This is a genomic window from Bacillus taeanensis, from assembly GCF_003318295.1.
Classification (GTDB): Bacteria; Bacillota; Bacilli; order Bacillales; family UBA6769; genus Maribacillus; species Maribacillus taeanensis.
Window position 1 is genome coordinate 57,672 of the sequence record NZ_QOCW01000005.1, and the last position, 57,671, is coordinate 115,342.

Below are 57,671 nucleotides of genomic sequence, written 5' to 3' on the forward strand. Positions count from 1 at the left end.
TTGAAGCACTGGTGACTGCTTCTTCCGCATTTTCATAAGCTGTTGAAATCACTTTCAAATCCCCTAAACTTAATGTTAGTCTATCTTGTCTTTCTTTAAATAGCTCAGAGAAATGATTAAGCACCTTTTTTGATTCCTCATATTGAGCGCCTTTTCCAAATCGCAGTACTTGATCAGCTAACTTATCTAATTCATTCCAATCATTTTCTTCTGCACGCGCTATACCGAACAATAAAACGGAACATGTAAAAATAATATAAATAATAAAAAAGATTTTCCGTATCAAAGCATGTCCCTCCTCTTCATGTATTAAATATGTATGAAGAGAGGGACAAGAGTAGACCTTTTTCTTTGGACAACCTTAAGAATGAACAAGGGATGCTGTATATCTTTCTTTTCTTACAGCAACAGCATAAATTAACAGAAGTGTTACAACAGAAAGCCAAAATGTCATATAGCCAATTTGAGGAATATATTCTTTAAGAGCGGGATATCTAGGATACATTTGAAATACATAATCAATGATATCATTATGAATTGTCCAAACTGCAGCAATTAGCAAATGACGATATGTAAATCGATAAAACGGTGCATACAGTATAGCTTGAAGCGCCATTCCAAAATGAGAAGCAATTAACATAATATTGGCAAGAGAGATAACGCCGCTTACATACATTCCACCTAAGTTCATTCCTACGGCCCATATTCCATATTTAAATAATGTTACGGCAGCTAACGCTTCTATTAGTGGAAAGTTACGATTAAGCAAAAAAGCGATTAATACAAATACAAAAAACAAACTTGCCGTCGGACTATCTGGGACAAAGGGAAGAAAATGCAGGGGGGTGTCAACAAGCTGCCACAGATACCAATAATAGCCGTAAATTGTACCTAAAATATTAATAATAAGTAAGCTCAACAGAACAAAGCGCTGTTTTAAAAGATAACTAATAAAGGTCATTAAAATTTGTCTCCTTTTTAAGACAAGGTGTAAAAAAAGCTGACTACTAGTAGTCAGCTTTTCACTCAATTATTCTGCTCCAAGACCAGAAATAAATTCTGCTAATTTTTGACGGTCTTCTTCAGACCCTTCAAATGCATTAGCAGGCATTGCACCTCGTCCATTTTTAGTAATTTCAGCAATCTCTTCTGGAGATAACCCTGTAGCAATAAGCGTTGGTGCAGCTGGTCCACCTTCTAAGTTCTCACCATGACAGCTTACACAGCTTTGTGAAGCATAAATTTGATATCCTTCCGCTTCTGTATCAATTTCAACTTCAGGGACTTCAGAAATCTCACCTTGTGCTGCTGCTTTTTCCCAGTCATGCGTTACAACAGACTCCCATGTTAAATAAACGGTAGAAATTAAAGCCAATAACATCAGTCCAACAGCAATTGGGCGTTTAGAAGGACGTCGTTCTGGTCCGCGGTCTAACCATGGCGCAAGCATTAATGCTCCAAACGCAAGTCCTGGCATTACAACCGTACCGAGTAAAATATAATCACCTGCTGCATATTTATACTTTAACAATTGGTATAAGAACAAGAAATACCAGTCTGGAAGTGGAATATATCCTGCATCAGTTGGATCAGCCATACGCTCTAACGGCGATGGATGAGCAATGGTTAAACATAAATAACCAATTAAAAACACAGAGCCTACCATCCATTCTTTTAGTAGAAAGTTAGGCCAAAAGGCTTCCGTTTTTCCAGGGTATTCCGAATAGTCTTTTGGTACATTTGGTTTTTTTGTTGCTGGGATACGAGAATCACCAACAAACTTCATCCCTTTACCTCGGTGCATTTTTTCCCCTCCTTTATGTCAAAATCCGAATCTTATAGCGGACCTGAAATACCTTGTTTACGAATCATAATAAAGTGTGCAGCCATTAAACCTAACAATGCTGCTGGTAAGAAAAATACGTGAATTGCAAAGAAACGCGCTAATGTTTGAGCACCAATAATTTCCCCACCTGCTAAAAATGTCTTAGCAAGATCACCGACAATTGGTACTGTAACTGCAATTTCAAGTCCTACCTTTGTTGCAAATAACGCTTTCATATCCCACGGTAATAAATAACCTGTGAAACCAAGTCCCATCATTACAAAGAAAATTAATACGCCAACAACCCAGTTTAATTCACGAGGCTTTTTATATGCACCTTGGAAAAATACACGGAGTGTATGTAAAAACATCATTACAATAACTAGACTGGCTCCCCAGTGATGCAGACCACGGACAATTACACCAAATGCTACTTCATTTTGCAGATAATAAACAGATTCCCATGCATTAATAATATCTGGCACATAGTACATTGTTAAAAACATTCCAGATAAAATTTGGATTACTGTAATAAAAAATGTTAGTCCTCCAAAACAGTAAACAAACGCTGAAAAATGGTGAGCAGGGTTAACATGCTCAGGCACTTCATGGTCAGCAATATCTCGCCAAATCGGCGTAATATCTAAGCGCTCATCTACCCAATCATAGATTTTTTGTAACATTGATTACGCCTCCTATCGAGCTTTTGCCTTACCTAAATATAATTTTCCGTCTTCAACCTTTTGTTCATATACATCTAATGGTGCTAGCGGCGGTGTACCAGGTACATTTGCGCCATCTTTTTCATAACGACCTAAGTGACACGGACAGAAGAATTGATTTGGATGCGCTGGATCAGTTCCCCAGTTAACAGTACAGCCAAGATGTTTACAAATTGGTGATAGTGCAACTACATCTTCATTCTCTTTGTAAACCCATGCCGATTGTGTTACTTCTGATTCATACCAACCGTCAACTTGTTGAACTTTAAAGTCAAAACGCTGTGGTTCATTTGTTAGTTTACTTACATCAGTTACAGCTACCATATCTTGACCCGCTTTTTCTTTTAAAAGTGGATCAATGGCAAAACGAACCATAGGCATAAGCATACCAGCCGCCATAAACCCACCTACACCTGTTAATGTATAGTTTAAGAATTGACGACGTGTTACTTCATCTTTTTTAGCCATTGATTTTCCCCCCCTTATACTATAAGTCACGTCCATCCGGACATTGTAAACACACACATATTACTAGGACATTCCCATGATAGCGTAATCTCTGTAAAACTGTCAATATTATCATTTGCGAAAACGTGTATTATATGTATGTTACTGTTGATTTTGCCACTTTTTTGTTACAATTTGTAATAATTGCTTTGTTTGATCCTGCACAATTTCTAATTTATATCTTTCATCCATATGTTCAAGCGGAACAACCGGCATCCAAATTAATGGGGCATCTAACTGTTCTTCATGTTGTTTCCATTCATTGTCTGCTGTAAAATAAAAAACATGTTTCATTCCACCTGCTTTTATTTCTTCTGTCCAGTTTTTCAGCCTGCTCACATGTTCTTCAAATTGTTCATTTTTCAAATATGTATATGGTGGAAATTCCAGCACACGCCCATGAAGCTGCCTCTCTAATTCAGCTATTATAATTGTAATATACTCTCCCATTGCGACTGTACCTTTAATTTCCGTTTTCCAATTAATAGGGAGTAAAGGAATAAGAGCTGTATCTACATACTCTTTTGATTGCATATAAGCTTCTATATTCTTAGATGTCCACTTCATAATAATAGTCTCCTTTTATTTGTATAGTTGAAACCATAAAGAAAACCCTTAAGAATATTCAAGGGTTTTCTTGCAGAATCTTTTTTAATTCTTCTGTTAACGCTTGAAAGGTGTTTATATCTTTTTGATCAAGGGCCTGATCTATTTTCTTCATCAGCTGATTTCGTTTAAATTTAAAAAATGATTCATCTAAAATTTGTTCTGCTAAGTCAGAAAATTCATGATTCACAAGCAATGTTTCAGGTAAAAATGGATTTTCCTCAACAACGGCTGCATACTTAGGGTTTTTACGAGCCGCTAAAAAATTCAGCTGAATATAAATGTCTTCTTCTTGATTTAAGCGAATGTCATGAAAGGATTTTTCAGCATCTGTTGTAATAATGTTCTGCTTATAAAATCGAAATGGGACATCTTCCTCCATTTCCATTGTTGAAATAATCATGGCTTTTGGACAGTATTCCGCTTTTTCAACAAAGTGTACTTTTTCCATTACCACATCATCACTCAACAAGTAATTTAATAACCATACACATTCACGTTTTTGAAATTTATAATTTTTTAAAAACCACTTTAGAAAATCCTTCTTTTCGGAGACAGAAATGGTGCTACCCATTGTAATTCCTCCTTGACGCCTAATGCGCTTTTTTTACTGATTCGTTAAAAAAAGAGTAAAATCCTTCTATAAATCAAAAAAATTTCATCCTTTTAAAATTTTTTAATAGTTTTCACGATCTTCTAATTCATATATAAGCTCTTCAAGATGAATAAGACTTTTATCAAGCTGAAGTGCTCTTTTAAACAATTGAAGCGCTTCTTTTTGACGTCCTTCTTCAATTAATAATTGTCCATATTCTTCAAGAAACTCGACATCTTGATGATAATGTTCATATGCCTTTTCATAAAACATCACAGCCTTTTCATACTGCTCTTCTTGATAAAATGCATAGGCTAATGTCCAATCAAAAAATGGATCTTCTTCTCCCATTTCTTTTAATTGTTCAATCAGCTCAATCATATCATCATAGCGCTCTTTTTTCTTTAAAAAGCCAGCAAATTCTTTTGCCCCTTTTATAGAAGATGGATTTAATGCTAGAAAATTACGGTAATACTGCTCTGCTTGTGCTGCATCCCCACTCTGCAATGAAAGTTGAGCAGCAGCTAAATAAAGCTCTTCATTATATTCATCTATTTGAATGCCTTCTTTTAATGTTTGAAGAGCTTCTTCAACAGCACCTATTTTTTCAAAAGATTTAGCTAAATAAGGGTAAAGCGTACTATATTGAGAGTCCAGTTCTTTTAACTCGCTAAAAGCTTTAATTGAACGTTGATATTCTTCTAATTGAAACGCTGTAAAACCATAGCCAAATAAAGCATTTAGCTCCACTGTTGATTTTAAACCCTCTTCATAATAATTTAGAGCTTCTTCAAACACACCACTTGCGCTAAGTGCCTCTGCGACACGAAGCTTAATATTTGTATCAGCAAATTTCTCTGCTTTCTGTAAAACTTTTTTATAATATGGAACCGCTTCTAAATAGTTTCCTTTTGCCAAATAAAATTCAGCTAATGCAAATAGAATAACGGTTTCTTCAGGAGCACGCCTTATTGCTGCCAGCAGCTTTTGTTCCGCAACCTCTTCAAGACCTTGTATGTGATAAAGATCAGCTAAAAGAAGTAATGCTCTTAAATACTCTGCATCATCTTCAGCAATTTCATTCAAAAGATTAATGGCCTCTTCCTCTTGATCAAGATCAACATAACATTCTGCCGCAAAAACAAGCAGCTCTCCCTCATCTGGATATTTTTGAAGCAGCTCTTCTATTACTTGTTTTGCTTCTTGAACTAATCCATAACGAAAATAAATTTCCGCAATTTCAAATTGTTCGCTATCATCAGCTGTTTTTTGAAATTGTGCTAATAACTCAAGTCCCTCTGCTGCATCTCCATTTTCAATTTTTTCTATAGATTGTTGTAGAATATTCATTACTATATCTCCTTTTCCCCTAATCAAACTATTTTCTTACTTTTTTTCATAAGGTTTAAAATAACCTGGGCGATGAATAAATAACTGCTTTCCATGTCCTACTCTAAAAATAAGTTCGTGGTTAATTTTTAAAAACTGTCCCTTAGAAACAACTACACAAGGATTTATTGTATCATACGGAACGGATGTTTGTTCAATGAATTGATCTTCACTTCTGTATAAAATATAATCAAGATCACTATTATTTCCTAAACGTCCTTTGAATGGGTACACACCAATTTTTTTTAATAAACTGAGAGAAAGAGGGGTGTGCATCTTTAAATCAAGAGAATATGTTTCAATTGTAAAGGCTTCAGCAATTTCCTTCCACTTTAATGCACATTGACGCTTTTCACGAATAGACTGAAATTCAAACTTCCATCTTGGAATGATAACAATCTGATAATTCCACATTTCATTACGTATCCATTCCCAAGTTGGTTTATTTAAATCAGATTCATCATATATATCTACTATTATTAGTGGAATTCTATACTTTTTACATTTTCTTATGAACGATGCCTTTAATTCAACAATGGGAATCGAAATGGAAAATAAATAATCAATTGAACTTTGACCCATATTCTTACGGGCTTTTAATAAGATTTGTTCTAGTTCGTTTTCACTCTTTATTGGACAAATAGGAATGACGGTTGTACACCCTTTTGTTTGAAGCTGCACCATCACTTCCTTGTAATTATCAAAGCTCTCAGTATTCCATAATTGTTCATCCAGCATCACGTAACCTGGTTTCATTATAAATCCTTTATGATTGCATTTTATCCTTTTTGTTTTAGGCTCATGATAATAAGTATGACGAACTTTCTGATCAAGAATGACATAGGAACGAGATTTCCGAGTTTCAAATGGCTCTTCTTTTACATGAGTAAACACAAATTCCATTTTTTCCCCTTCCTTCTTCATAACTTGTCCCACCTTATAAACAAATTATGAACAGAAAGAGAAATATATGAGTTAAATATATCTTTAGAACAAAAAAATCCCTGATGCGAGCTTGTTAGCGCTTACAACACCAGGGTAAAGGTATATGGATAGGAGTGGAGAGAAACCATTACTATATTTATTATAACAGTGCTTACTAAAAATGCAAGAATATTTTATAATTTTTAATAAAAAAGTGATGACAAATTAATTTGCCATCACTTTTTTATTAGTTTTGAAGCAGTGCAAGATCTTCAAAGAAAGAAGGATAAGAAACTGCTATAGCTTCCTCTCGCTTTAATCTAATTTCACCATTTGCTATACAGCTCGCAACAGCTAATGTCATTCCAATTCGATGGTCTCCTAAGCTGTCTACCTCAGCTCCATGCAAAGTGCTCTTACCATGAATAACCATTCCATCATCTGTTCCTTCAATGGAAGCGCCTATTTTCTGAAGCTGTTCTACCACTGCATCAATACGGTTTGTTTCTTTTACTTTTAATTCTTCCGCATCTTTAATAACCATTTTTCCTTCTGCTTGTGTAGCAAGCAAAGCAATAATTGGAATCTCATCAATTAATCTCGGAATAATTTCACCGCCGATTTCAATTCCTTTTAGATTAGAATGTTTAATGCGTAAATCAGCTACCGGCTCTTGGTTAAAGGAACGTTCATTTTCAACTGAAAGATCTGCCCCCATTTCAAGAAGCACATCAATAATCCCCGTTCTTGTTGGATTGATACCTACATCCTTTAGTAAAACATCACTTCCAGGCGTAATAGCTGCAGCTGCTAAAAAGAAGGCTGCTGACGAAATATCTGCAGGTACTTGAATGTGAGTACCTTTTAAAGATTGACCACCTTCTAAAGAAACCTTAGTACCTTCTCTTGTTAATGAAACACCAAAAGACTCAAGCATGCGTTCCGTATGGTCACGGGAAATATGTGGTTCTGTTACTGATGTTGTACCTTCACTTTGAAGTCCTGCTAATAATATAGAAGACTTTACTTGAGCACTTGCAACTGGAGAAATATAATCGATGGCATGTGTCTTGCCGCCTCGAACCGATATAGGAGTGAGGCGGCCATTTTCTCGCCCATCAATATGTGCGCCCATTTCTCGTAAAGGGTTTGTTACCCGATCCATAGGACGCCTTGCAATTGACTCATCACCAATCACTACAGAGTGAAAAGGGGAAGAAGCAAGAATCCCCATCATTAATCGTGTGGTCGTTCCAGAGTTTCCAACATCTAATATTTCAGTTGGTTCTTGAAGGCCGTTAAAGCCTTTTCCTTCAATTTTTACTTCATCATTTTTTCGCTCAATTGTAATTCCAAGTTTTTTAAAACAAGCAATTGTACTTAAACAGTCTTGTCCTTCTAAAAAGCCTGAAACGGTTGTTGTACCCTCTGCAATAGCTCCAAACATAACCGCACGATGAGAAATTGATTTATCACCCGGAACTTTAAGCTCTCCTTTTAACGGCTTTTGAAGAGGACTTAACATTCTTGTTAACATGTAAAACGCTCCCCTTAGTCTGTAATATATGAATCATATCGGTATTCTTTTAATAATTCTTTCGCTTTTTCTCGTTCACGATCACTGCGGAAACTTAGCCTAAGCACCCCTAGTAAATCTTCACGAGTTTCAATAATTTGAATGTTTGTAATACTAATTTCGCGATGTCCTAAAATGCTCGTGACGTGAGCAATTACCCCTGGATAATCTTCTACGTCTACATACAAATCATAAAAGGCAGGAATCGCGCCTTTCGATTTTTCAGGAAGACCATCACGCACCACTTTTGCTTGTTTAAAATAATGGTAAATCTCCTCACCATTTGATTCTGAAATAAATGTTTTAATGGTATCCATTTCTTTTTGCCATTCTTCAAATAAAGATAACAGCACATCTTTATTATGTAACAAAATATCACGCCACATGACCGGACTCGAGGAAGCAATTCTTGTAATATCCCGAAATCCTCCTGCAGCAAACCTCGATAAACCCAACTCCTCATTATCAAGCTTTGATAACTGCTGAACAAGGCTCGCTGCAATAACGTGAGGAAAATGGCTAATCACACCTACCATTTCATCATGCTCCATTGGAGTCATTTCAATAAATTTAGCATTTGTTCCAATCAACCAATTTTTCAATGTCTCAACATGTTTGCGATCTACGGTATGATCGGGCGTAAATATATAAAAAGCATTTTCAAATAAATGAGCTTTTGAAGCTGTTACCCCGGTTTTATGAGACCCAGCCATTGGATGTCCACCAATAAAAACTGCTCGATTTTGAAACAGTTTTTGAGCTTTTTCAGCAATTACTCGTTTTGTACTTCCTACATCTGTAATAATGACACCTTTTTTAAACTCATAGTTTAAAAGATCGTCAATTATTTTTTCAGTTTGAAGTACCGGTACAGCTAAAATAATTAAATCAGCATTATGGACACCTGCTTGTAAATCCTCAACCTCTTCATCAATCACATCTAAAGACAACGCTAATTTTCGGTGATTTTCATTAATGTCAAACCCTACAATTGTCGCTTGATGCTTTTTTTTAATGGCTAAAGCAATTGATCCACCAATTAACCCCAGTCCGACAACTAGCACCTTTTTTTGCTGCATAATGGGACCCCTTACTATTGGACTTCTACTTTTTGTTCAATCATTTTTGATAAGCATTCAATAATTTCAGCGTTTTGTTCTTGACTGCCTACTGTTATACGAGCGGAAGTTGGAAAACCAAGCGCTTCTCCTGAACGTACAATAAACCCATTTTCTAAAAGGTATTGAAACACTTCATTACCGCTTCGCTCAAAATCAATTAAAATGAAATTTGCCTGCGAAGGATAATAAGACAATTGATATTTTTCACAAAACGCATAAAATTGCTGAAGACCTTCTCTGTTTTTCTCATAACATGTTTTAATAAATTGTTCATCTTCTAATGCAGCAATTGCCGCCGCCTGTGCAATACGCGACGTATTAAACGGCTCTCTTGCAGGCTCAATTAACTTAATAATTTTCTCACTGGCTATACCGTAACCAATACGAAGAGCAGCAAGACCGTGCGCCTTAGAGAACGTTCGTAAAATCATCAGGTTAGGATACGTATCAAGAAGGGAAATTGTCTCTGGATAGTCTTCTGCTTCCACGTATTCAAAATACGCCTCATCACTGACAACCAATACATCTGCCGGCACTTTCTTCATAAATGACAAAAAGCGTTCTTTTGAAATATAGTTTCCAGACGGATTATTTGGATTACATACCCAAACAATTCTTGTGTCCTCATTAATTTGATTTGCCATTTCATCTAAATCATGTTCTCCATTTACAAGAGGAACTTCTCGGATTTCCGCTCCCTCAATGACCGCATTATGCTTATACTGCGGAAATGTAGGAGCAGCCATAACCGTATTACTTTCTTTTGTAAGAACAGCTCGACATAAAATTTGAATCACTTCATCTGATCCATTTCCGAAAATTAACTGTTCTTCTTTTACATTAAGAAAGTTTGCAACTTTTTCTCGCAGTGAAGCAGAGTAACCGTCTGGATAAATATTTAAAAAAGCAAGTTCTTGTTGAATCGCTTCTTTTACTTTTGGAGAAGAGCCAAATGGATTTTCATTAGAAGCTAGTTTCGTTACTTTTGAAAGGCCAAGTTCTTTTTTCACCTCTTCAATGGGCTTACCAGGCTGATAAGGTGTTAATTGTGTGATCTGTTTTTTCACTTTCATCGTTCTTCCACCTCATTACGATTTAATCTTAGAATATGGTGCAATTATTGCTGAAACATCATCATAAATGGATTTTAATGCCTGTTCTTTTTTGCTTTGGTCTAAAAGAAAATCTTTCTGCTCTTCAATTTTACGTACAATTGCACTACCGACAATAACTCCACCACAAAGGTCTTTAAGCGCTTCTACTTGAGAAGAGTTGGAAATTCCAAATCCAACTGCAACCGGTACTGGCGATACTGCGTTCACTTTTTCTAAAAACTGATAAACAGAAGGATGAAACTCTTGACGCTCTCCTGTTACACCTAAAGATGAAACACAATATAGAAAGCCTTGGGCATTTTCAGCAATTCTAGTTAACCGCGCCTCAGACGTAGTTGGCGCCACTAGTGAAATATAGGCAATATTATGCTGTTCACAAGACACACGAAGTTCTTCACTTTCCTCAAACGGCATGTCTGGTACAAGCAGCCCATCAATTTCATTTTCTTGTGCTAAAGCGAAGAAGTTTTCTTTTCCTAATTGTAGCAAAAGATTATAATAAGTAAATATAATCACAGGAATTTTCAAACCCTCTTCACGCATTTTTGATACAAGCTTCATCGAACGTTCAAGAGACATATTATGTGCCAAAGCACGAGCTGAAGCTGCTTGAATAACCGGACCATCTGCTAGCGGATCAGAGTAAGGAATCCCTAATTCTAGTGCATTTGCCCCAGCTTTCTCTAATGTTAACGCTAAATCAACTGTTGTTTCCGGGCTTGGATCTCCTGATACGATAAATGGTATAAATAAGTCTTTACGATTTTCAACATATGTTTCGAAGCGTTTATTACCCATTTTGATCATCCCCTAATTTATTCATTAACGTATGCACATCTTTATCTCCACGCCCTGATAAACATATAAGAATACTTTCATCCTTACCCATTGCTGCTGCTTTTTTAAATGCTTCTGCTAATGCATGTGCACTTTCAACTGCAGGTATAATTCCCTCTTCTTTTGACAATATACTTAAAGCATCTAATGCTTCTTTATCTGTAATACTGTTATATTCCACACGGTTAATACTTGCTAAATAAGCATGTTCTGGTCCAATTCCCGGATAATCCAATCCTGCAGAAATGGAATAAGGTTCTTGAATTTGCCCCACTTCATTTTGAAGAAGGTATGTTAATGATCCATGAATAACACCTAAACGACCTTTCGAAATTGTCGCGGCATGAAGTCCTGATTCAACACCTTTACCAGCTGCCTCTACCCCAACGAGCTTTACATTGTCTTCAAGAAATGGATAAAACATTCCCATTGCATTACTGCCGCCGCCCACACAGGCAACAATCATATCCGGAAGTTTGCCAAATTTTTCTGTGAACTGCTGTTTTGACTCATCTCCAATCACTCGTTGAAAATCGCGAACTAACTTTGGATAAGGATGAGGACCAACAACAGAACCTATTAAATAAAATGTATCTTCAACATTGGAAACCCAGTATCGTATCGCTTCATTTGTTGCGTCTTTTAATGTCTTACTGCCAGAAGAGACTGGAATTACTTCAGCTCCTAGCAGCTGCATCCGAAACACGTTTAATGCTTGTCTTTCAATATCCTCTTCTCCCATAAATACTTTACATTCTAACCCAAAACGAGCAGCAATCGTCGCTGAAGCTACGCCGTGCTGTCCCGCACCCGTTTCCGCTACAATTTTTGTTTTCCCCATTCTTTTTGCTAAAAGAGCTTGGCCAATTGCATTATTAATTTTGTGGGCTCCTGTATGATTTAAATCTTCTCGCTTTAAATAAATCTTTGCACCACCAAATTTTTCAGTGCATTTTTCAGCATACGTAATGGGAGTAGGGCGCCCTGAATAGTCATGAAGTTCTTTTTGATACTGAGATCGAAACTTTTCATCATTTATTGCTTCATTAAAAGCTGCTTCCAGCTCTTCAAGGGCATGCATTAATGTTTCAGGTACAAACTGACCTCCAAATTCCCCAAACCTTCCTTTTGAATCAGGAACATTTATAGACATCCTTGCTCATCCTTTCTTCTAATTGCTGAATCTTTTTAGTGTGTTTTTGTCCGTCTATTTCAATACCGCTTGCTAAATCAATTCCGTCAGGTTGATAAGTTAAAAGCTCTGAAACATTATCTGGATTTACTCCACCTGCAATAAAACATGGAATTTCTAGTGAACGAGCTTTTTCTAAATACTTTGGAACAAACGTCCAATCAAATGTTTCCCCAGTTCCGCCACGTGCAGTCTTTGTACGTTTATCGATTAAAAAAGCATCTACAAGACCTGCATATTCTTCCATTTGCTCTAAAGCGTGTTTATGATGATGAATTACTTTCCAAATCTCTACAGAAAAAATATTTTTTAGTGTTACAACCATTGTTGGCGGCTCTTCCCCATGACATTGAATAACATCAAGTGGAACTTCTTTCATCACAGTTGAAATTTCTTCAATTGTTGGATTAACAAACACACCAACAATTTTTTTCTCGCCATCGAACTCTACTTTTTCCAACCACTCTCGAATTTCTTTCGGATCAGCTTTTCGTTTACTTTCTGCAAACACAAACCCAATATAATTCGTACGGCTTGCTGCAACTATCTCTAAGTCAGAAAGCGAGTGGTTGCCGCAATACTTAAGTTGCACTTGTCCCAACACGTTCCCCTCCAAAAAGATGATTGATCCCTAATTCAGGAGTTTCAGCTTTCATTAATGCCTCACCAACGAGCACTCCTCTTGCTCCAAGAGCTTTTACACGTCTTATATCCTCAACATTGTGGATGCCGCTTTCACTAATTAACAAAGCATCTTTAGGCATAACTTCAATAACTTTTTCTGTTTCCTCAATAGACGTTTGGAATGTTTTTAAGTTGCGATTATTTACTCCAATTACTTTTGGTGTGAATACTTTTAGAAGTTCAAGAAGTTCTTCTTTGCCATGCACTTCTACTAGACACTCTAATCCAAACCGTTCTGCCTCTTTATAAAATTCAAACGTTTTTTCAGCTCCTAGTGCTGCGACAATTAATAAAATTACGTCAGCACCAATTCTGCTGCTTTCTTCAATTTGTTTTTGATCTACAATAAAATCTTTGCGAAGCACAGGAATATTGACCGCTTGCTTTACAGCAATTAAATCCTCGATATGCCCTTTAAAAAACTGCTGATCCGTTAATACAGAAATAGCATCTGCTCCTGCTGATTGATAGGATTTTGCTACTTCAACCGGATCAATTTTATCATTAATAATTCCTTTTGAAGGTGAAGCACGTTTCACTTCAGCAATTAAACCTAAGGAACGATTCGGGTCACTTAACGCCTCATAAAAGGAGCGTTTTTCAACTTCTTGTTGTGTAGGAAGCTTTAGTTCAATAACCTCCTGCTGCTTTACTTCTAAAATTTTGTTAAGCATGCGTTTCAACTCCTCTTGACTGTAGTTCTTGAAGCTTACGTGCTGCAGTTCCATTTTCAATAGCTTCTTTTGCTATTTTAACTCCATCTTTAATCGTCTTTGCTTCACCAATTGTATATAATGCAGCACCAGCGTTTAAAAGAACAATATTAACAGCTGATTTTACTGCCGTTCCATGCAGGACAGCAGAAATTAATGATGCACTCTCTTCAACCGTATGAACAACAAGATCTTCCATATTTCCTCGTTCTAACCCAACCTCTTCTGGAGATAAAACATATTTTAGAATTTCTCCATTGTTTAATTCTACAACATTTGTATAAGTCGTAATTGTACATTCATCCAGTCCGTCTCCACCTGTTACTAAAAGAGCTCGTTTCGTGCCAAGATGCTTTAATGTTTCCGCCATTTTTTCTGCTAAGTTTGCATCAAAAACACCAATTAATTGATAAGGACTGTTTGCTGGATTCACTAACGGACCGAGCACATTAAACACAGTACGAAAGCCAATCTCTTTCCTTGGATTAACCGCATGCTTCATTGCTGTATGATATAAGGGAGCAAATAAAAAACTCATTTTTTGTTTTTTTAATGCTTTAGAAGCCTCTTCAGGCGATGTTTGAATTTTTATATCTAATTTCTCTAATACATCTGCACTGCCGCTTTTTGAAGACACTGCTCGATTACCATGTTTAGCAACAGAAATATCTAAGGAAGACAACAAAATCGCTACCGTTGTTGAGATATTAAATGTGGAGGCACCATCTCCACCCGTGCCGCACGTATCAATTAAACGTTCTTCATTGTGCGGTACATTTACCACATGTTCGCGCATCGATTTAGCAAACCCTGTTAATTCTGCAGCAGTTTCCCCGCGGAGTTTCAAAATAGTAAGTAAGGAAGCAATTTGACTTTCTGTAGCTTTTCCTTCCATAATTGTATCCATTACCATCTTTGCTTCTTCTTCTGTAAACTTCTTTCCTTCGACAGCTTGTTTTAGTAGATCTTTAAGCATGGTTGGCCTCCTTGGATGAGAAAATATTTTCTGCTACAGAAATAGCTTTTATAAGTGCTTTGGCTTTATTTCGTGTTTCTTCCCATTCATTTTCTGGAATAGAGTCTGCAACAACCCCTGCTCCTGCCTGCACAAAAGCTGTTTGATTCTTTATTAATACACTGCGAATTGTAATGCAGGAATCTATATTCCCATCAAACCCTAAATAACCAATCGCTCCTGCATAGAGGTTTCTTGCTGTCGGTTCAATTTCTTGAATAATTTCCATTGAGCGAACTTTTGGTGCTCCTGAGACAGTTCCTGCTGGAAAAGATGCCGCTAATGCCTCAACAGGTGACACACCCTCTGCTAACATGCCGCGCACCTTAGAGATAATATGCATAACGTGGGAAAATCTTCCAATATCCATTAAGCTAGGAACATGAACAGTGCCGTATTTTGCAATTCGTCCAATATCATTTCGTGCTAAATCGACTAACATATAGTGTTCTGCTCGTTCCTTTTCATCGTTCAGCAGCTCTTCTGCTAATTCATCGTCTTCTTTCATCGTCTTGCCTCTCCGTCGCGTTCCGGCAATTGGATGAATTTCAGCTTCCCCTTGATAGATTTGAACGAGCTTTTCTGGAGAGCTTCCTACCACTTCAAAGTCTTCCAATTTTAAATAAAATAAATAAGGAGATGGATTAATAACACGCAGCACCCGATAAATATCTAAAGCTGAAACGGTAATATCCATTTCAAATCGCTGTGAAATAACAGTTTGAAACACATCCCCAGCAGCAATATATTCTTTTACCTTTTCAACTGCTTTCATAAAATCTTCTTTCTTAAAATTCGAACGAACCCCTTCAAATAAATTCTCATCGTTATCTTCTGAAATTTGAAGCATCCCTGAATGTTCTGACTGTTTCAGCAGTACGTTCATTAATTCTTCAATTGTTCTATTAGCCGTTTCATACTTTTCTTTTAGCAGTTCTTCCTTCTCATTGTCTTCTACATATACATGATGAAGAACAACTAATTCTTTTTGTGTATGATCATAAGCAAGAATTAATTCACAAAACACAAAGTGAAAATTGCTTATATTTAAATCATTTGCAGGATGAACAGGTACTCGTTCAAAATGTGAAATACCATCATAAGAAATATATCCTACCCCGCCTCCTGTAAAAGGAATTGGCAAATCTAGCGGCTTAGGATTTAAATAGGAAATCGTTTTATTAACCGCATCTTCAAAACGTTCCTCATTTAACACTACTTTATTTTCCTTAGATTTCACATTAAATGTTCCTTGTTCCTCTTTTAACGTAAACAATGGATTTAAGCCGATAAAAGAATAACGAGACCAAGGCGATGCATCATCTTTACTTTCTAAAAGAAAACAAGCATCCTCTTTTACATTATGAAAAAGTTGAATAGGGGTCATTGTATCAAGAAAAAAACGTTTAATAACGGGGATTGTATTGTAATTTTTAGCATCCTCTAAAAATTGTTGATAATTTGTTTGCATATGTCCTCACCTCTCTCAAAAATTGACAGAGAATGGGAAAAACGTTGAGGGGGAAGTTGAAGCTGGTAAGAAATGCAGAGACACTTATTAGTCCTTTTAGTATGCCATTCCTATCATAGATTATACAAGATAAGTTCCTAATGAATACCTTCTATACAATCGCAGACATTCTATGATGGCTTTTATAATAAACCTATACTCATCACAAGGAAACTATTTTCAACGCTCAACATCTCTTCTCATTATATTTAAGGTATAAAAAACCCTAAGGCAATCTAAACCTTAGGGTTGTTGTATTTATATAACTACCCTACAGCTCTCCTCAACTCTACTCTTCTCATTCTCTTCTACACTAAACTGTTAAGCTCTACACTGCTTCTACGCTATTTCTTATCTACATATTTACTACTTTTTAGCTCTTTTATTATTTATTCAAAAAACTTATTATTATCTTAATATGTTCAGTTCATGCTGTCAATCTTGAATATCTGGACGAAGCTTTTTAGCTTCCCCCAAGTAAACATGATGAATCTCTTTTTGTGTTTTGTCTGTATTAATTGTCATCATGATTCTGATACATCTGCGCATTGATCCTGAGACAGAAATTTCTTGTGCACACATTACCGGTACATATGACCATCCTTGAAATAGACGAAGTGCTTGTGCTGGAAATACAGCAGTTAAGTCTTCTGTTGTTGTAATAATAACTTGGGCAACATCTTCTGGTTTTATATTATTTCTTTCAATCATTTCCCCAATGACTTCTTTTGTTGCTTCAACAATTTCACTTTTACTGTTTTGCTCAACCGTTACAGCTCCCCTTACTCCCCTAACCATTTTTATAATCCCCTCTCAATTTCCTTTTCCAATAGTAAATAGAGCACCTTCTCATCTATTGAAGTTGTTTCAACTTCACCTATTTTCTTTTGGAGCACCATATAAATTTCACCATGCATTGCCTTTTTATCCATTTTCATTCTTTCAATCAGTTTGTCTGCTGATAACCCGCTAGGTATTCGTATTGGTAACGATAATTGTTTGAACCACTCTTCAATTGATTCAATTGGAAGCTTTATTTCATAATGCTTTTCACTTACACGCATCGCAAAAATCATTCCAATGGCGACCGCTTCGCCATGGCTTACTTTTCCATAACCTAATTCTGCCTCAATAGCATGAGCAAGTGTATGACCAAAATTTAAATACGCTCGAATACCTGTTTCTTTTTCATCTTGACTTACTACTTCAGCTTTTACACCAATGGCTTTTTCTAAAATAGACGTTAAATCTATATTTTTCAGCTCATTAATTGTTGGAATTTCTCTTTTTAACTCCTCATAAAAAGAAGAATCCCAAATTAGGGCATGTTTGATTACTTCTGAAAAGCCTGAACGCCATTCTACATCAGGTAATGATTGAAAGGTTTCAACATCATAAATGACCGCATCAGGCTGGTAAAACGAGCCAATCATATTTTTACCTAAAGGATGATTAATAGCTACTTTACCACCAACACTGCTGTCATGGGCAAGTAATGTTGTTGGCACCTGAATAAACCCGATCCCTCTCATATAAGACGCTGCAGCAAAGCCAGCTAAATCTCCAACTACTCCGCCGCCTAATGCAATAATACAAGACTTTCGATCTAATCCATTTTCTAATGCTGTTGTTAAACAGCTGTAATAGTGATCAAATGATTTTGCTTTTTCACCATTTGGGACAATATGAGTAACAACTTCCCCTAAACTATCGATTACATCCTGCAAATAAAGAGGAGCAACAGTCTCGTCCGTAATGATAAGATATTTTGAATAGGAACGATTCATTTCCTTTAAAAGCTCTCCTACTCTATAACGCAGACCTTTGCCGATAAACAATGGATATTGCTTTGAGCGCGTTGAAATATTTAAAACATTCATTTAAAATTCCCTCGCCCACTCTTGATGACGGTTTAAATTTTCGGAAATTTCATCAACACGATCACTTCCGAATTTTTCAAGAAATGCTTTTGCAATCTCCCAAGCCACAACAGATTCCGCTACAACACCAGCCGCTGGAACCGCACAGCTATCTGAGCGTTCAATGCTTGCTGTAAATGTTTCTTTTGTATCAATATCCACACTTTCAAGCGGCTTATATAACGTAGGAATTGGCTTCATAACCCCTCTTACAATAACCGGCATCCCGTTAGTCATTCCGCCTTCAAAGCCACCTAAGCGATTTGTTTTACGCTTATATCCTTCTTCTTTACTCCAAATAATTTCATCATGTACTTGACTGCCCGGAAGATTAGCCGCTTCAAAGCCAATGCCAATTTCAACACCTTTAAATGCATTAATACTCATTACAGCCATCGCGAGTTTTGAGTCTAATTTCCGATCATACTGCACATGACTTCCTAGTCCAATTGGAACTCCTTCAATAACTACTTCAACAATTCCTCCAATTGAATCGCCGTTTTGCTTTGCCTCATCAATGGCAGCCATCATTTTTTGTTCCACATCTTTATCAATACAACGCACCGGAGATTGTTCACTTCGCTCTTGAAGCTCTTCAATGCTTTGATATGCTGTATTTTCAGCTTTTACGCCTCCAATATTTAATACATGTCCTGCTGCTTTTATTCCAAAATGCTTCAATATTTTCTTGGCTACAGCTCCTACTGCTACTCGAACAGTCGTTTCCCGTGCTGAAGAGCGCTCAAGAACATTACGCATATCACGATGACCATATTTAATGGCCCCATTTAAATCTGCATGACCTGGACGAGGACGAGTAATCTGGCGCTTCATATTCGCTTCTTCTTCGTCTGTTAGCGGTTCAGGCCCCATGACTTTTGTCCAGTGTGTCCAATCTTTATTTTCAACAACTAACGTAATTGGAGCACCTGTTGTATAGCCGTGCCGAACGCCGCTTAAAATTTGTACCCGATCTTTTTCAATTTGCATTCTACGGCCGCGGCCATAGCCTTTTTGACGACGTTCCAAGTCCTTATTAATATCCTCTGCAACTAGGGGCAAACCAGCTGGAACTCCTTCTATAATTGTTGTAAGCTGCGGTCCATGTGATTCTCCTGCAGTTAAATACCTCATTCTTTTTCCCCCTACACTTTTTTCTTTAACGCTTTTATGCTTTTATGTACTAAATATAACATATTATGTTGAAATTGTAACAGTAGTTTCTAACTTTTTCTTCAATTCTTTCTTTACTAACCTTTTAATATGTTTTAACACATTTTCGAGTAATAAACCAGAATAAAAATTATAATTTTCAAAAAAAAATAAACCAATCGACTTTGTCAACTGGCTTATAAAACGCTTACAAAAAAATCTATTATACCCATTTTGAAATCGTTTTTTCATAATCATTTAGTTCTGATTCATCAAAAAACAGATTAACTTCTCGCTCTGCGCTTTCAGGTGAATCTGAGCCATGGATAACATTCATGCTCATAACCACACCATAGTCTCCTCTAATTGTACCAGGAGCAGATTCTGCAGGGTTTGTAGCTCCCATCATTTTACGGGCTGTCGCAATTACATTTTCCCCCTGCCATACCATAGCAAAAACAGGACCAGACGTAATAAATTCTACCAGTTCACCAAAAAAAGGACGTTCTTTATGCTCTCCGTAATGTTTTTCAGCAAGCTCTTGTGAAATCGTCATTAATTTAGCTCCAACCAATTGAAAGCCTTTTCTTTCAAAGCGCGAAACAATCTCACCCACTAGATTCCGCTGTACTCCATCAGGCTTTACCATTAAAAATGTTTTTTCCATAAATCATCCCTCGCCTTCTCCTCATTATGTATAAACCCAAGGACTTAATAATGCACTAAATGATAATTTTTGCTAATAATTAAGTCCTTGAAAATTCTATCAAAAATTCTCTAAAAATACAAACTATTTTTAATTAACTTTATATAGAGATTTTTCCCGTCTTAAAATTTTCTACTACCTATATATTGAGCAATTTGGATAAGGGATTTTTTAGCAGGAATGTTCGGCAAATATTCTAGTTCTTCATAAGCTTTTTGTAAATAACGATCACTTATTTTTTTAGAATATGCAATTCCTCCAGATTGTTTCACAATATCAAGCACTTTCGCTAAATCTTCATTTGAAATTTTGCCATTTTTAAAAGAAGGTAAAATTGCTGTTCTAATCTCTTCATTTGAAAGAGCATATAAAACCGGTAACGTAATATGTCCTTGTTTTAAATCCCCACCAGCTGGTTTACCAATTTCTTTTTCTGTCCCTGTATAATCTAAAATATCATCAGTAATTTGAAAGGCCATGCCAACAAAATAACCAAATCTATAGAGATGAAGCTGTATTTCTTTTGCTGCATCAGATGCTAATGCACCTAACTGACAGCTAATCGCAATTAGCAAAGCCGTTTTTCGCTTTATTCTTCGTAAGTAATGACGGAGATTTTGATCCCATACAAATTGATAGCGAATTTGTTCAATTTCTCCAATTGTTAATTCATGAATCGCTCGTGATAAGAGCTGGTGAGCTTCTGGTTTTTCTATAAGAGTAATATATTCGATTGCTTTCGCAAATAAATAATCACCTGTATACATCGCTGTTTTATTATCCCATTTTGCTTTGACTGTTTGTTTTCCTCGCCGGGTTTCAGCATCGTCAATAACATCATCATGCACTAATGAAGCAGTATGTATTAGCTCAAGTGTGACAGCCACCTTTTTTATTTCCTCAATATCATAATGACCAAATTTAGCTGATAATAAAACAAGACCAGGGCGAATTCTTTTTCCACCCGCTTTTAATAATTCAAAAGATGCTTGCTGTAAAATTGGATGTTTTGCTTCAACTATCTTTTCAAGCTCTTTCTCCACATAAGATAGATCTGAACGTAATGAAGCATAAAGAGTTGTTAATTTCATTGTATCCACCTTACACTTATTCCCGATAATTACCTTGCTGTTTAATCGTAAAGCAAAGTGTTTTCGAATTCTATTTATTTGGTTTATATCCTAGATGCATTGCAGCCACTCCACCAGAGTATGATTTAACTTCAATGCTTACAAACCCTGCCTCACGAAACATATTTGCTAGTTCTTTAGCGCCTGGGAAATCTTGAGCAGATTCTTGAAGCCATGAATATTCCTCATAACTTTTTGCAAGAAGCTTCCCTAAGAAAGGCATGAGATATTTAAAATAAATATAATACCCTTGCCGAAATCCGGGCATTGTTGGTTGAGAAGTTTCTAGACAAACTACTTTCCCACCAGGTTTTACAACTCGATGCATTTCTTTTAGTACTGTTAAATAGTCCGGTACATTTCTAAGACCAAAACCAATTGTAACATAATCAAACATGTTATCTTTAAACGGAAGCTCCATTGCATTTCCTTGAATAAGTTCAATATTGGAATAGTTTTTTTCTTTAACCTTTTGCTGACCAACTTTTAACATATTGGCACTAAAATCAAGACCCACTACTTTTCCGCTTTGGCCAACAGCATCTGCCATCGCAATTGTCCAATCAGCCGTTCCACAGCAAACATCTAAAGAAGCAGCTCCCTTTTTAACCTGCATCCTTTTCATTGTATCCTTACGCCATGCAACATGGCGTTGAAAACTAATCACTGTATTCATAAAATCATATTTTTCTGAAATGCTCTCAAACACACGATGCACACGCTGTTCTTTTGATGATGGCATCATTCTTACCCTTCTTCCACAATTTTTTTCCCTACTAACGCTGTATCAATTAGACTGTACTGAAGCTTTTTTTTTCAACATCTCTCTAACGCTTGACAGCTGATCTATCAAAAGATTATCGAGCTTAACGAGACATTTTTGAATTCGCCCATCCAACTCATTAACTAAATTATTTGTCAGAGATGGTTTTAGCTTTTCTAAAGTATGATGGACATTTTCAACTTTCCCCAAAAAGATTGAAGCTTCTTTTTGCAAGAGACGATTCCGTTCCAGAACAAGTTTTCTTGCCAATAAATATTCTTTACACACATTCTGCCATAAAGATAGGTTAAAATGTTTAGCAACTTTTTGCAACAATCCACTTTCGATTATACTGACTTGTTCAATAATTTCATCTATAGACTGATTTTGATCATGATGATAGTTCATTTTTTTCTCATTAATTTCTTGAATAGCACCTGCTAATACACGAATCATTTTAATATCATTTATTTGCGACAAAAAGTAATAATATAAACTGCTATAATAATCTCCCGCTAAAACCGTTAGCTGCTGATTTTTATAAGCTTGTTCATTGATTAGATTCACTTGGGAAACTGTATCATGTGTATCTAATGCGATTTGCACGAGCATTATAGGCAATATGTATTGATCTTTTTGCTCAATTTTTTGTTCATTTAACATAAAGTAGAGGAGCATCAATTTATCTTCATCAATTTCCGGTCGTTCGATAAACTTTAATATATATGGATGGTTAACTACTCCTGCTAATTCTTCCTTAAGAGATGCAATCACTCTCTCAAGCTCATACACTTTCATTTGTATGTCCCCCAACTCGTTCCTTCATTGCTTTCTGTAAACGGTTATAAATCATTATAGCACATTTATATTGTCACAAAAACATGCCTCGTACATTGTAAATTATGGTGAAACGGTTTGCTTAATTTAGTTAGAAAAAGCCAAAGTATCTCTTCATACACTTGGCTGTATCTTCTTAAAAAAACGTATAAATAAAAGCAGTTTCACCTGCTTTTATTCTTCCGTATCCATTTCACCATGACTTGTCTGAATTAACGCTTTCCCACGAATTTTAATTGCTGAGGTATGATCTGTAAACTGCGCAATCATTACTTCTCCTTTATCAAGTTTTTCAGAATGATGAAAGCGTGTTTCTGTACCTCGCGTTAACCCAATTACATTGACCCCATTTTCTTTTGCTTTAATGACAATAAAATCGTTTGTTTTCATTCGTGATCCTCCTAGTTCATGACTGCCTGTTGCATTACTATCTCTTATAAAGCCATCATTGTCAATGAATCAACAATCTAATCAAGGAGTTAATGCTTTATTAAACTTAACACTTCTGCTCTCGCTGAAGCATCTTTTTCTAACACCCCTCGTACAGCTGAAGTTATTGTTTTTGAACCAGGCTTCTTAACGCCGCGCATTGTCATGCACATATGTTCTGCTTCAACAACAACCATTACACCATGAGGTTTTAATGTTTCCACAAGCGAATCAGCAATTGTAGACGTAATACGCTCTTGAAGCTGAGGGCGTCTTGAGACTGCTTCAACTGCTCGTGCTAGTTTGCTTAACCCTGTTACTTTACCACCTTTTGGAATGTAGGCAACATGTGCTTTTCCAAAAAAGGGAACTAAATGATGCTCACACATGGAATAAAAAGGAATATCTTTAACCAGCACAAGTTCTTCATGATCTTCTCCGAAAATCGTTTGGAAATGCTCTTTAGGATCTTCATTTAATCCTCTAAATACCTCTTCATACATTCTTGCAACACGTTTTGGCGTGTCTAATAACCCTTCACGATTTGGGTCATCCCCAATTGCTTCTATAATCATTTTTACTGCTTCTTGAATTTTTTCATGATTGATGTTCGACAAATCTTGTTCCTCCCACCATGTAATGACATTACAATCCAACAAAATTCTAGCATAGGGGCACTCAATAATCAAAAAAGAAGAGTCGCACAAATGCGACTCTTACAATGCCCTATGTATGACTTATTTTACAGCATCTTTAAGGGCTTTACCAGGTTTAAATGCCGGAACTTTGCTTGCAGCAATTTCAATTTCTTCACCTGTTTGAGGGTTACGTCCTTTACGGGCTGCACGCTCACGCACCTCAAAGTTACCAAACCCTATTAATTGTACTTTATCGCCTTCTTTTAATGCATCCATAATGGAATCAAAAACAGCATCTACTGCCTTTGTTGCATCTTTCTTAGAAAGACCAGTAGTTTCAGAAACGTTGTTTACTAATTCTGTCTTGTTCATCCGATTCACCTCCTCTCAAGCAGAAGCATTAATTAATTATCTAATTATTACATTGACCTCTTTATATTACGTTGTTAACACAATTAAGAAGATTTATACTCTTTCTCATATCTCGATGTATAACAAGGCTAATATTATACGAAACGAGGCGAGAATTCAATATTTTTATTGAACTTTCGATGATTTTATTTTTGTCTGCTAAATCTTTGAAATGTATAAAAAAGCTTATCATAATCTACTTTTAAACGCAAACAAGTTTAACATATTCATACTTTTTAAAATATTGTGCTGAGACAACTTGCATCTCTAAACAAAATAAAAGACTCCTAAAAAGGAGCCTCTATTCTATAGTTTTATAAAATAATCGCGATAAGACCGCCAGATCCTTCATTAATAATACGTTCCAGCGTTTCTTTCAATTTATACCTTGCATTTTCAGGCATTAAAGAAAGTTTTGCTTGAATTCCTTCTCGAACAATTGAATTTAATGAACGACCAAAAATATCAGAATTCCAAATTGAAAGCGGATCTTCTTCAAAATCCTGCATTAAATATCTTACTAATTCTTCACTCTGCTTTTCTGTTCCAATAATCGGCGCAAACTCAGACTGTACATCTACTTTTATCATATGGATAGATGGCGCTACAGCCTTTAAGCGAACTCCAAAACGTGATCCTTGACGAATAATTTCCGGTTCATCTAAACTCATATCCGTAATCGCAGGTGCGGCAATTCCATAACCCGTTTGTTTTACCATTCTAAGTGCATCTGCTACTTGATCATACTCTGCTTTCGCATGAGCAAATTCCTGCATAAGCTGTAACAAGTGATCTTTCCCACGAATTTCCACTCCAACAACTTCTTTTAAGATTTGATCATAGAGCTCATCTGGTGCATATAAATCAATTTCAGCAATGCCCTGCCCCATTTCAATCCCTGCAAGCCTTGCTTGATCAATAAATTCAAATTCACTAAATTGTCCAACAACCCGATCAACATCTCTTAATCGTTTAATATCTTTTACTGTTTCTCGAACCGCTTCCTCGTAACTCCCTCTTAACCAATGTTCCTCAGTTAACACCATTACCCAACTTGGCAAATTCACATTTACTTCAAGCACAGGAAATTCATAAAGCACTTCCCTCAGCACCATATTAATATCCTGCTCTCCCATACTTTCCACACTTAATGCAAGTACAGGAATATCGTATTCTTCACATAAATGTTCTCTTAACCGGATAGTTTCCGGATGATGGGGATGAGCTGAGTTAACAACCATAATAAAAGGTTTGCCAACCTCTTTTAATTCCTCTACTACGCGCTGTTCTGACTCAATGTATTCTTGTCTTGACAGTTCACCAATCGAACCATCTGTAGTCATAACGACTCCAAGTGTTGAATGCTCTTGAATAACCTTTCTCGTCCCAATTTCAGCAGCTTCTTGAAATGGAATTGGCTCATCATACCAAGGAGTGTTAATCATTCTAGGTCCATTTTCATCTTCGTACCCTTTAGCCCCTGGCACCGCATATCCGACACAATCTACTAATCTTACATTAACATCAAGACCTTCATCAACATGAATGGAAACAGCCTGATTCGGTACAAACTTTGGTTCGGTTGTCATAATAGTACGGCCTGCTGCACTTTGTGGAAGTTCATCTTGAGCACGTGTTTTATCAGATTCGTTTTCTATATTGGGTAAAACAACTAACTCCATAAACTTTTTAATAAATGTTGACTTTCCTGTCCGAACAGGCCCAACCACCCCTAAATAGATATCCCCACCAGTTCTTTCAGCGATATCTTTAAAGATATCTACTCTTTCCATACGATCCCCTCCCGCTTCATAAATTGTCTGGGACAGTCTTTATTTGGACATTACATTTTTATGATGTTGTCCAAAATATATGACAGCTTACTTTAAAAGAGAACAGTTTACAATATATCGCGGCAGTGGGTAAAGCCTAAATCTGGTCGCCATAAAAACCCTCCTCTTTCTTATAGTTTTATTAAGAAAGAGGAGGGTTCATGACTAATTCACTAAAAAAACTGGTTCATCATTTTCTACTGTGTAAGGAGCAGAGTAAACTGGTACAAAAAAAGAATTTTCAACAATTAAGTCTCGAATATCTTCACCCGCTTGAAAATTATGCTCATTGTTTTGAAGAAGCTTATATAAATCGATTGAATAATCCACCAACACTTTCCCTTCATGATTTATTACATAGGGCAGATAATCCCCTGTTATAGGACTTCTTACCTGAGGAATGGTTTTAATATTCAACTTTTCAAAGTCAATTGTAAACACTGATTTTGCCAACATATCTTTAAAAGGTGGATATGTATGATCGCGCCGATACTGATCAACCCTCATCTGTAAATCTCTTACTTCATCTACAAGAATTAAATCAATAATCTTTACAGTAGGATCTTCCTCTACATTTACGAGCACATATTGAAACACTCCCCCACTCTCAAAAGCATTCCCAGGCGGAGTTTGGAGATATTTAGGAACTAACTTATTAAAATCAATAGGATACTTTTGATAGATAGGTGTATCTTGATCCCTGTTTTTTATTGGCAATATGCCCGTATCTTGTTGAAATTGAGATACCGCAGCTTGTACTAATTGAATTTGATCTGGGTGTGGGGTTTGATTTTCAACCCGACGCTGTTCAGGATATAAACAAGCTGTTAAAGTAAACAACAATAAGCTGATCACGCTATATTTAACTATTATCTTCATTTCATCATTTCCTTTATGCTCTTCTGTAAAACTTGATTCATTTTTTATTCACTAACCGGACCACTAAAGACTACAAGAAAAATAAGAATTCCGGCAGTTATCATACAAAGATAAGCGAAGGTTGCAAAAATTCCTTTAAATATCCCTTTACATTTTTCCCGGCTAAACATAATTGAAATAACGGCAATAAACATTAGGGCAATTCCTGACAAAGCAATCCACATCTTCAATAATCCTGGTGACATTCATGTATCCCCCTCTACTTTTACGACATTCATTATAGCATAATCGACAATTGAACTGAATGCATGAAGAATGATTATGTACTTTCTTTAAACAAGAAACCTTTAAAACAAAATGTAGTAAATCAACAGAATCCTCCAACATAAAGTAAAACATAAAAAAGCTGAAGCAAAGGGGCACTTTCCTTCAGCAATAGACTAAATGGTTTCTGATTGAAAACAGCTCTCGTATGTTCTTTCTCTTTGTTATTGTATGCACTTCTACAAAAACCGCATCATTGATTCGCCTAATAAATTAAATTATTTTTTATCAAACATCTTAGAAATTGAAGCAAAATCAATTGGCATATTATTATTCATAATCGCCTTTACAATTTTATCTTCTTTTTCTTTAGAAACAGGGACATTGGCAAGTCTTGATACTTGAGAAATTAATTTGCGAATTGTTTTTTCATCTTTAAAATTAGCATCTTTTACTGAATCAGCTAATTTAAATAAATCTTCTTTTTTGACATTGGTTTTCTTTTCAATGTTGTCAAAGAAAGAATTTTGATTACTCACTTTCAAGCCTCCTCCAGACATAGCATTCAACATATACTATGCGGAGTTCCTTACTTCGTGCATTTTAAAAAGATGAGTCATCAAGTAATGCCGTTAAATAACTAATTTCATTTGTCCGTCCCCGCTGCATTAAATCATCAACCGCTTGTTTAGGATCTTTATCATTAAACAGTACTGCATAAAGTTGTGCTGTAATTGGCATTTCAACCTCTTCACGTACTGCAAGATGGAATGCCGCTTTCGTTGTTCTAACACCTTCTACAACCATCCCCATATTTTCTAACACATCTTCTAGTTTATTCCCTTTTCCAATTAGATTTCCTGCCCGCCAATTACGGCTGTGCACGCTTGTACAAGTAACGACTAAATCACCTAGTCCGGCAAGACCTGTAAATGTTAGTGGATTTGCTCCCATTTTCGTGCCAAGACGAACAATTTCTGCAAGTCCTCGCGTAATTAATGCGGCTTTCGCATTATCTCCATACCCTAATCCATCAGAAAGACCTGCACCTAACGCAATAATATTTTTCAATGCACCGCCAAGCTCTACACCAATAATATCTGTGTTTGTATAAACACGAAAGTGCTGATTAATAAATAAATCTTGAACATATTCTGCCGCCTTTTCATCCGTTGACGACACCGTCACAGTAGTTGGCTTTCGTAAACTTACTTCTTCAGCATGACTTGGTCCAGATAGTACAACAACAGCGCGGCGTTTTTCTTCTGGAACCACTTCTTCTATCACTTCAGATATACGTTTATACGTTTCAGGTTCAATTCCTTTACTCGCATGGATAAGGGTTGTATGTTCAGATAAATACGGTGTCATTTCTTCTAGTACATTTCTTAGAGCTTTTGAAGGAGTAACTAATAAAACAGTATTCACTTCTTCCAGCACATCTTTTATAGAAATTGAAGCCTTCATGTTTTCAGGCAGCTCGACACCTGGTAAATAATTTTCATTTGTTTTTTTTCGATTCATTTCATCCACTTGTTCTTGCCGACGTGCATACATTTGAACTTCATGTCCGTTATCTGCCAATACAATACCTAACGCTGTTCCCCAACTTCCTGCACCGATTACCGCGATTTTCATTATGCTTTATTCACATCCTCTACTTGAGTTTTTTGCCCAATTTTATTTTCATTCCCATTTAGCAATCTTTGAATATTAGCACGATGTCGCCAATAGGATAATCCTGCAATGATGAGACCAATATAAAAGTATGATGTTGGATAAGCATTCATTAGAAGCAATAGAAATGGAAACACTCCAATAAAAAACAATGAACCTAAAGACACATATCGTGTAATAACGATAATTAAAATGGTTATAATACCAATGATAAGAGATGGTATAAATGCAATTGTTGCAAAAACACCAATGGTTGTCGCAACACCTTTACCACCCCTGAATCCATGGAAAACCGGCCAATTATGTCCAATAATGGAAAACAAACCTGCACTTATCAGAAGCCAGTCTGGCCCACCTAATGATTTCGCTATAAAAATTGCTGCAATTCCTTTTCCGATATCTAAAAGCAGTACCAAAATCGCAGGACCTTTTCCTAAAACACGGAGTGTATTTGTAGCCCCAGCATTTCCACTTCCGTGTTGACGAATATCAACTTTCATAATCTTTTTAGCAATTAAATAACTAAAACTGATTGAACCTAATAAATAAGCTGCTAACAATGAAATTAGTATTGTCATAATGCCCCCCACTAGTTACGTTTTAGTTAATCGTTTTTTTGTCTTGGAATAATTTTTATTGGTGTACCTACAAAACCAAATGTTTCGCGAATACGATTTTCTAAAAAGCGTTTATATGAAAAGTGAAGAAGCTCTGGATCATTTACAAACAAGATAAAAGTTGGCGGTTTTACAGAAACTTGTGTCATGTAATTTATTTTCAAGCGGCGTCCCTTATCAGTAGGCGTTGGATTCATCGCTACCGCATCCATAATCACATCATTAAGTAAATTTGTTTTTACTCTTAATGAATGATTTTCTGAAACCGTTTCAATCATTGGAAGCAATGTATGGAGGCGCTGCTTTGTTTTTGCAGATAAAAATACAATTGGTGCATAACTAATAAATAGGAAATGATCACGAATTTTCTGTTCAAAACGCTGCATCGTTTTGTCATCCTTCTCAACGGCATCCCACTTATTAACGACAATTACAATTGCTTTTCCGGCTTCATGCGCATATCCCGCAATTTTTTTATCCTGTTCAATAATGCCTTCTTCACCATTTATAACAACTAAGACAACATCCGAACGTTCGATTGCACGCATTGCGCGAAGAACGCTGTATTTTTCTGTATTTTCGTAGACTTTCCCTCTTTTTCTCATCCCAGCTGTATCAATAATGACATAATCTTTTTTATCTTTTGTAAACGGTGTATCAACAGCATCTCTTGTTGTGCCTGCAATATCACTTACAATAACGCGTTCTGTTCCTAAGATCGCATTAACAAGTGAGGATTTCCCTACATTCGGCCGCCCAATAAGTGAAAAACAGATTGTATTTTCATCATACTCTTCTTCTTGCTCACTTGGGAAATGTTTAATCACTTCATCTAATAGATCCCCAAGACCAATTCCATGAGCACCAGAAATCGCAAACGGCTCACCAAATCCAAGCGAATAAAATTCATAGATCTCGTTCTTTTTTTCAAAATTATCAATTTTATTTACAGCTAAAATAGACGGTTTTTTAGAACGAAACAGCATTTTAGCTACTTCTTCATCAGCTGCTGTTACACCTTCTTGACCATTTACCATAAACACAATTACATCTGCTTCATCAATCGCTACTTCTGCCTGCTGACGCATTTGAACAAGGAGAGGCTCGTCTCCAATTTCAATTCCACCTGTATCAATAATATTAAATGTCTGGTTTAGCCATTCTCCAGAACTATAAATACGGTCACGTGTGACTCCTGGTTTATCTTCTACAATGGATACTCGTTCTCCTACAATTCGATTAAATATTGTCGATTTCCCTACATTCGGTCGACCCACAATTGCTACCACTGGTTTTGCCATTCGCAATACTCCCTTTCTTTATTAAAACTAACTCCATTATGTATGGTAAGTGAGCTTAATTTTTTTGGTGACAATAGCTTTATTGTACCATTTTAACAAAGTTAAATTTCTTAATTTATAAAGAAAACCCTCCTTTTTGAAAAGAAGGGCCTTCACATTTTAGCTACATTATCATATCAAAAAAGATATAAATAAACAACTTCCTTTTAATGTTTGACGATAATATACATATCATTTGATAATAAATGTGAAATTCCATCTAAAATAGCTTCTAATTCAGCAGCAACTTTATCCATCTCTTTCCTATCTTTACAAATAAAAACAGCTTTACTTCCTGTTACTTTACTTGGATCTGCTGTAATAACTGCTAAAATACATTTTTTCATTTCCATATTGATCACTCCTGTTCATTCTCTTCTGCTTCCGTAGGCATTCGGATTGCATTTTCAAGTGTCGGAACTTGTCCCATTACATGAATTGCCTTCTTTATATCGCGCATTTGCGGAAGAATAAATACACCTATTCTTCCATTATTTAAATCTCTTTTAATAAGCGGAACGAGAGCAGGTGTACCTGAATCACGGTAAACGCCAAGGGATACAGACAAATCATGAAGAATCGCCTGTCTCTGCCCTAAGTTAGCAAGCGTCATTTTCGCATTAAAGTTTTTTCCTTCTACAATAAACCCTACTCCATGTTCTAAAATTTCTTTTTGTCTTTCTGGTAACCCAATATTCATTATGTAAATATTATCTACATATAAGCCAGCCTCTTCAAAGCGGATCGGCGCTTCTTTAATGAGAGCAATATCTTTTAATCTGCTTCCAGTCATTAGTTTTTTAGCTACTCCTATAGAAAAAATGGCAGCAATAATGCCTCCCCATATATTTGTAGTTAAAAAAAGCAATGTAGAAACAAGAGAAGTAAAGATAACGAGATAATTTCTTCCTTCAAATGTAACAGCAATTCCTTCAATATATGCATTACCCCTAGGCACTAGCTCCATTTCATCCATGTTATTTAATGTATTTCTTTCCATGTTTCGCACTTCACGAAACTGCGAAGCAGCAAGTGTTAAAAAAGTGATCGCTGTAAAATCTTCTTCCATAATAGCGGGAACTGCTACCGTTCCTAAACCTGCTGCAATAAATCCAAGCGCAAAATGAATGACAATTCCATGAGGATAGGTTGGATATTGTCGATAATCTGTCCTTAACATATAAATGCGTGTAATTGTTCCAACTATCACACCAAAAATGATTGGATAAGTATATTCATTCATAAACTACCGTTCCTTTCATATTTCTTCCTTTGAAATAACGCGTCTACTCGAGCAATTCCTTTTTCCATTCCATACCATATCATCGTGGACATAAAGCAAATGCTTAATCGGTCTAAAAACCCTAGTCCGCCAACCACATTATATAAATGGTGATAAGTAAGCAATAAGCCAAATATAAGTTCACCTGCAGCGAAACCTATTAATAATGAAGAAATTTTTATACGAATATCTTTGCCTATTAATAAGAGCAATGAAAATATTGCAAAAGGCGCAAACCATCTAACTGGAATTATCATCCATACTGGATCATAGACAGACATGACAAGGATTGAAACATAAATAAATGTCGTAATCAACGAAATGATAATGCTGTACCATTTTTGCACAGTTGATAGATATGTTAAAACGATAATCCCAATTATAAAAACACCTAGTAGAGATAAAGCGATATCCATCCCTGATAAATGTATAAAACAATTTGAGAAGATCAATAAAAGAAGAAGACCTACCGTTATAGGAAAGCGTCTTTTTTCTTTACTCATTAAAAAAGTTAACCAAATCCAATATATCCATGAAAACCAATAGAAATAAATTCCTTCCATATTCTTCACTTCTTTATTATTTTTTTAACTAGTGTCTATTGTTGCCATGGAATAACCTTTTCATAATACATATTTTTCTTTTTATCGCCCACAATAATGTTAACGAACTTATTTTAACAAAAGAAGGATGTGAAAATGATGGGAAAAGATAGACAAGAAAAAAAGCTTAAGCAATCAAAACAAGTGGAGTCAGATCGCGATCAAAATTTAAACTATCCTGGTTCAGCTCGTATGGAAAGTCCGGAATCCGCTCGAAGAAGAAACGGCCAGTGAAAAATACTTATTACCTTTAAACTAACTAACAAAAAAATGCTTTGCCGTAACGGCAAAGCATTTTTTATCGATTGCTATACACTTGTGTCTTAATTCCTCGCTGCTCAAGCCAATGATATGTATTTCCATTAATCATTAACGGAGCTTTTTTTAATAATGCAATTGATTCTTTCCCCAGCGCTGTCATAATCATTTTTAAATCATTATGAATGTTCATAACATGTTCAATCACACTTTCAGGTCCTTCCTCATTTAATACTTTTAAGAAATAACCTGAAATTCCAACTGCCGAAGCACCAAGACCAATTGCTTTTGCAGCGTTGTATCCGTTTTGAACTCCGCCTGAACCGATGACAGAAACAAATGGAAATGTTTGAGCTGCTTCCGCAATAGAAGAGGTTGTCTGTATTCCCCAATCATTAAAATAAGATAACATTCTGCTTCTTCTTTTATTTTCAATTGTTGAAAAATTTGTACCGCCAAATCCACCAATATCCACAATTGATACACCAATATTTACAAGCTGTTCAATTGCTTCTTTACTCATACCAAAACCAACTTCTTTTACGATAATTGGCACACTAACCTGTTCAACAATATTTTCAATGCGCTGTAAGGTCCCGATAAAATTTCGATCTCCTTCAGGCATTACCAATTCTTGAATAACGTTTAAATGAATTTGAAGGGCATTGGCTTCAATCATATCGACTGCTTGTTTGGCCTGTTCAACTGTTGCCTCGCTACCTAAGTTGGCAAACACAAGACCATTAGGGTTATATTTTCGTACAACTTCATACGTACTTTTCTGCTTTTCATCCTTTAAGGCAGCCATTTGTGATCCTACAGCCATCGCTAAACCACAGTGCTTTGCAATTTCAGCCCAGTGACGGTTAATTTCTTTCGTCCGCTCACCACCACCACCAGTCATCGCATTAATAAAGATTGGCGAACTTAAAAACAGTTCGCCAATAGCCGTCGAGAGATCAATATTTTGAGTACTAGTATTTGGAACACTTTGATGAATAAATTTTACATCTTCAAAACCATGAGAGTCCAACTGGCCAGTACTTAATGCATATTCAATATGTTCATGTTTTCTTTTTTCTCTCATCAACGCTATCACCATTTATCTTATTTATATTTTTTCAATTGATCTCCAATCATATCGCCTAAAGAAAAGCCAGTCGTTGTTTCAGAATCACTTTGATAGTGCTCTTTTGTTTCTGGTTCTGGTTCTTCAGTTTCTTCAAACTCTTTCAAGCTTAGTGAAATACGCTTTTCAGCTAAATTTACATCTAGTACTTTTGCTTTTACTGTTTGACCTTCTTCTAATACTTCTTGTGGTGTTCCAATATGGCGTCTTGAAATTTCGGAAATATGAACAAGCCCTTCAACCCCAGGTGCGATTTCAACAAATGCACCAAATGATACTAAACGTTTTACAGTACCTTCAACAACAGCTCCAGCTTGAACGTTTACACTTTCCCATGGGCCAGGTAATGTATCTTTAATAGAAAGAGAAATTCGTTCATTATCACGGTCCACCCCAAGTACTTTCACCTGAACCTCTTGTCCTTCACTCACAACTTCTGAAGGAGTTTCTACGCGATGATGTGCGAGCTGCGAAATATGAACAAGCCCATCAATTCCTCCTAAATCTACAAAAGCCCCAAAATCCGTTAAACGTTGGACAGTACCTGTAATCACATCGCCAACTTTAATACCAGATAATGTATCTTGCTTTTTACGTTCTACTTGTTCATCTAGAACAGCACGATGAGATAAAATAACCTTATTATTTTCACGATCAAACTCAACAATTTTTACTGTTAAGCGTTTTCCTTTATATTCGCTAAAATCTTCCACATAATGTCTTTCAACGAGTGATGCTGGAATGAACCCTCGAACACCTAAATCAACAACAAGTCCACCTTTTACAATATCAGCAACTTCTACTTCAAAAGTGTTTTTATTATTATATTTTTCTTCAAGTTCTCCCCACGCTTTTTCAGCATCTACCGCTCGTTTTGAAAGTACTAACTCATCTTCAGAACTTTTAATAACCTTTAATTCTAATTCATCACCTTCATTAAGAAGGTCACTTACCTTTTCAATGTGTAAGCTTGAAAGCTCACTAATTGGAAGAATTCCATCAATTTTATAACCTACATCGAGCAGGGCATGTTTTTCTTCCACTTTAGTAACTTTTCCTTTAACAATGTCACCTGTTTCCACTGACTTAAATTCAGTCATTTCATTGTTCATCTCTTCAACCATTGACAAATTACCTCCTTCGATCCACAAAACATGGAACATTCGACTTTTTTTATAAAAAATCTTTCACTTATGCGAAAGAATTTTAACCCTAAAACTCAAAATGATTTCCGTTTACTTTTAAAATAGAACATCGTGCTCTTTTTTTAGCGTTAAACATCCATGGTTATTTGTCAAATATAAAGATGTTGTTTTATTACTAGCTGTTCTCACTTAACAATTGATCAATTGCTTCCATAATCTTTTCTGTCGCTTCCTTTGCAGAGGCCTTTTCCTCTCGTAAACTAGAAAATTCAATTGGCTTGCCGAAAGTAACAATAATTTTATTAAACGGCTTATAAGAGCCTGTAATTGCACATGGCAGTATATGTGAATTAGAACGCAGTGCAAAAAAGCCTGCCCCTGTTAACCCTTTTCCTAATTTTCTTGTTTTGCTTCGTGTACCTTCAGGAAACAGCCCAACCACTTTATCACTTTTTAAAAGAGTCATCGCTTTTCTAATTGCTTGTTTATCACTCATGCCTCGCTTGATTGGAAAAGCACCTACACCGTTTAAAATACCCTTGGCAATTGGATTTTTAAACAATTCTTCTTTTGCCATAAAGTGTACCATTCGTGGTGAAGCTGAACCAACTAAAGGAGGATCTAAATTGCTAATATGGTTACTGCAAAGCAAGACACTTTTATCTTCCGGGAAATTTTCAAGACCTCTGATTTCTAAGCGATTGAATAATTTAAAGTAAAAATAAAAGAGCCCTTTACCTATTTCATACAAGACGTTCACAAATCAAGACCTCTCTTTCACGATTGTTAAAATTTGATTCACAACCTCATTAATTGATAATGATGTTGAATCAATTTCAATCGCGTCAGCTGCTTTCTTTAGCGGAGCAATTAACCGCTCTGAATCACGTTGATCCCTTAATTCTATTTCTTTTTTCAACTGTTCAAATTCAGTTTGGATATTTTTCCCATTTAGTTCTTCAAAGCGCCTTTTTGCTCTTTCTTCAACAGAAGCTACAAGGAAAATTTTCACCTCGGCATTTGGAAGAACATGCGTTCCAACATCTCGCCCGTCCATCACAACACCGCCACTTTCAGCAAGGTGCTGTTGACGTTTTACCATTTCTTGGCGCACTTCACTATGTTTTGCTGTAAAAGAAACATTATTTGTTACTTCAATAGAACGAATACTTTCTGTTACATCTTCATGGTCAAGGTATACACACTGAGTATGGTGAAGTTTCTTTAATTCGATTGTAGTGTGATCTAAAAGTCTTTTTAACGCTTCTCCATCTTCTAGTTCAATGTTTTGCTGTAATGCTTTATACGTTAATGCTCGATACATTGCACCTGTATCGATGTATAAATAAGAGAGTTCTTCTGCTACTTTTTTAGCTACAGTACTTTTCCCTGCGCCTGCTGGTCCATCTAATGCAATATTAATTTTCTTGCTCATAATTCCTCCTACTACTTACATGCCTATTTTCTAATTAAAACGAAACATTCAGCCCAAGACATAAACCATTTCTGTTTTAAATGATATGTATGGAATTGTATACAATCTTAAGATTATATGACTTTTAGAAAACAGAAAACCTACATGATATATGTTCTATTAACTTATCATTTATGATATCACATTCGAAGTTATTGGTCTAATGTTTCAACTATATTTATAAGCTCTTGTCCGCTTACTCCTTCATAGACAATTGTTTTATTTAAATAGCCTGTTAATTCCTCTTGTTTAAGCAAACATTGTGAAAAAACTAAACAAATAAATTGAATAATAATGAGTTTCACAAGTAACCTTTCTACAACTGATAATGGCTTTCTGTTCATTTCTTTTCAGTCCTTTTCCTATTTTCGTGCTATTGATCGAACCGATATTTCCTAATATTGTAAGCGTGGGAAAAGCCTTAAATAAGGCTTTTCCCACGCTTTTTTCTCTATTAAAATGACTCATAATTAGGCTCTGCTTCTTTTAATTTTTCAACCATTTCTTCGTCACCAGTTTCTCCATTAATAAAAATTCGATAGGTGTCATTATTCATAACTCCTAAAAATTCATAACAAAGGACTTCGTTTCCTAAGTCATTTTCAATGATCGCGATATGCTCTTCCTGCACTTTTAATTTTGGATTTACATTTGTTAATGCCTCATCTCTTGAAATTGCCGGCTGTTTTATTTCGCGATCCTTCTGTGATACAAGATAGTCTAATGATTCAAAACCAGTGATTTCGCCGTTATCAAGTGCCACTTTAATTTTAATTGTCTCTGGATAAATTAATACATTGTCTGTTTGAGTAACAAATGAAAAGACGCCAACATTACTATATTGTGCACTTTCAGTTAAAGTTAAATTCTTAAACTTATGTTTACCAAGAAATTGTTTTGCCTTTTCAGCTGCTTCATTTAAACTAATTTTCTGTTCATCAACTTCTCGGGTGTTTAAGATCCATATTGGCATACCGCCCTTTTTAGTAAGATCCATGTAAATCTCAGCATTCTCTTTTGGATTTGCTACAGTCACACTGTAAGCTCCGTATTCAGATTTCTCACCCGTTTCATTTACTTGTATAGAAGCATCGTTTGAAAGGTCAAAAAATGCTTCTGCCTTCTCTTTTGCTTGCTCTTTACTAATGATTTCACCTTGAATCTTTTTATATACTTCTTTCTTATGTGTTAATTGCTGCGTCATTTCTGGTCCCCAGTTTACTTCATCATATCCTTCAACATTTTTTTCTACTGTTTTAAAACCATCAATAATTGTATTATCTTGGGGTGTTTTTTCAGCTGCTAATGCTAGTTCAACATCCATCCAACGCAGGTTATTTTTAATTACTAATGATTGTACTTTCCGCAATTCATTTTTTATTTCACCTGCACGACTGTATAGGGTTTTCAAAGTATTGTATTCATCATCTGTTAACGGACTCTTTTCTAAATCTCGTACAGCTGTTCGATAGCTAAATGAACCCATTTGTGCTAAAAATTCTTCTGTCTTATTAAATGGCAATAATGTTAACGGAAGCTGTCCAACATCACTATGTGCCTGAGACGTAATGCGCCACACTTCAGCCAAAGCAGGAGAAAGCTGTTTTCGCGAATTCATCGCCAATGTGACACCAATTTCATCTTCTAGTTGGTCAATATGATAGGTTAATTCATGAAAGGCACGTTGATAATTATTTTCTGCATTAATTAAGATCGCATTTTTTTCTTGATGTTCTTCATACCCCCAATAAGCTGTTGCTCCTACAGCAATTACTAATATTCCAATTAGTATTGAACGAATCAACTTCTTCACCTCCACTACTTACAAAAAATATGTTTGCCAATCTTTTTAATTTGTGGTCTTGTCCAAATCCATCCGGATGTTGCCGTATCCGGATTAAAGTAATAGATTGCTCCTCCTGTTGGATCCCATCCATTGATTGCGTCAAGCACTGCCTTTCTCGCAGACTCATTCGGCGTTAGCCAGATTTGACCATCTGCAACCGCTGTAAAAGCACGTGGTTCAAAAATAACACCTGAAACATTATTTGGAAAAGAGGCGCTCTCAACACGATTTAAAATAACAGCCGCCACAGCTATTTGACCAACATATGATTCTCCTCTCGATTCACCATACACTGCATTTGCCATTAGTTTAATATCATTTTCAGAAAACCCTTTTGGTGTATTGTTTGCCTGCTGTACACTTTTAGGCTCTTGTTTAGGTTGTTCTGCCTGCTGATTATTCGCTTGATTTTGTGCTTGCTGTTGATTTTGTGCCTGATCTTGGTTTTGTGGTTGCTGTTGATTTTGTGCCTCACTTTGACTTTGAGCTTGATTTTGATTGCCGCCTGACTTAGTTTGGTGCTCTAACGGCATACCTCCATAATGTGTAAAATCATTTCCTTTATAAATCTGATTCCTTACCCAATCCTGATAATACTTTGTTGACTTTAAGAGCTTCTGCTTCATTGTCGATCCAACTAAACCATCGACCTCAAGTCCAAAGTCATTTTGATAATTTCTTACCGCCCAATACGTTCCCCATCCAAAAACACCATCAATTTTCCCCTTATAATAACCGATATACTGCAATCTCGCTTGAAGTTCGATGACATCATCACCTGTGGCTCCACGCTGAATAACTTGATTTGAAAATGCCTCTGCTTTTGGCAATGATAACGTTGAAATCGTTGGAACAATAAGCATTAAACATACAAATAATATTTTCACAACCTTAATACTTATGCGCATCCTTTCTTGCCTCCTATCTAATCTCCCTCTCTTTGGTGTTGTATGTATTTTTTGTAATATCATATTTTTTATTCAATTCCCGGCTAAAGTTTCCAAAGAATTTAATGTGATTCGGTATGTAATAAAAAAACAACCTTTACCCGATTTAGGTAAAGGTTGTTTTTTTATACTTGAACATTAAAATATCGTGCTTGTGGATGTGCGAATACCATTGCGGTTACTGATGCCTCTGGTTCCATCATAAAACCATCAGTAAGCTGAATCCCAATATCTTCAGGCTTAATCAATTTAAATAACTTCTCTTGATCTTCTAAATTCGGGCAAGCTGGATAACCAAAAGAAACACGGATTCCTTGATATTTAGCAGAAAAACGTTCCTGCATCGACATTGTTGCTGGATCTGGGAACCCCCATTGATCACGCATCACTTGGTGCATGCGTTCAGCAAATCCTTCCGCAAGTTCTAATGCCAGTGCTTGCAGAGCATGACTTTTTAAGAATTCACCATCTCGCTTTAGCTGTTCTGCATACTCGCGAATACCTCTTCCTGCTGTTACTGAGAAAAAGCCTACATAGTCAGTTATATCATCACGCAGAAAATCACTTAAACATAAGTGCGGCTCTTTATCTTGACGAGGAAATGAGAATCGTTCAATAAGTTTCGTTTGGTCATTAGGATCAAAAATAAGAACATCATCACCATCCGCTTTAGCAGGGAAGAATTGGTAGATACCATGACAGGAAATTAAATTGTTTTTCTCGCCTTCAAGGAACAGTTCATCTGTTAACTGCTTTAACTGTACTGTTCTCTCATCTCCTTCTTTTAAAAGACGATCAATTTTTCCATTCACCCCAAGATGACGCCCTAATAACATTTGCAAATTGATATATGGTTTTAAATAGGATAAAGGATAATCCCTTAAAATATGTTTTTTTAGATCGGGCGCTTGATAAACATCTCTTTTTTCAATGGTAGATCTTTTCGGCCTTTCAAGAACAGCTGTAGGAGCTTTTGGTGTTACTTCCACTTTTCTCTCCTGCTGTTTTTCATTATATACTTCTATAATTTTTTGCTTTTCTATTGGGTTATGAAGCTTATTGGCAATATCTAAACCATCCATTGCATCCTTTGCATAAAGCACTAAACCAGAATATTCGGGAGCAATTTTATTTTGAGTAAACTTTCGACTTAATGCCGCACCACCAACAAGGACAGGAACATCAATGCCAGCTTCTTTTAAATCTTTCGCTGTTAAAACCATTTGCTGTGCCGATTTAACCAGCAGTCCTGATAGCCCAATTGCATCTGGGGAATGTTTGCGGCACGCTTCAATCAGTTCACTTGGTGTAACTTTAATACCTAAATTCACAATATTAAAGCCGTTATTTCCTAAGATAATTTCCACTAAATTTTTCCCAATATCATGGACATCACCTTTAACTGTTGCAAGTAAAATTTTCCCCTTGCCCTTATCATCAGTCGCTTCCATAAATTGTTCTAAGTGAGCAACTGCCGCTTTCATAACTTCTGCACTTTGAAGAACTTCCGCTACAATTAATTCATTAAGATTAAAAAGACGTCCAACCTCTTCCATTCCAGCCATTAACGGACCATTAATAATATCTAACGGCTTGTCATACTTTTTGAGAGCTTCGTCTAAATCGGCAATTAGGCCATCTTTTGACCCTTCAATCACATAATTTCCTATTCTTTCTTCAAGGCTCATAGAAGTAGTCGGGACTTTTTTCTCAACTTTTTTCTCACGATAAAACGCAACAAACTCATCAAGGGTTTCTTTTGATGTGTCATACAAAAGCTTATCTGAAAGAGCTTTTTCGCTTTCAGGAATCGAAGCATAACGCTCAAGCTTTTCTGTATTTACGATTGCATAGTCAAGTCCTGCTTTTGTACAGTGATATAAATAAACAGCATTTAAAACTTCACGTCCTGCAGGTGGGATACCAAATGACACATTACTTACACCTAGAATTGTTAAACACTCTGGTAAATGTTCCTTTATAAGCTTAATGCCGTCAATCGTTTCCTTAGCTGCACCAATATATTGTTCATCACCTGTTCCTACCGGAAACACAAGGGGATCAAAAATAATATCTTTTGGATTTAAGCCATATTTATTAACCAGCAAATCGTAAGACCGTTTCGCAACTTCAAGTTTTCTTTTTGCTGTAACGGCCATTCCTTGTTCATCAATTGTCCCTACGACTACCGCGGCACCAAATTGATGAACAAGCGGAATCACTTTCTCAAAACGCTCTTCTCCATCCTCTAAGTTAATAGAATTAATAATTGCTTTCCCTTGTGAATAAGTTAATGCTTTTGCAATAACGTCTTCATCCGTTGAATCAATCATAAGCGGAACTTTTACTTTATTAACAACATAACTGAGGAAAGCTTCCATATCTTCCATTTCTTCACGGTCCGGATCAGCTAGACATACATCAATGACATGGGCACCCTTTTTCACCTGTGCTCTTGCAATTTCAGACGCCTCTTCATATTTCCCGTCAGCAATTAACCGTTTGAATTTTCGTGAGCCAATAACGTTTGTTCGTTCTCCGACAAATAGCGGACGCATTGAATCATCGTAAATTAAAGGATCAATCCCAGAAACAACGTGCGGATGGTTCTCTGCGAACTTTCTCGGTTCATATTGCTTTACAGTCTCTGCGATCTCTTTAATATGATTTGGCGTTGTGCCGCAGCACCCGCCAACCATATTCAACCAACCTTCTTCCGCAAATCCTGCAAGTTTTTTCGCAAGAGATTGTGGAGATTCATGATAATTTCCTTCTTCATCTGGAAGTCCCGCATTTGGATAACAACTTACATTCGTTGTTGCGAGTTCACTTAATGAACGAATATGATCTCTCATAAATTCTGGACCGGTAGCACAGTTTAATCCAACAGCTACCGGATTTAAATGCTCAATAGAAATATAAAAGGCTTCAATTGTTTGACCCGCTAACGTTGTTCCCATCGGTTCAATTGTACCGGAAATAATAATAGGCAGCTTCTTCCCAAGTTCTTTAAACGCTTTGTCGATTCCGAGTGATGCTGCTTTTACATTTCGTAAATCCTGACTTGTTTCAATTAATAGTAAGTCAACGCCCGCTTTAATAAGAGTGACTGCCTGCTCATAATACGTATCGATAAGCGCCTCAAAAGTGGTACCGCCTGTGACAGATAATGCTTTTGTTGTTGGTCCAATTGCACCTGCTACATATCTTGGCCATTCAGCTGTCGAAATTTGATCAACCGCATTTCTTGCCAGTTTAACAGCGGCTTCGTTTATTTCGACCGCTTTATCGGCTAGATCATATTCTTCTAAAACGATACTGGTTGCTCCAAATGTATTTGTTTCAATAATATCAGCGCCAGCTTCTAAATAGGCTCGATGAATATTTTCAATTACATCCGGAGCTGTTAAATTTAAATATTCATTACAACCATCATATTCTTCACCGCCAAAATCTTCTTCTGTAAGATTGGCATCTTGAATCATTGTTCCCATCGCACCGTCTAATACGAGGATTTTCTTTTGAAACTGTTCTTGAATTGTTGGTTTACTCATCATAACCGTTCCTTTCTATCAACCAGCTCATTGTACAACTTGATTCACTTTACTATGCTTTGTTTTTTCATGAATATAATTCGTTAATTCAACTGTTAAATCATAACGCATAAACGGTGTAATCAAATAAATGCCATTAAAGTATTTTAATGCTGTATCAATTAATGGTTTTGCTATTGCAATGGACTCTTCTCTGGTTTTAGTAGGATCGCCATCACATACTGCCATTCTTCTTCTCGTTTCATCCGTTAACGTTATGCCTGGCACTTCATGATGAAGAAACTCGGCATTACGCGTACCTGTAAGCGGCATAATTCCTATATAAATTGGTGTTGACAAGTGCTTTGTTGCTTCGTATGTTTCAATAATTTTCTCTTCACTAAACAACGGCTGAGACATAAAATAATCAGCACCACATTCAATTTTTTTCTCAAGCCTCTTCACTGCTCGATCCACATGACGCACATTTGGATTAAACGCTGCAGCAACTGAGAAAGATGTCTTTTCACCAAGTGATTTACCTGAAAATGAGACCCCTTCATTTAACTGCTTAATAAATTGAATTAAGTCATAAGAAGATAAATCATAAACAGAGGTTGCACCTGGGAAACCACCTAATTTTGTAGGATCTCCTGTTACCGCTAATACTTCATTAATCCCTAACGTATGGAGCCCAAGCAGGTGAGATTGAAGACCAATTAAGTTTCGATCCCGACATGTAATATGAACAAGCGGTCTTGCTTTAGAAGCCTCTTTTATTCGTACACTCATTGCCATATTACTAATCCTTGGTGTAGCTAACGAGTTATCTGCCATTGTAACAGCATCTACTCCAGCATGATGAAGAGCTTTTGTTCCTTCAATAAACTTATCAATATTTAGTTGTTTTGGAGGATCAAGCTCTACGATAACTGAAGGTCTTTCCCGCACAATTTCATGCAGCGGCTTTTCAGTGCGTTCTTTTTTTACAATATCAAACCGATGACTCTTTTTCTTAATATCTTTTTTTAGAACTGGTTGTCTATCTTTTAATCCACGGATAATTGCCTTAATATGCTCCGGTGTTGTGCCGCAGCAGCCGCCAATTAATCGTACACCCTGCTCTTTAAGATGAACAGCAGCCTGCTCAAAATAATTTGGATCTGAATTATACGTAAATTGTCCGTCAACGATATCCGGCAAACTTGCATTAGGATAAGCTGATAAGTAAACACCATCAGAAAGAGGCACTTCCTCTAAAGCTTGAATCATATGAGTTGGACCTAAACGACAGTTCACACCAACCACGTCTGCACCGGCATCAGCAAGCTGTTGTAATGCCTCTTTTAGTGAAATTCCTGATTGAAGAACACTAGGATCATGAAGCGAAACTTGAGCGATAACTGGAATAGTCGTTTCATTTTTCACAATTTTTAAGACAGCTTTTAATTCTTCTAAATCGTAGTATGTTTCTAATAGAATACCATCCGGTTCTTCCCCAAGAAGGGCAAGAAGCTGCTGTTTAAATGCTTGCTCAATTTCAGTTATGGAATAAGCATTTTTTTGAATTCCTCTAATTCCACCAATTGTTCCCACGACAAAAGCTCTATCTTCTGCAGCTGCTTTAGCAATTTGAGCAGCTTTTTTATTAATTTGTACAACTTCATCTTCTAAACCATACCTTGCTAATTTAATAGAGTTTGCGCCATACGTATTCGTCTGAATTACATTTGCGCCAGCCTCTATGTAGCTTTTATGAATATTATAAATTTCCTTTTCATGTGTCAGATTTAAATGCTCAAAGCATTGATCAATTCCATAAGAATATAAGAGCGTGCCGATCGCTCCGTCCCCAACTAAAATGGAATGTCGCAGTTTATCTAATAAGCTCATCTTTGAGGTCCTCCTTACTTTTTAACTTTCAACCGAAGATTACTTTTATCGAATGCTTGTTTAAAATCATTTATTAAATCAGCAGGATCCTCTAATCCAAGCGACAATCGTAGTAAACCATCACTAATTCCCCGCTTATGACGTTCTTCTTTAGACATTGCAGCATGAGACATTTTAGCAGGATAAGATAAAATAGATTCTACCGCACCTAGACTTACTGCAACGACTGGTATTTGTAAATGCTTTACAAACTGTTTAACCGCTTCTTCATCTTTTAATTGAAAAGATAAAACAGCTCCACCACTTTTTGCCTGAGCTAGTTGGATTGGGTAGCCTGGATGTGACTTTAATCCTGGGTAAAACACTTGTTCAACCTCAGGTACCGTTTGAAGCCATTCTGCTAATTGAAGGGCGGCCTTTGAAGACTGTTCAATCCTAATTTGTAGTGTTTTCAACCCTCTTAATACAAGCCAACAATCCTGCACTCCTAATACAGCACCAATAGAGTTTTGTAAAAAGGCTATTTGTTTTGCCAATTCTTCATCGTTTACAACAGTAAGACCAGCGACCACATCACTATGCCCGGCAATAAACTTTGTAGCGCTGTGCAGTACAACATCTACCCCTAGCTCAAGCGGTCTTTGTAAAGCTGGAGTTAAAAAGGTATTATCAAGAAAAGTTAGACAATTATTTGCTTTAGCAAGCTTAACAACTCCTTGAATGTCTGTCACTTTTAAAAGCGGATTTGAAGGTGTCTCTATATAAATTACTTTCGTGTTTGGCTGAATATTTAAAGCAACCTCCTGTAAATCAGTCATGTCAACGAAAGTATGTTCAATTCCGTAGCGCACTAATACCTCTGTAACCATTCGATAAGTACCGCCATAACAATCATTGCTTACAAGCACATGATCGCCTTGAGAAAGTGTCAAGAAAGCGGTAGAAATAGCCGCCATTCCTGAAGAGAAAGCAAATCCAAATCGACCACCTTCTAATTCAGCAATCGTCTGCTCTAACGCTTGACGTGTTGGGTTTCCAGAACGACCGTAATCAAATGGACCAAATTCATCTAAATTTTGCTGATGAAAAGTAGAAGCATGCTGAATAGGTACACTTACGGCTCCTGTTTCTTTATCAAATTTATAATCATTATGAAGCAATTTTGTTTGAAAGCTAAAGTTATGGTCTGTCACTTTATTGTCCCCCTTTTTGAGCGTTCTCAAGTGCTTGATTTAGATCGGTTTTTAAATCATCAAGATGTTCGATTCCAACAGAAAAGCGGAGCAGGCGATTACAGACACCATTCACTGTTCGAACCTCTACTGGAATTTCACTATGGGTTTGTGTTGCAGGGTATGTGATAAAACTCTCAACTCCGCCAAGACTTTCCGCAAATGTAATCGTCTCAAGCGAACGTAAAAATGGATCTACCATTTTTTCATCTTGTACACGAAATGACATCATACCTCCGCGTCCTGGATACAAAACGTCTGTAACAGCTTCATGTTCTCTTAAATAAGAGGCAAGTGCTTGAGCATTGCTTTCATGCTGCTTCATTCGTAAGGATAATGTTTTCATCCCCCTCATAAGCAGCCATGAATCTAACGGTCCTAGTGTTGCGCCAATCGTATTATGATATTTTGCAACTTTTTCAGATAAGTCTTTTCCTTTTGTAACAATTAAACCAGCAAGCACATCATTATGACCGCCTAAATATTTTGTAGCGCTGTGAATTACAACATCTGCACCGTCTTTAATTGGCTGCTGCAACAGTGGTGTATAGAAGGTGTTATCGACGATAAACAGTAAATTGTACTCTTTTGTAATAGACGAAATTGCCTTGATATTGACTTCATTCATTAATGGATTTGTTGGTGTTTCAATAAACACCGCAACCGTATTATCTTGAATTTTATTAATAAGTTCCTGATCTTCCCCGTCAAAGTAATCAAACTTTAATCCCCATTTTCTCCAGCTGTCCTCAAACAAACGATAAGTGCCCCCATATAAATCACGCGAGACAATAATGTGATCGCCTTTATTAAATAATGTAAAAATTGTTTGGATGGCTGCCATCCCAGAACTACAGGCAAATCCTTGATCACCTTTTTCTAAAACGGCAATCGCTTCCTCTAACAATTTTCTAGTTGGATTTGCTGTTCTGGTATAGTCAAAACCTGTTGATTCGCCAATGCCGCGGTGACGATATGCAGTTGAAAAGTATACCGGTGCACTTACTGTACCTGTTTGTTCTTCACTTCGATTTCCAATTTGGGCAAGAAGTGTTTCAATTTTTTTATCCGTCATTTTCACAAATCCCCTTTTATATTTTAAGTCTTTTGCTCTTATATCACCTTAACATGTAAATAAAAACTGCCCTCTTCACTAAGAAGAAGGCAGATAGATTAGCCACTATCGAGTTCCCTCTTCTTATCTTTACAAAAGCACGACTGCTTTGCTTCTGTAGGAATTAGCACCTGACCACCACCAGCGGCTGGTTGCTGAGGTTTCAACGGGCCGGTCCCTCCACCTCTCTTGATAAGAATTAATACCAAAACATTTCAAATATTTTTTGTTTTAAATTATTGTTTACTTTACAATAGTTTGAACCTTTTTTCAATAGCTTTAAATAAAATATATAACTCATATTCGGATAATCGGAATGCTGAGAACGTTTACTTAGTGATGAAGCAGACATTCTTTACATATTCGATTGCAAATCATTTTTTTAGGGCAAGAAAACTTTATAACGAAGAAGCTGTTAAACAATGATAGTAATTTTGACTTCTGCGTACGAAACATTCTTATCACCTGTTTGGAGTCAAAATTGACAGAGCTCAACAGCATAGCATATAAAAAAACTCATTGTTCTGAGGTTGGAATTTGATTATTTTTCATTAATAATTCTGTTTGTCGCTTGTTAGCAAGTTTTACCTTCCTTAGACCTAGCCACCATAAAAAAATCATAAAAGGGATCATCACATAAAACCATTTTTGAGTAATTTTAATTAAAATATAATCATATGTGCCATGCAGCAATACAGGCACGATTAAGGAGAATATGAGAAATTTCACTTTGCTTTTATTTTCAATAAACTTTCCTCTCCCAAAGTAATATCCCATCACTACCCCGTAAAGAGCATGACTTGATACTGGCAGCAGTGCCCGACCAATCGCATCATCAATACCACTCGCTAATAAATAAAAAATATTTTCAATAGAGGCAAACCCAAGCGATGTGGCCACTGCATATACAATACCATCATAATGCTCATTAAAATGTGCATGTTGATAGACTGTATAAAAGAGAATAAACCATTTTAAAAATTCCTCTAATAACCCTGATAGTAAAAACGCCTCAGAAAAAGCGGTGACAATAAGACCTTCTTCAATAAAAGCATATTGAATAACCATTACTGGAAACACTAGTAATGCCCCAAAAATAAAGCTGCGAATAACCATCCCAATCGGTTCTGCTTCATACTGATCTCTTAAATAAAAATACGAGAGTAAGGCAATTCCTGGTGCAATGCCCGCAGAAATAAGAACAAACATGGCACTCCCCATTTCCACTCTTTTTTCTTATCGTATCATGTTAAGAACATTATTAAAATATTAATAAAAATCTATTAAAAATCTGTCTGAAACCATCTGAAGGTTAGAGGTTTTTTTGGAATAACGGAAGATTTTTTCACATTTGCTATGCAAAGGTGAAAATTTTTTAAAAAATCTGTCATTCCATGCAAAGTATCTATAGTTAATAATTGCTATTATATGTTACAATAAAAATATCTTATTAATCGCTTACAACAATGTTGCTTAAAGGAGGCATGGTGATGAAAATAAATAAATTTAAAGTATGGGATACAAAAGGAACATATGGTGGTACTCCCGCAATGATTGAAAATATTACAAATTCTGATATTGCTAATGATATTTGGCAGGATCGTAGTTTTATAAAAATGCAGTATATTGGCCTAAATGATTATAAAGGAAATGAAATTTATGAAGGAGATATTATAAAAGGAAATAAACAAATGTATATTCCAAATTGGGATGGTTATCAAAACACTTCTCAAACTAACAATGAAAATTACGTGGAATTAGATGAAGAAGAAATCGGCATTGTCGTTTATCAAACAATAAATTTCAAAACCGAATTTATTATTTATTCCCTAAACAACAAGAGCATCTGCACTTTCAAAGAAATAAGTAATATTGAGGTTATTGGAAATATACATACAACCCCTGAATTAATGCATGGACAAGCTGATCATATTTTAAAAGAACTTTCACTCACTTAATTAGTAATTATTTTTTCTGTTTTCATTTCAAAAGAGGTTTAATTGTAATAATCCCCTTTTTATTTACTGAATATTTTAATTATTAAATTATTTGTAAAAAACTCATGGTTCGTTTTTAACTTTCGTCCATGAGTTTTTCTTAACTGTACAATTAAAAATTTTCACGCTTTGAAATCTCTTCAGCTATTAATTCGCCATGAAAACGTCCATTCTCAATAAAAATTTCATTTGCATTATTTCCTGCGGCGATCACACCGGCAATAAAAATATCTTTTTGATTTGTCTCCATTGTTTCTGTATTAAAAAGAGGACGCCCTGATTGTTCATCCGTGACAACACCCATTTTTTTCAAAAAAGAATGATCTGGATGATAACCAGTCATGGCAAAAACAAAATCATTTTTAATTTCTCTTTCCTTACCATTGACTATATATATAACTTTATCTTCAGCTATTTTCTTTACTTCAGCATTAAATTCCATGATTACTTTTCCATGGTTTACTAATGATTCAAACTCTGGCAGAATCCATGGTTTTACACTTGTTGAATAATCAGAACCACGATATAACACTGTGACATATGCCCCAGCTTTTTCAAGTTCAAGTGCTGCATCCACTGCTGAATTTTTGCCACCAATCACAACAACATCTTTATCAAAAAACGGATGAGCTTCTTTAAAATAGTGAAAAACTTTCTTAAGATTTTCACCAGGCACACTCATGTAATTAGGGCTATCATAATAACCGGTTGCCACAATAACATATTTTGCACTGTATTGTTTCTCCGTATTCTCCATCACTTTAGTGGCTTGGATGGAAAATAACCCTTCCTCTAATTTTTGTACATTTGTTACTTTTTCAAAGGCATGAACACGTACTTTTTTACGTTTTACTACTTCTCGGTAATAGGAAAGTGCTTGATTACGCTTTGGTTTTCGCTCTTCAATAATGAAAGGCACCTCTCCTATCTCTAACTTTTCACTGCTGCTAAAAAATTGTTGATGTGTTGGATAACGATAAATCGCATCAACAATGTTCCCTTTTTCAAGTACCAAAGTTGATAAACCCCTTTTTTGACACTCAATGGCAGCCGATAATCCGCAAGGGCCTCCCCCAATAATAATTACATCTTCTTTCATTCCTTGTCACTCCCAACCAACTAATAATATATTTATATAAAAACAAAAAAATCCCGCTATCAAGAATATGATAGGGGATTTTTTCAAGTGTTGCAAATAGTTAAATCCAACCTCTAAAACGAGATGCTTCTGCCATTTTTCGGACACCAACCATATAAGCTGATAAACGCATGTCAATTCGACGACTCTCAGCAGTATGATAAATACTTTCAAAGGCATTTACCATAATTTTATCAAGCTTTTCTTCAACTTCTTCTTCTGTCCAATAGTAACCTTGATTGTTTTGCACCCATTCAAAATAAGAAACCGTCACTCCACCAGCACTTGCCAAAACATCTGGTACAAGCAAAATACCTCGATCTGTTAAGATTTTCGTCGCCTCATTTGTCGTTGGCCCATTTGCTGCTTCTACTACAATAGAAGCTTTAATATTATGAGCATTGTTAGCTGTAATTTGATTTTCAATCGCAGCAGGAACTAGAATATCACAATCCAATTCTAATAATTCAGCATTTGTAATCGTCTCTTTAAATAATTTTGTTACCGTCCCAAAGCTGTCACGACGGTCTAATAAGTAGTCTATATCCAAACCTTCAGGGTCATGAAGAGCACCATATGCATCTGAAATGCCAATAATTTTTGCACCTGCATCATGTAAAAACTTCGCTAAGAAGCTTCCAGCATTACCAAAACCTTGGATAACAACACGAGCCCCTTGAATGTTAACACCTTTTTTATTTGCTGCTTCGCGAATGCAAATTGTTACCCCTTTAGCTGTTGCTGATTCTCGTCCATGAGAACCACCTAACACTAAGGGTTTTCCTGTAATAAATCCAGGAGAATCAAACTCTCGAATTCTACTATATTCGTCCATCATCCACGCCATAATTTGTGAGTTGGTAAAAACATCTGGAGCTGGAATATCTTTTGTCGGACCTACAATTTGACTAATGGCGCGAACATATCCACGACTTAGCCTTTCTAATTCGCGAAATGACATTTCGCGTGGGTCGCAAATAATTCCACCTTTACCACCACCATATGGTAAATCAACAATTCCTGCTTTTAAGCTCATCCATATCGATAATGCTTTTACTTCTGTTTCTGTTACATTTGGGTGAAAGCGCACTCCCCCTTTAGTTGGTCCTACAGCATCATTGTGTTGGGCACGGTAGCCAGTAAATATTTTTATTGAGCCATCATCCATACGTATTGGAATACGAACAGTCATCATTCGTAATGGTTCTCTTAATAACTCAAATACTTCATTTGGATATCCTAATTTTTCAAGTGCTTCTTGGATAACAGATTGTGTTGATTCTAAAACATTCGGCGCTTTCGCCCCTTGTGTATTTTCTGGTGCGTTATCGGCTACCATCTAATTTACCTCCTATTAACATAACAAATTATGGTTATTAGTATTCAGCTTTAGTATACATGTTTGTGCCTGAATTTTGAAGGTGTAACCACAACTTTTTACTAGTTGTAAGCGTTTCCAAATTAAGTATTCAAAAAAATTTAAAAAACTACTTCCTACACAAGATAATAAAAAAATAACCGTATGTCAACTAAAAAATTAACATACGGTTTATTACTTCTTTTATAACCGCTTATTTTTTTAAAGAAAGCTTCACCAATTGATCAATCATCTCTTCATAAGAAATACCAACGGCTTTTGCTGCATCCGGAAATAAACTTGTCGGTGTCATACCTGGTAGTGTATTTACTTCTAAAATTACTGGTTCGCTTCCATCATGAGGAACAATAAAATCAACACGTGAATATACTTCACACCCCAGCGCCTTATGTGCAAGAACAGCATTCGTTTGAAGAGAAGCTGTTATTTTCTCTTCAAGCCTAGCTGGGACAATATGTTCGCTTCCCCCTGCAGCATATTTTGATTCATAATCATAATAAGAATTTTTCGGGATGATTTCGACAACTGGAAGTGCGTTGACATTATCTTTTTCACCCATTACCGCCACTGTTACTTCTTTTCCGCTAATAAACTCTTCCACTAAGACGACCTCATCAAAACGAAATGCTTCCTCAATACCTTGATAAGCTTCTTCTTCGCTGTGAGCAATTGTAAGTCCAATTGTAGAACCTTCACTGTTTGGCTTCACTACAATTGGATAAGAAATATTTAATTCCACGGTTTCCCGATTATAAGAATGTTTATGCAGAACTTTATCTTTAGCAACACGAATACCTGCTGTACAAAACATTTTTTTGGATTTTGCTTTATCCATTGCAAGAGCCGATCCTAACACTCCTGAGCCTACATACGGAATTCCTAATACATCTAGAATTCCCTGTACTCTACCATCTTCTCCAAATCGACCATGAAGACCGATAAATACGAGATCAGCTTCTAAATTAACAACTTTCCCTAAATCATTTGGGTTAAAATCAATTCCCGTTACATCGTATCCTTTACTTCGGAGAGCATTGATAATTCCTTTTCCACTTGATAAAGAAACTTCACGCTCAGCGGAAGTTCCACCATATAATACTGCAACTTTCATAATCGCCATTCACTCCTAGGCATTATAGTTATGTACCCATAGTATATTCTTTGAAAGAAAAGATGGGAATATAGAACAAACTTATCATACCATAAATTAGATTTCTTTATGATATATAACTTAAACTTTAACTATGAACATTCTTGTTTAAGTTGAAGCTAAATCATGAATTATACAAATTTTGTGCATCTTTTATAAAAATCAGCTATACTATGAACAAATCATAACAAAATTGAGGGATTAACTATGACAAAACGAATTTTATTTACGTTTGCTCATCCTGATGATGAAACCTTTACTGTAGGGGGAACATTAGCTGAATATGCTAAACACCCTGATATTGAAACCATTGTATACAGTGCCACATTAGGAGACGCAGGAAAATGTGGCAATCCACCTGTTTGTTCTAAAGAAGAATTAGCACTTGTCCGAAAAGAAGAGTTAAAAACAGCAGCCGCTATTTTAGGTGTTGATCATCTTCTTTTCGATACATATAGAGATGGTCACCTTTCTATGCTATCCAAAGACCAATTAAAAGAAGCTGTGCTTAAAGTTATAGAAAAATACCAGCCTGAGATTGTTGTAACGTTTCCACCTCATGGCTTATCTGGTCACAAAGACCATCATGCTATCCAACAAGCTACGTTAGAAGCAGTAAAGGATGAGCGAAATAAAGCTGTTAAAACTCTTTTTTATGCAACATTCCCTGAATCAATGAAAGAAAAAATGGGGCAGCCAGCATTTGCGGATCCTGATGAAACAATTGCTGTAACAAAATCAATTAAAGAAGAAAACATTGAAAAAGTGCGTAAAGCATTGCTTGCACACAAAACACAACATCTCTCTGTTGAACGTGTATTCCCAACAATTAAAAATTCAAAACAACCTTTTTTAAAATTCGATAACTGTGAATATTTTGTTCATGCTTGGGGAGCATCACCTGTTAGCAATAATGAGCTGTTTTCCTAACAAAATTTAAATGAACAAAAGAAGAAAACAACAATAAAAAATACAAATTTAAAACCGCTGAGTTAACAATTCAGCGGTTTCCTCTGTTAGGAACGATTTTCCCAAAAATAATGATGAAGTGCTGCTACTGCATTTTCTCCTATAAGTATTTTTCCATATTCAATAACACGGTGACTTGTAAGTGTAGAAGGACTTCCGAATTCAGCCAATAGTGCTATAACTTGATCGATTGAAATATCTTTCAAATCTTCTTCTGAAAATTCCAAATAAAAGCGGTCTTCATAAGAAAATAACCTGCCACCCGTTAATTCTACAATATAGAGGCGTTGGGATAATGAAATAACATCTTCAAATGAGGAAAATGTATAAAAAATTTCATCACTTTCATCTAGAGTAACCTGCATTTCAATAAAATCATCCTCATATTCTTCAGCAAAGTCACATTCTGTGCTTTCTTTTGTTACAATAACAATCATTCCTTGAGCGGGCAGTGCAAAGACTTCTACAGCAATTGGACCATCTGCTTTAAACCCTAACTCATCATCAGCTTCAAGCATCATTTCACGAAAAAGCTGCTGAACTTTCGGAACATCTTGCCAAAGTTCTTCCTTTGTAATCCCTCTCTCATTTAAATCATCAAATGTAAGAAAGACTTTTATTTTATTATATGTTAAACGCTCTAGACGCATGAAATCCCCCCCTTGCCATCAAACTCCAAAACTATGTGCTTTATTGTATGTTCCCCCTGCTTGATTGGTGCTTTTCGAAAGAATTACTGATTAGTTTACAATGCTTGTCAATAAACAGACAAGTTAAAAAGCTTGATCTTACACATCATTAGATAGGTGATAATCGATCCAATTATCCCATTTTTCTTTTGTGCTTCCTACTAAATAGGACTGAATTTTTTGATATTGCTGATCAGATAATTGATCGCAAGCTGGCCCACCAATTCCAACAGCTAAATCTTTTCGCTTTTGAAGCCCTTCAATAAACTTTAATGCGCCTTGGAGATTCTCAGTTAAGCTGCATGACAAAAAGAGAAAAGCAGGTTTTAATTCTTCTATGACCATTTCCACATCTTCTTCTGGAATTCCTGTCCCTAAATACACAACTTTAAACCCTCTTCTTCTAAGATAAAGGGTAAAAATAAGCAGCCCAAGTTCATGAGATTCATCAGGACAGCATACAGCTACTGCTGTAGGCAAATAGCTATTAACGGGAAGTGTATGAAAGATCATACCAATCCTTGAACGCAGGAATGCTGATGTAAAATGTTCATGGGCCGTTGTAATTTGCCCTTTTTCCCACATGTCTCCTACCTGTACCAATAGACTTCCTAATATATCAATTGTTACTTTTTCAATGCTGTATAACGTAAACGCTTGACTTAATAATTGATGGGCTTCTTGTTCATCAAACCTTAAAAGAGCATGAACTAAATGTTGTGATAGTTCATATGCACGATCTTGTTGATTGTTTTCTTCTATAAATGTTTCAGTTTTATGATTTTCTAACAGTTCAATAGCTTGACTGATTGTAAAACCTTGATTTATTTTATCAAGTAACCATTTTAATTTTTGAACTTGCTGCTCTGTATAAAGACGATGTCCTGAAACATTACGTACCGGAGACATAAAGTTATATCGCCTTTCCCAAGCTCTTAATGTCCCTGGTTGAATACCGAGCATTTTTGAAACTGCTTTAATATTATATTTCCCTTCAGCAGGTGTCATTACTGAACCCCCATACTATTTGTTTACTAACATTATAAATCAAACTTATTGTTAGATAAATTTTAAATAGGCTTTATTTTCTACTATGAAAAATCATTTCGATTTTAATGTTAATAAATTTGTTTCAGCCGGAACACCTAACCTTAAAGGAAGCATCGTTGTACCATATCCATTACTGACAAACAAAGTAGTTTGCTTACAGTATTTAACTCCCCCTTTTTCTTCCAGACCCCATTTCCATATCCTAATTTGGCCGCCATGAGTATGACCGCTTATAACAAGACCTATTTTATGAAGACTTGTGATTTTGTTTACAATACTAGGATTATGACTAATTAAAATCCGAAAACCATTTCCGCTATCTTGAAGAGCTAAATCTAAATTATCTCGTTGTCCTGTAGGATCATCAACTCCTAATAAATTTAATAGTTCATTATCACTTTCAAAAGATACTGCCGTATTATCTAATATTTTCACTCCACAATCTAATAACATCGCATCTAATTTATGATAATCCACCTCATAATCATTATTTCCCCAAACAAAATAAACAGGAGCTATCTTCGTTAATTTTTTTATATTTTGTTCAATACGACTATAAGGAACTCCCTTTTCAGCTAGGTCCCCTCCAATTACGATAAAGTCTGCTCTTCCTCTAATTTTAGAAAGAATGTTGTCATGTATTTTTCGCCTATGAACATCAGAAATAAAAAAAATTGTTGTATTTTCAAATCCTTTCGGAAAGTCTTGTAAATATATTATTGTTTCATTAACATTGTTTAAATGGGCCTCTATCCACATGATAATGAGTATCCCAACTGCAGCAAATCCTAGTATGAATAAAAAAAACAAAATATGTTCTCCTCCTGTTTCATCTTTATATTAATGATGTTTGCTTCTTTGCAATGGTTTATGGTGTTCGGAATAAGAGGTTGTTATTCCTGTTGAAATTCCGTATAAAGCTGAAAGCAGCAATACTAAAGCACCAAACCAAAATTCTATACTTATTATATAAAGATAAATACCAACTAAACAAAACACTTCTATAAGTATAAAAAGAAGTTTATTCTTTTTATCTTTTATCATACTTTTAAAGTAATGTACAACTTTTTTCCAAGTTGCCGCACATAATATCATACCGATCAAAAAACCAAAACCTATAATTAAGAGATCAACTGGTTCAAAGATTATCTGCATAAACAGTGTTGACGTATCAGAGAGCAGTAATGAATGAAATTGTTCACTACTAATAAATAAACTGCATAATGCTATTAATAAACGCAGCAATGTTTTCACTACATGTCTCTCCCTTCCAAATATTTGCTTAAAAAATCAATTCGTCTATGTGTCGCTTGTCAACCTGTATAGCAAATCTATATTATAATATGAATGTTTTATCTAAGTAGTCATTTTCTAGAAGTTCTAATCCAACATTTATTGTTAAATTAAAAATGAACGAAAATTCTGTAAATTTACTATTGTAAATTCTGTAAATTCACTGTACAATAAAAGGCAAAGATGTAAACGCTGTCATTCTATTTTTATTAAATATGAATGAAATGGAGAGGATAAAATGACGATCACCAAACTAAAAAACAAATTACTTTTGTTTAATAGTGATCTCTCATTTAACAAAAGGTTAGGTTTACCGATTGAGGTCTTTTGCCCCCAAAAACAAGAACCGATCGCATTCGGTCGTATTGAGCGTTATAATGAAGATGCTGTATTTATTAACGGAAAAAAATATGATCGGGAAAAGTTTATTTTCTTTGGCTGCCAAAAGTCTGCTTAAACTCAATCCATTAAACCTATCTAATTTCTCGCTAGACAATTACTCTAACATAACCCCTTTCGACTTTTATCTTTATTCATTCGTGATATAAATTAATATGAAAATGCGATTTCATAAATTCAAAAACAAAATGACGACTTTCCCATTGTTTTTCATCTGACCACAACTCA

At 35.9% G+C, this 57,671-nt stretch carries 62 protein-coding genes and 1 riboswitch (2 of these 63 cut by a window edge); of the genes, 4 read left to right on the forward strand and 58 right to left on the reverse strand.

The genetic code is table 11. The annotated features are described in order from the left end of the window. From ypjB to DS031_RS06930, 38 genes are all read right to left on the reverse strand, one after another. A protein-coding gene (ypjB, locus tag DS031_RS06745; RefSeq protein WP_181833055.1) for a sporulation protein YpjB crosses the window boundary here: on the reverse strand, positions 1-286 show its beginning. It extends 509 nt beyond the left edge of the window; the window shows 286 of its 795 coding nt (coding positions 1-286); its start codon is at positions 284-286; the stop codon falls past the left edge of the window. 75 nt (positions 287-361) lie between these two features. Beyond that, on the reverse strand, positions 362-961 hold the full coding sequence (gene lhaT / locus DS031_RS06750) for a lipoprotein heptaprenylglyceryl N-acetyltransferase LhaT (protein ID WP_113805169.1): 600 nt from the start codon (positions 959-961) through the stop codon (positions 362-364). Between the two features lie 69 nt (positions 962-1,030). After that, positions 1,031-1,804 carry a menaquinol-cytochrome c reductase cytochrome b/c subunit gene (locus DS031_RS06755; protein WP_113805170.1) on the reverse strand — a complete coding sequence of 258 codons (774 nt, stop codon included), beginning with the start codon at positions 1,802-1,804 and terminating at the stop codon, positions 1,031-1,033. Between the two features lie 32 nt (positions 1,805-1,836). Further along, a complete protein-coding gene (gene qcrB / locus DS031_RS06760; RefSeq protein WP_113805171.1) occupies positions 1,837-2,508 on the reverse strand; it encodes a menaquinol-cytochrome c reductase cytochrome b subunit in 672 nt (223 codons plus the stop codon). Positions 2,509-2,520: 12 nt separating this feature from the next. Continuing rightward, entirely contained in the window at positions 2,521-3,015 is a 495-nt protein-coding gene (locus tag DS031_RS06765) for a ubiquinol-cytochrome c reductase iron-sulfur subunit (RefSeq protein WP_113805172.1), read from the reverse strand. A 141-nt stretch (positions 3,016-3,156) separates the two neighbouring features. Next, positions 3,157-3,621 (reverse strand): YpiF family protein, encoded by a 465-nt coding sequence (locus DS031_RS06770; protein ID WP_113805173.1) that lies wholly within the window; start codon positions 3,619-3,621, stop codon positions 3,157-3,159. A gap of 58 nt (positions 3,622-3,679) precedes the next feature. Further along, on the reverse strand, positions 3,680-4,234 hold the full coding sequence (locus DS031_RS06775) for a ReoY family proteolytic degradation factor (protein ID WP_113805174.1): 555 nt from the start codon (positions 4,232-4,234) through the stop codon (positions 3,680-3,682). Positions 4,235-4,336: 102 nt separating this feature from the next. Then, entirely contained in the window at positions 4,337-5,605 is a 1,269-nt protein-coding gene (locus DS031_RS06780; protein WP_113805175.1) for a tetratricopeptide repeat protein, read from the reverse strand. A gap of 36 nt (positions 5,606-5,641) precedes the next feature. Beyond that, entirely contained in the window at positions 5,642-6,568 is a 927-nt protein-coding gene (locus DS031_RS06785) for a hypothetical protein (protein WP_113805176.1), read from the reverse strand. Positions 6,569-6,815: 247 nt separating this feature from the next. Next, positions 6,816-8,105: a 3-phosphoshikimate 1-carboxyvinyltransferase gene (aroA, locus tag DS031_RS06790; RefSeq protein WP_113805177.1), complete on the reverse strand. Its 1,290-nt coding sequence runs from the start codon at positions 8,103-8,105 to the stop codon at positions 6,816-6,818. 14 nt (positions 8,106-8,119) lie between these two features. Next, on the reverse strand, positions 8,120-9,223 hold the full coding sequence (locus tag DS031_RS06795) for a prephenate dehydrogenase (protein ID WP_113805178.1): 1,104 nt from the start codon (positions 9,221-9,223) through the stop codon (positions 8,120-8,122). A gap of 14 nt (positions 9,224-9,237) precedes the next feature. After that, a complete protein-coding gene (gene hisC, locus DS031_RS06800; protein ID WP_113805179.1) occupies positions 9,238-10,338 on the reverse strand; it encodes a histidinol-phosphate transaminase in 1,101 nt (366 codons plus the stop codon). Between the two features lie 15 nt (positions 10,339-10,353). Continuing rightward, positions 10,354-11,178 carry a tryptophan synthase subunit alpha gene (gene trpA, locus DS031_RS06805; protein ID WP_113805180.1) on the reverse strand — a complete coding sequence of 275 codons (825 nt, stop codon included), beginning with the start codon at positions 11,176-11,178 and terminating at the stop codon, positions 10,354-10,356. After that, positions 11,171-12,370 carry a tryptophan synthase subunit beta gene (gene trpB / locus DS031_RS06810; protein ID WP_113805181.1) on the reverse strand — a complete coding sequence of 400 codons (1,200 nt, stop codon included), beginning with the start codon at positions 12,368-12,370 and terminating at the stop codon, positions 11,171-11,173. Before trpB ends, trpA begins: the two co-directional genes overlap by 8 nt. After that, the gene (locus DS031_RS06815) at positions 12,351-13,001 is read right to left on the reverse strand and encodes a phosphoribosylanthranilate isomerase (RefSeq protein ID WP_113805306.1); all 651 of its coding nucleotides are present in this window, start codon (positions 12,999-13,001) and stop codon (positions 12,351-12,353) included. The genes trpB and DS031_RS06815 overlap by 20 nt, the downstream gene beginning before the upstream one ends. Beyond that, complete coding sequence (trpC, locus tag DS031_RS06820; protein ID WP_113805182.1) at positions 12,991-13,767, reverse strand: indole-3-glycerol phosphate synthase TrpC; 777 nt, start codon at positions 13,765-13,767, stop codon at positions 12,991-12,993. The genes DS031_RS06815 and trpC overlap by 11 nt, the downstream gene beginning before the upstream one ends. Further along, the gene (gene trpD, locus DS031_RS06825) at positions 13,760-14,782 is read right to left on the reverse strand and encodes an anthranilate phosphoribosyltransferase (RefSeq protein WP_113805183.1); all 1,023 of its coding nucleotides are present in this window, start codon (positions 14,780-14,782) and stop codon (positions 13,760-13,762) included. The genes trpC and trpD overlap by 8 nt, the downstream gene beginning before the upstream one ends. After that, the gene (gene trpE / locus DS031_RS06830) at positions 14,775-16,292 is read right to left on the reverse strand and encodes an anthranilate synthase component I (protein ID WP_113805184.1); all 1,518 of its coding nucleotides are present in this window, start codon (positions 16,290-16,292) and stop codon (positions 14,775-14,777) included. Before trpE ends, trpD begins: the two co-directional genes overlap by 8 nt. Before the next feature lie 474 nt (positions 16,293-16,766). Next, positions 16,767-17,129 carry a chorismate mutase gene (gene aroH / locus DS031_RS06835; RefSeq protein WP_113805185.1) on the reverse strand — a complete coding sequence of 121 codons (363 nt, stop codon included), beginning with the start codon at positions 17,127-17,129 and terminating at the stop codon, positions 16,767-16,769. Positions 17,130-17,131: 2 nt separating this feature from the next. Further along, positions 17,132-18,211, reverse strand: coding sequence for a 3-dehydroquinate synthase (aroB, locus tag DS031_RS06840; protein WP_113805186.1), 1,080 nt, complete (start codon positions 18,209-18,211; stop codon positions 17,132-17,134). Beyond that, positions 18,212-19,384, reverse strand: a complete 1,173-nt coding sequence (aroC, locus tag DS031_RS06845; RefSeq protein ID WP_113805187.1) for a chorismate synthase — start codon at positions 19,382-19,384, stop codon at positions 18,212-18,214. A gap of 241 nt (positions 19,385-19,625) precedes the next feature. Next, positions 19,626-20,069: a nucleoside-diphosphate kinase gene (gene ndk / locus DS031_RS06850; RefSeq protein ID WP_113805188.1), complete on the reverse strand. Its 444-nt coding sequence runs from the start codon at positions 20,067-20,069 to the stop codon at positions 19,626-19,628. Between the two features lie 161 nt (positions 20,070-20,230). After that, entirely contained in the window at positions 20,231-21,199 is a 969-nt protein-coding gene (gene hepT / locus DS031_RS06855; RefSeq protein ID WP_113805189.1) for a heptaprenyl diphosphate synthase component II, read from the reverse strand. Positions 21,200-21,269: 70 nt separating this feature from the next. Next, positions 21,270-21,980, reverse strand: coding sequence for a demethylmenaquinone methyltransferase (locus DS031_RS06860; RefSeq protein ID WP_113805190.1), 711 nt, complete (start codon positions 21,978-21,980; stop codon positions 21,270-21,272). Positions 21,981-22,025: 45 nt separating this feature from the next. Beyond that, entirely contained in the window at positions 22,026-22,799 is a 774-nt protein-coding gene (locus DS031_RS06865; RefSeq protein WP_113805191.1) for a heptaprenyl diphosphate synthase component 1, read from the reverse strand. A 213-nt stretch (positions 22,800-23,012) separates the two neighbouring features. Continuing rightward, a complete protein-coding gene (gene mtrB, locus DS031_RS06870) occupies positions 23,013-23,228 on the reverse strand; it encodes a trp RNA-binding attenuation protein MtrB (protein WP_113805192.1) in 216 nt (71 codons plus the stop codon). Between the two features lie 89 nt (positions 23,229-23,317). Then, on the reverse strand, positions 23,318-23,884 hold the full coding sequence (gene folE, locus DS031_RS06875) for a GTP cyclohydrolase I FolE (RefSeq protein WP_113805193.1): 567 nt from the start codon (positions 23,882-23,884) through the stop codon (positions 23,318-23,320). A 120-nt stretch (positions 23,885-24,004) separates the two neighbouring features. Next, positions 24,005-24,277, reverse strand: a complete 273-nt coding sequence (locus DS031_RS06880) for an HU family DNA-binding protein (RefSeq protein ID WP_113805194.1) — start codon at positions 24,275-24,277, stop codon at positions 24,005-24,007. 353 nt (positions 24,278-24,630) lie between these two features. Beyond that, complete coding sequence (gene spoIVA, locus DS031_RS06885; RefSeq protein WP_113805195.1) at positions 24,631-26,109, reverse strand: stage IV sporulation protein A; 1,479 nt, start codon at positions 26,107-26,109, stop codon at positions 24,631-24,633. Between the two features lie 204 nt (positions 26,110-26,313). Next, positions 26,314-27,027, reverse strand: a complete 714-nt coding sequence (locus tag DS031_RS06890) for a hypothetical protein (RefSeq protein WP_113805196.1) — start codon at positions 27,025-27,027, stop codon at positions 26,314-26,316. Positions 27,028-27,071: 44 nt separating this feature from the next. Beyond that, positions 27,072-27,272, reverse strand: coding sequence for a DUF2768 domain-containing protein (locus DS031_RS06895; RefSeq protein WP_113805197.1), 201 nt, complete (start codon positions 27,270-27,272; stop codon positions 27,072-27,074). Between the two features lie 297 nt (positions 27,273-27,569). Further along, positions 27,570-27,851, reverse strand: a complete 282-nt coding sequence (locus tag DS031_RS06900) for a stage VI sporulation protein F (protein WP_113805307.1) — start codon at positions 27,849-27,851, stop codon at positions 27,570-27,572. Between the two features lie 43 nt (positions 27,852-27,894). Then, complete coding sequence (locus DS031_RS06905; RefSeq protein WP_142675757.1) at positions 27,895-28,932, reverse strand: NAD(P)H-dependent glycerol-3-phosphate dehydrogenase; 1,038 nt, start codon at positions 28,930-28,932, stop codon at positions 27,895-27,897. After that, the gene (gene plsY / locus DS031_RS06910) at positions 28,929-29,546 is read right to left on the reverse strand and encodes a glycerol-3-phosphate 1-O-acyltransferase PlsY (RefSeq protein WP_113805199.1); all 618 of its coding nucleotides are present in this window, start codon (positions 29,544-29,546) and stop codon (positions 28,929-28,931) included. Before plsY ends, DS031_RS06905 begins: the two co-directional genes overlap by 4 nt. A gap of 26 nt (positions 29,547-29,572) precedes the next feature. After that, the gene (gene der / locus DS031_RS06915) at positions 29,573-30,886 is read right to left on the reverse strand and encodes a ribosome biogenesis GTPase Der (protein WP_113805200.1); all 1,314 of its coding nucleotides are present in this window, start codon (positions 30,884-30,886) and stop codon (positions 29,573-29,575) included. Positions 30,887-31,092: 206 nt separating this feature from the next. Then, complete coding sequence (locus DS031_RS06920; RefSeq protein ID WP_113805201.1) at positions 31,093-31,278, reverse strand: capping complex subunit for YIEGIA; 186 nt, start codon at positions 31,276-31,278, stop codon at positions 31,093-31,095. Positions 31,279-31,283: 5 nt separating this feature from the next. After that, positions 31,284-32,168: a YIEGIA family protein gene (locus DS031_RS06925; protein ID WP_113805202.1), complete on the reverse strand. Its 885-nt coding sequence runs from the start codon at positions 32,166-32,168 to the stop codon at positions 31,284-31,286. Further along, complete coding sequence (locus DS031_RS06930) at positions 32,165-32,770, reverse strand: YphA family membrane protein (protein ID WP_113805203.1); 606 nt, start codon at positions 32,768-32,770, stop codon at positions 32,165-32,167. The genes DS031_RS06925 and DS031_RS06930 overlap by 4 nt, the downstream gene beginning before the upstream one ends. A 138-nt stretch (positions 32,771-32,908) precedes the next feature. Between DS031_RS06930 and DS031_RS06935 the strand changes: the two genes are divergently transcribed. After that, positions 32,909-33,043 carry a YpzI family protein gene (locus DS031_RS06935; protein ID WP_113805204.1) on the forward strand — a complete coding sequence of 45 codons (135 nt, stop codon included), beginning with the start codon at positions 32,909-32,911 and terminating at the stop codon, positions 33,041-33,043. Between the two features lie 64 nt (positions 33,044-33,107). On the opposite strand, the gene fni is transcribed toward DS031_RS06935, so the two are convergent. The 12 genes from fni to prsW all read right to left on the reverse strand — a co-directional run bounded on the left by fni (position 33,108) and on the right by prsW (position 48,589). Further along, positions 33,108-34,157: a type 2 isopentenyl-diphosphate Delta-isomerase gene (gene fni / locus DS031_RS06940; protein ID WP_113805205.1), complete on the reverse strand. Its 1,050-nt coding sequence runs from the start codon at positions 34,155-34,157 to the stop codon at positions 33,108-33,110. A 17-nt stretch (positions 34,158-34,174) separates the two neighbouring features. After that, positions 34,175-35,320, reverse strand: a complete 1,146-nt coding sequence (rpsA, locus tag DS031_RS06945; RefSeq protein ID WP_113805206.1) for a 30S ribosomal protein S1 — start codon at positions 35,318-35,320, stop codon at positions 34,175-34,177. A gap of 196 nt (positions 35,321-35,516) precedes the next feature. Continuing rightward, positions 35,517-36,101: a lysophospholipid acyltransferase family protein gene (locus DS031_RS06950; protein WP_113805207.1), complete on the reverse strand. Its 585-nt coding sequence runs from the start codon at positions 36,099-36,101 to the stop codon at positions 35,517-35,519. A gap of 3 nt (positions 36,102-36,104) precedes the next feature. After that, positions 36,105-36,776, reverse strand: coding sequence for a (d)CMP kinase (gene cmk / locus DS031_RS06955; RefSeq protein ID WP_113805208.1), 672 nt, complete (start codon positions 36,774-36,776; stop codon positions 36,105-36,107). Positions 36,777-36,967: 191 nt separating this feature from the next. Then, a complete protein-coding gene (locus tag DS031_RS06960; protein WP_113805209.1) occupies positions 36,968-37,159 on the reverse strand; it encodes a DUF5359 family protein in 192 nt (63 codons plus the stop codon). 110 nt (positions 37,160-37,269) lie between these two features. Continuing rightward, positions 37,270-38,619 (reverse strand): germination protein YpeB, encoded by a 1,350-nt coding sequence (ypeB, locus tag DS031_RS06965; RefSeq protein WP_113805210.1) that lies wholly within the window; start codon positions 38,617-38,619, stop codon positions 37,270-37,272. 14 nt (positions 38,620-38,633) lie between these two features. Next, a complete protein-coding gene (gene sleB, locus DS031_RS06970; RefSeq protein WP_113805211.1) occupies positions 38,634-39,569 on the reverse strand; it encodes a spore cortex-lytic enzyme in 936 nt (311 codons plus the stop codon). Positions 39,570-39,733: 164 nt separating this feature from the next. Then, entirely contained in the window at positions 39,734-43,162 is a 3,429-nt protein-coding gene (gene metH, locus DS031_RS06975; RefSeq protein ID WP_113805212.1) for a methionine synthase, read from the reverse strand. Positions 43,163-43,189: 27 nt separating this feature from the next. Continuing rightward, entirely contained in the window at positions 43,190-45,034 is a 1,845-nt protein-coding gene (locus DS031_RS06980; RefSeq protein ID WP_113805213.1) for a bifunctional homocysteine S-methyltransferase/methylenetetrahydrofolate reductase, read from the reverse strand. A 14-nt stretch (positions 45,035-45,048) separates the two neighbouring features. Further along, the gene (gene metC / locus DS031_RS06985) at positions 45,049-46,227 is read right to left on the reverse strand and encodes a cystathionine beta-lyase (protein WP_113805214.1); all 1,179 of its coding nucleotides are present in this window, start codon (positions 46,225-46,227) and stop codon (positions 45,049-45,051) included. A 1-nt stretch (position 46,228) separates the two neighbouring features. Next, positions 46,229-47,341: a methionine biosynthesis PLP-dependent protein gene (locus DS031_RS06990; protein WP_113805215.1), complete on the reverse strand. Its 1,113-nt coding sequence runs from the start codon at positions 47,339-47,341 to the stop codon at positions 46,229-46,231. A gap of 120 nt (positions 47,342-47,461) precedes the next feature. Beyond that, a riboswitch (SAM riboswitch) is annotated at positions 47,462-47,579 on the reverse strand. Between the two features lie 317 nt (positions 47,580-47,896). Then, entirely contained in the window at positions 47,897-48,589 is a 693-nt protein-coding gene (prsW, locus tag DS031_RS06995; RefSeq protein WP_113805216.1) for a glutamic-type intramembrane protease PrsW, read from the reverse strand. Between the two features lie 281 nt (positions 48,590-48,870). On the opposite strand from prsW, the gene DS031_RS07000 reads away from it, so the two are divergent. Further along, positions 48,871-49,338 (forward strand): YopX family protein, encoded by a 468-nt coding sequence (locus DS031_RS07000; protein WP_181833056.1) that lies wholly within the window; start codon positions 48,871-48,873, stop codon positions 49,336-49,338. Positions 49,339-49,489: 151 nt separating this feature from the next. Here the strand turns inward: DS031_RS07000 and DS031_RS07005 are convergent, their stop codons facing one another. The 3 genes from DS031_RS07005 to DS031_RS07015 form a co-directional block, all read right to left on the reverse strand. After that, positions 49,490-50,476, reverse strand: coding sequence for a YpdA family putative bacillithiol disulfide reductase (locus DS031_RS07005; RefSeq protein ID WP_113805218.1), 987 nt, complete (start codon positions 50,474-50,476; stop codon positions 49,490-49,492). A 100-nt stretch (positions 50,477-50,576) separates the two neighbouring features. After that, positions 50,577-51,854: a Glu/Leu/Phe/Val family dehydrogenase gene (locus DS031_RS07010; RefSeq protein WP_113805219.1), complete on the reverse strand. Its 1,278-nt coding sequence runs from the start codon at positions 51,852-51,854 to the stop codon at positions 50,577-50,579. A 232-nt stretch (positions 51,855-52,086) separates the two neighbouring features. Beyond that, positions 52,087-53,004: a D-alanine--D-alanine ligase gene (locus DS031_RS07015; RefSeq protein ID WP_113805308.1), complete on the reverse strand. Its 918-nt coding sequence runs from the start codon at positions 53,002-53,004 to the stop codon at positions 52,087-52,089. A 246-nt stretch (positions 53,005-53,250) separates the two neighbouring features. Here DS031_RS07015 and DS031_RS07020 point away from each other — a divergent pair, with 246 nt between their 5' ends. Beyond that, a complete protein-coding gene (locus DS031_RS07020; RefSeq protein WP_113805220.1) occupies positions 53,251-53,973 on the forward strand; it encodes a PIG-L deacetylase family protein in 723 nt (240 codons plus the stop codon). 86 nt (positions 53,974-54,059) lie between these two features. Here DS031_RS07020 and DS031_RS07025 read toward each other — a convergent pair whose 3' ends face one another. From DS031_RS07025 to DS031_RS07040, 4 genes are all read right to left on the reverse strand, one after another. Further along, complete coding sequence (locus DS031_RS07025; protein ID WP_113805221.1) at positions 54,060-54,662, reverse strand: genetic competence negative regulator; 603 nt, start codon at positions 54,660-54,662, stop codon at positions 54,060-54,062. Positions 54,663-54,800: 138 nt separating this feature from the next. Continuing rightward, entirely contained in the window at positions 54,801-55,709 is a 909-nt protein-coding gene (locus DS031_RS07030) for a MerR family transcriptional regulator (RefSeq protein WP_113805222.1), read from the reverse strand. A 93-nt stretch (positions 55,710-55,802) separates the two neighbouring features. Continuing rightward, complete coding sequence (locus DS031_RS07035; RefSeq protein WP_113805309.1) at positions 55,803-56,510, reverse strand: metallophosphoesterase; 708 nt, start codon at positions 56,508-56,510, stop codon at positions 55,803-55,805. Between the two features lie 81 nt (positions 56,511-56,591). Further along, positions 56,592-57,005, reverse strand: coding sequence for a hypothetical protein (locus tag DS031_RS07040; RefSeq protein WP_113805223.1), 414 nt, complete (start codon positions 57,003-57,005; stop codon positions 56,592-56,594). Positions 57,006-57,282: 277 nt separating this feature from the next. Here DS031_RS07040 and DS031_RS07045 point away from each other — a divergent pair, with 277 nt between their 5' ends. Next, positions 57,283-57,501 carry a hypothetical protein gene (locus DS031_RS07045; RefSeq protein WP_113805224.1) on the forward strand — a complete coding sequence of 73 codons (219 nt, stop codon included), beginning with the start codon at positions 57,283-57,285 and terminating at the stop codon, positions 57,499-57,501. A gap of 76 nt (positions 57,502-57,577) precedes the next feature. Here DS031_RS07045 and DS031_RS07050 read toward each other — a convergent pair whose 3' ends face one another. After that, positions 57,578-57,671 carry the 3' portion of a DUF2663 family protein gene (locus DS031_RS07050; RefSeq protein WP_113805225.1) on the reverse strand. Its footprint extends 359 nt past the window's final position, so 94 of the gene's 453 nt are visible here — the last part of the coding sequence; its start codon lies off the right edge, out of view; its stop codon occupies positions 57,578-57,580.

Coding starts and splice junctions, on each gene's coding strand:
- lhaT (WP_113805169.1), bottom strand. CDS start 961: ATGACCTTTATTAGTTATCTTTTAAAACAGCGCTTTGTTCTGTTGAGC.
- DS031_RS06755 (WP_113805170.1), bottom strand. CDS start 1,804: ATGCACCGAGGTAAAGGGATGAAGTTTGTTGGTGATTCTCGTATCCCA.
- qcrB (WP_113805171.1), bottom strand. CDS start 2,508: ATGTTACAAAAAATCTATGATTGGGTAGATGAGCGCTTAGATATTACG.
- DS031_RS06765 (WP_113805172.1), bottom strand. CDS start 3,015: ATGGCTAAAAAAGATGAAGTAACACGTCGTCAATTCTTAAACTATACA.
- DS031_RS06770 (WP_113805173.1), bottom strand. CDS start 3,621: ATGAAGTGGACATCTAAGAATATAGAAGCTTATATGCAATCAAAAGAG.
- DS031_RS06775 (WP_113805174.1), bottom strand. CDS start 4,234: ATGGGTAGCACCATTTCTGTCTCCGAAAAGAAGGATTTTCTAAAGTGG.
- DS031_RS06780 (WP_113805175.1), bottom strand. CDS start 5,605: ATGAATATTCTACAACAATCTATAGAAAAAATTGAAAATGGAGATGCA.
- DS031_RS06785 (WP_113805176.1), bottom strand. CDS start 6,568: ATGAAGAAGGAAGGGGAAAAAATGGAATTTGTGTTTACTCATGTAAAA.
- aroA (WP_113805177.1), bottom strand. CDS start 8,105: ATGTTAACAAGAATGTTAAGTCCTCTTCAAAAGCCGTTAAAAGGAGAG.
- DS031_RS06795 (WP_113805178.1), bottom strand. CDS start 9,223: ATGCAGCAAAAAAAGGTGCTAGTTGTCGGACTGGGGTTAATTGGTGGA.
- hisC (WP_113805179.1), bottom strand. CDS start 10,338: ATGAAAGTGAAAAAACAGATCACACAATTAACACCTTATCAGCCTGGT.
- trpA (WP_113805180.1), bottom strand. CDS start 11,178: ATGGGTAATAAACGCTTCGAAACATATGTTGAAAATCGTAAAGACTTA.
- trpB (WP_113805181.1), bottom strand. CDS start 12,370: ATGTCTATAAATGTTCCTGATTCAAAAGGAAGGTTTGGGGAATTTGGA.
- trpC (WP_113805182.1), bottom strand. CDS start 13,767: ATGCTTAACAAAATTTTAGAAGTAAAGCAGCAGGAGGTTATTGAACTA.
- trpD (WP_113805183.1), bottom strand. CDS start 14,782: ATGCTTAAAGATCTACTAAAACAAGCTGTCGAAGGAAAGAAGTTTACA.
- trpE (WP_113805184.1), bottom strand. CDS start 16,292: ATGCAAACAAATTATCAACAATTTTTAGAGGATGCTAAAAATTACAAT.
- aroH (WP_113805185.1), bottom strand. CDS start 17,129: ATGGTTAGGGGAGTAAGGGGAGCTGTAACGGTTGAGCAAAACAGTAAA.
- aroB (WP_113805186.1), bottom strand. CDS start 18,211: ATGAATGTTTTAAATATTTCAACGCGCTCAAAGCAATATCCATTGTTT.
- aroC (WP_113805187.1), bottom strand. CDS start 19,384: ATGAGGTATTTAACTGCAGGAGAATCACATGGACCGCAGCTTACAACA.
- ndk (WP_113805188.1), bottom strand. CDS start 20,069: ATGGAAAAAACATTTTTAATGGTAAAGCCTGATGGAGTACAGCGGAAT.
- hepT (WP_113805189.1), bottom strand. CDS start 21,199: ATGAAATTAACAACTCTTTATGCTTCATTACGTTCAGATCTATCTTAT.
- DS031_RS06860 (WP_113805190.1), bottom strand. CDS start 21,980: ATGCCATCATCAAAAGAACAGCGTGTGCATCGTGTGTTTGAGAGCATT.
- DS031_RS06865 (WP_113805191.1), bottom strand. CDS start 22,799: ATGAAAGTGTATGAGCTTGAGAGAGTGATTGCATCTCTTAAGGAAGAA.
- mtrB (WP_113805192.1), bottom strand. CDS start 23,228: ATGAAAACAAACGATTTTATTGTCATTAAAGCAAAAGAAAATGGGGTC.
- DS031_RS06880 (WP_113805194.1), bottom strand. CDS start 24,277: ATGAACAAGACAGAATTAGTAAACAACGTTTCTGAAACTACTGGTCTT.
- spoIVA (WP_113805195.1), bottom strand. CDS start 26,109: ATGGAAAGAGTAGATATCTTTAAAGATATCGCTGAAAGAACTGGTGGG.
- DS031_RS06890 (WP_113805196.1), bottom strand. CDS start 27,027: ATGAAGATAATAGTTAAATATAGCGTGATCAGCTTATTGTTGTTTACT.
- DS031_RS06895 (WP_113805197.1), bottom strand. CDS start 27,272: ATGTCACCAGGATTATTGAAGATGTGGATTGCTTTGTCAGGAATTGCC.
- DS031_RS06900 (WP_113805307.1), bottom strand. CDS start 27,851: ATGTCTGGAGGAGGCTTGAAAGTGAGTAATCAAAATTCTTTCTTTGAC.
- plsY (WP_113805199.1), bottom strand. CDS start 29,546: ATGACAATACTAATTTCATTGTTAGCAGCTTATTTATTAGGTTCAATC.
- der (WP_113805200.1), bottom strand. CDS start 30,886: ATGGCAAAACCAGTGGTAGCAATTGTGGGTCGACCGAATGTAGGGAAA.
- DS031_RS06920 (WP_113805201.1), bottom strand. CDS start 31,278: ATGGAAATGAAAAAATGTATTTTAGCAGTTATTACAGCAGATCCAAGT.
- DS031_RS06925 (WP_113805202.1), bottom strand. CDS start 32,168: ATGAATGAATATACTTATCCAATCATTTTTGGTGTGATAGTTGGAACA.
- DS031_RS06930 (WP_113805203.1), bottom strand. CDS start 32,770: ATGGAAGGAATTTATTTCTATTGGTTTTCATGGATATATTGGATTTGG.
- DS031_RS06935 (WP_113805204.1), top strand. CDS start 32,909: ATGGGAAAAGATAGACAAGAAAAAAAGCTTAAGCAATCAAAACAAGTG.
- rpsA (WP_113805206.1), bottom strand. CDS start 35,320: ATGGTTGAAGAGATGAACAATGAAATGACTGAATTTAAGTCAGTGGAA.
- cmk (WP_113805208.1), bottom strand. CDS start 36,776: ATGAGCAAGAAAATTAATATTGCATTAGATGGACCAGCAGGCGCAGGG.
- DS031_RS06960 (WP_113805209.1), bottom strand. CDS start 37,159: ATGAACAGAAAGCCATTATCAGTTGTAGAAAGGTTACTTGTGAAACTC.
- sleB (WP_113805211.1), bottom strand. CDS start 39,569: ATGCGCATAAGTATTAAGGTTGTGAAAATATTATTTGTATGTTTAATG.
- metH (WP_113805212.1), bottom strand. CDS start 43,162: ATGAGTAAACCAACAATTCAAGAACAGTTTCAAAAGAAAATCCTCGTA.
- DS031_RS06980 (WP_113805213.1), bottom strand. CDS start 45,034: ATGAGCTTATTAGATAAACTGCGACATTCCATTTTAGTTGGGGACGGA.
- DS031_RS06990 (WP_113805215.1), bottom strand. CDS start 47,341: ATGACGGATAAAAAAATTGAAACACTTCTTGCCCAAATTGGAAATCGA.
- prsW (WP_113805216.1), bottom strand. CDS start 48,589: ATGTTTGTTCTTATTTCTGCGGGCATTGCACCAGGAATTGCCTTACTC.
- DS031_RS07000 (WP_181833056.1), top strand. CDS start 48,871: ATGAAAATAAATAAATTTAAAGTATGGGATACAAAAGGAACATATGGT.
- DS031_RS07005 (WP_113805218.1), bottom strand. CDS start 50,476: ATGAAAGAAGATGTAATTATTATTGGGGGAGGCCCTTGCGGATTATCG.
- DS031_RS07010 (WP_113805219.1), bottom strand. CDS start 51,854: ATGGTAGCCGATAACGCACCAGAAAATACACAAGGGGCGAAAGCGCCG.
- DS031_RS07015 (WP_113805308.1), bottom strand. CDS start 53,004: ATGAAAGTTGCAGTATTATATGGTGGAACTTCCGCTGAGCGTGAAGTT.
- DS031_RS07020 (WP_113805220.1), top strand. CDS start 53,251: ATGACAAAACGAATTTTATTTACGTTTGCTCATCCTGATGATGAAACC.
- DS031_RS07025 (WP_113805221.1), bottom strand. CDS start 54,662: ATGCGTCTAGAGCGTTTAACATATAATAAAATAAAAGTCTTTCTTACA.
- DS031_RS07030 (WP_113805222.1), bottom strand. CDS start 55,709: ATGACACCTGCTGAAGGGAAATATAATATTAAAGCAGTTTCAAAAATG.
- DS031_RS07035 (WP_113805309.1), bottom strand. CDS start 56,510: ATGTGGATAGAGGCCCATTTAAACAATGTTAATGAAACAATAATATAT.
- DS031_RS07045 (WP_113805224.1), top strand. CDS start 57,283: ATGACGATCACCAAACTAAAAAACAAATTACTTTTGTTTAATAGTGAT.